We start from the raw sequence: 55,556 nt of genomic DNA on the forward strand, positions 1-55,556 counted from the left end.
GCACCAGAAGCGCCCGGCCCCAAAGCGCCCCGTCCCCGGAAAAACCCATTTTGAACAAGACGTAAGCCAGGAGCGCAAACATCGCTGCGGCAAAGATTCGACGCAGCAGAGAGGCGCCGATGCGGAAGTCAGGTTGCTCTGTCATGCCCCCTCATAGCAGCCCGGCGGGGCGGCGCAATACTGTGCACCAATGCACTGACGTGAGGCATGCGGCGCAGGTCCGCGCGTATTGCGAGAGAACCGCCTGCCTCCTATCTTCCTTTCTGAAAGGAGACGCTCTCATGTCCATCCGTCCCGTCACCGAAATCCGCCCTGCACAGCCCACTCTGGAGGGCGCGGGCGTCAAGCTGCACCGTGCCTTCGGGTTCCATAACCCCAAGGAACTGGACCCTTTTCTGCTCTTCGACGACTTCCGCAACGAGCGGCCCGAAGACTTCATCAAGGGCTTCCCCTGGCACCCGCATCGCGGCATCGAAACCATCACCTACGTGCTCGCCGGCTCCGTCGAGCACGGCGACTCTCTCGGCAACCGCGGCGTGCTCGGCCCGGGCTCGATCCAGCTCATGACGGCCGGCTCCGGCATCATGCACCAGGAAATGCCGTCGGGAAACGAGAAGGGCCAGATGCACGGCTTCCAGCTCTGGGGCAACCTGCCCGCCTCGCTGAAGATGACCGCCCCCCGCTATCAAGACATTGCAGGCACCGAACTGCCTGAAATTCTTGACGATGACGGCACCCGCATCAAGGTCGTGATCGGTGATTACCGGGGCTACAAGAGCCCGGTGGACGGCATCGCCGCCGACCCTCAGTATCTCGACATCTGGGTGCCTGCTGGCGTGCGAAAGACCTTCAAGGTCGATACCTACCGCCGTGCTTTCGCTTATGTTTTCGAAGGCAATGGCCGCTTCTCCGACGCCTCCGCCCCCGGCGGCGTGCTGCTGGAAAAGGAAGTCATGGGCGAGGAGGTCAACATTCGTGACCTGTCGGGCGACCGCACCCTCGTGCGCTTCGGCACCGGCGAGGAAGTCACTGTTCAGGCCGGCGAAAACGGCATCCGCTTTTTGCTGATCTCCGGCGCCCCGATCGAGGAACCGGTGGCCTGGCACGGCCCGATCGTGATGAACACGCCCGCCGAGCTGCAACAGGCCATGGCCGACCTGCGCAACGGCACCTTCGTGAAGCCCGCGCACTGACGAGCCAGCTGCTCTTCGGCCCTTCCGGCCCTCATCGCAGCTGCGAAGAGGGTCCGAAGGGCCCGATGAGCTGACAGCGTCGCGGTATTAAGGCCAAATTAACCGGCGGGCGTGATACTGCTGTGACCAAGCAAAAGGATCACGCCCCCTTCACAGCCCGCCGCACCATATTCCAATAGATCCGTTCCACCCGCTCCTGGCTGAGCCGCCCGCCTTCGCGGTACCACGTGTTCACGCCGTTGAGCATGGCAATCACGGCCATGGTGGCCAGCCGGGTGTCAGGAATCTGGAACACACCCTTCTCCTGGCCCTCCACCAGAACGGCTTCCACCGCGTCCTCGTAGCGCCGGCGCAGCTTCGAGATTACCTTGTGGTTCTCGGGCTCAAGGTTGCGCAACTCCATGTAGTTGATGAAGACGCCATCCTTGTGGCTGAGGTTGTAGCCGATGTGAAAGCGCACGATCCACTCCAGCCGCTCTCCCGGGCTGCCGTCGGGCATGGTGGCGAGGCCTGCAAGCACTTCGCTCATGTGGTCATGCATCAGATCGAATAAAAGCGCTTGTTTATCAGAGGTATAAGTATAAAGCGCGCCAGCCTGAACGCCCACTTCACGCGCGATCTGGCGCATCGAAACCGCCGCGTAGCCATATTGCGCAAAGAGCCGAAGTGCGGCCTCGCGCACCTTCGGCCCAGTGATTTCCGCATGTGAGCCCGTCTTCCTCGCCATGCCCGCCAGAAAAACCTGAACGCGCGTTCAATTCAAGCGTGGATGTTAGCGCCCACATCCCGCTTCCCTCCCCCTGCGCCAGCCGATACCTTGGCGCCATGAACCGCGCCGCCCTCCTCCTTTTCCTCGCCCTCGCGGGCTGCACCCAGTTTCCGGAACTGGATGCGGTGGTGAGCAGCTCCGCCAAATCCGCCGCCTACCCGAGGCTGCAGCCGCTCGACAGCGTGCTGGCCCGGGCCAACGCCTCCACGACCGACCCGCAGGCGGTGCGCGGCAATCTCGCCGCTCGCGTCGCAGCTTTGCGCGCCCGCGCCGCCCGGATGCGCGGCCCGATCATCGAGCCCGCAATCCGGGCCAGGATGAACGCCGCGCTGCGTCGCCATTCAGGTTGAGCCTGCCCGCGCAAAGGGCTATGCCCGCGCAGGATTTGCGCAATATGGAGGCCCGACATGTCTGACCCGCTTCGCCTTGGTATCGCCGGGCTCGGCACTGTCGGCGCAGGTGTCGTCAAGATCGTCCGCCACCATGCTGCCCTGCTGGAGGCCCGCACCGGGCGCCGCATCACCATCTCGGCCGTCTCCGCCCGTTCCCGCGACAAGGATCGCGGCGTGCCGCTGAAGGATTATGCGTGGGAAGACAACGCGGTCGAGCTCGCCACGCGCGATGATGTCGATGTGTTCGTCGAGCTGATGGGCGGCGAGGATGGCCCGGCCAAAGCCGCCACCGAGGCCGCCATTGCGGCGGGCAAGCACGTGGTCACCGCCAACAAGGCAATGCTCGCCATCCATGGTCAGGCGCTCGCCGAAGCTGCCGAAGCCGCCGGGGGTCAGGTTCGCTACGAGGCCGCCGTGGCGGGCGGCATCCCGGTGATCAAATCCCTCACCGAGGGGTTGGCCGCCAACGAGATCACCCGTGTGATGGGCGTAATGAACGGCACCTGCAACTATATCCTCACCCGGATGGAGGCCACCGGCCAGGGCTATAACGCGCTGTTCGATGAATGCGCCAAGCTGGGCTATCTCGAGGCCGACCCCGAGCTTGACGTGGGCGGCATCGACGCCGCGCACAAGCTGGCCATCCTTTCCTCTATCGCCTTCGGAACGCAAGTAAATTTCGATGGCATCGAAATCGAAGGCATCCAGCGCATCACCCTCTCCGACATCCGCCACGCCGCCGACATGGGCTTCCGTATCAAACTGCTCGGCGTCGCCCAGATGACAGGCCGCGGCCTCGAACAGCGGATGACCCCCTGCCTCGTGCCCTACGACTCCCCGCTCGGGCAACTCGAGGGCGGCACCAACATGGTGGTGATCGAGGGCGACGCGGTGGAGCAGATCGTGCTGCGCGGCCCCGGTGCCGGCGAAGGCCCCACCGCCTCTGCCGTCATGGCCGACATCTGCGACCTTGCCCGCGGCGCCCGCCTGCCTGTCTTCGGCAAACCCGCGACAACGCTGGAAGAATCCAGGGCCGCCCGCTCCGCCTCCGCGGCGCCCTACTACCTGCGGATGGATCTCCACGACAAGCCCGGTGCGATGGCCAAGGTGGCCGCTGCCCTCGGCGAAGCAGGGGTGTCGATTGATCGGATGCGTCAGTATGGCCACGACAATGAGGCCGCCCCGGTGCTCTTCGTCACCCACAAAACACCGCACGCTTCCCTGACCGAGGCCCTGCACGCCATCACCGAGACGGGGGTGGTTCTGGGTGATCCGGTGGCGCTGAGGATCGAGCAGGTCTGATCCGCGCCTGATCAAGCCTGTCTGACGGCCATTGTCACTTGAGCCGCGCCGTAACGCGCGGCATCTTCAGCCCATGCTGCGGCTCGTCCTCCTTCTCTCGCTGGTGGCTCTGCCTGTCCGGGCAGACAGTCTCTCCGACCGGGCGTTTCAGGCGGCCCAGCTCGCCATGCTCTCCTCTGCCGGCAGCGCCATCCGGCAGGCAGAGCTGCGCCGTGCCGCGGGCTCCGGCCCCCTGGCGGACCTGCTGAAGGCGCGCCAGCGGGTGGCCGACAGGCGCGCCCGGGCTGAGGCCGAGCTGGGCGCGCTCGGCCGCAGCGGCACCTCGCAAACCTCTGACGCCACACGGCTTTCCGGCGAGATCGAGGCTTTCGGCACCGAAATTGCGCGGCTCGACGCGCAGATTGCAACCAGCTTCCCGCGCTTTGCCGAACTCACGCGCCCCCGGCCCATGGCGCTCAGCGAGGTTCAGCAGGCGCTCGCGCCGGACGAGGGGCTTCTGTTCATCTACACCGGCGCAACCGAAACGCACATCTGGGCCGTCACGCCCACCCGCACGGCGTGGCAGCGGATCGGGCTTGGCGAGGCAGACATCGCGGGCGACGTGGCCGCGCTGCGCCAATCCCTCAGTGTCGCCAGCAATGCGAGGGGGGCCGAAGCCCTCAAGCGCCTTGGGCAAAAGCCGCAGATCACGCCCTTCGACCGAACCCGCGCGCATCTCGTCTACGCCGATCTTCTGGCCGACATGATGCCCGCGCTTGCCGAGGCCGAGCGGCTCTACACCGTTGCCCGTGGCCCTCTCACCGGCCTGCCGCTGGGGCTGCTGGTGATGGAAATGCCTACCGACCCCGCGCAGGACGGCGATCCGGAGGCGCTACGTGCAACCCCTTGGTTTTTCCAGCGTTTTGCTCTCGCTGCCCTGCCCACGGTCGAGAGTTTGCGGGCCATCGCCGCGCCAGCCCCGGCCCTCGCCGCCAACACCCCCACCAGGCGCTTTCTTGGCATTGGCGCACCGCGCCTGACCGGCGGGGCGAACGGGTTGCGCGGGGTCACGATGTCGGGCGCAACCGCCGACCCAGAAAGCATCCGCGCCCTCGCCCCGCTGCCGGGCACTCTTCGCGAGTTACGCGCCATTGCCGCCACGCTGGACGCGGGGCCGGCCTCCCTGCTGACGGGAGATGCCGCCGTAGAGCCCGCGCTGCGCGAAGCCGGGCTGGAAAAGGCAGAGGTGGTGGTTTTTGCCACCCACGGCCTGCTGTCTGGCGAGTTGGAGGGCCTTGCCGAACCAGCCCTCGTCCTCACCCCGCCAGAGGTGGCAAGTGCCACCAATGACGGGCTGCTTACCGCCTCCGAGATCGCAGATATGTCGCTCTCCGCCGAGTGGGTCATCCTTTCGGCCTGCAACACGGCGGGCGGCGATGGTCGCCCCGATGCAGAAGGCCTTTCAGGCTTGGCCCGGGCCTTCCTCGTCGCCGGGGCCGAGACCCTCATGGTCAGTCACTGGCCGGTCCGTGACGATGCCGCTGCCCGGCTGACGACCGATGCGTTTTCCGCCCTCACCCGGGACGATATTCAAAGCAAATCCAGCGCCTTGCAGGCCTCCATGCAAGCGATGCTCGAAGACGGGAGCGACCCGACGCTGGCGCATCCCGCAGCCTGGGCCCCTTTCATCCTCGTCGGAGACGGGTCATGATGCGGTGGCTCGCGCTCATCCTCTTTCTTACCCTGCATCCCACGCTCGCACTGGCGCAGGACACGGGGCCTGACGGCCCGGCGTTCGATGCCATGCTCTCGAGAATGAACAGTGCCGTCGCCACCAGCAATGACGACGAGATCTATGCCACCCTGAATTCCGGCATCCGCGACGCCCGCGAAACAGGGCAGCTCACGCCGGGCTGGTCGATCTTCTATGCCATGCTCACCGACCTCGCCCGCCTGCAAAAAGACAACCCCGCCTACGCCCTGCAACTGGCCGAGGATGGCCTGGCACTGGTGGCTCGCGCCGACGGCACGCAGGACGAGGTTGGCTGGGCCCTGATGGTCTCCAAGGCCTACGCGCTCGCGGATCTGGGCCGATACGCCGAAGCCGTGGAGGTTGGCCGCCAAGCTCTTCCCCTCTTCCGCGGCACCTACGGCGACGAGGCGGCAGACGAGTTTGCAGGCTATGTAAACCAGTGGGAGCGCGGCGAGTTGGGCGATTTCAACCGCTCCGCCCTCGACATTGCGCAGGAGCGGATCACACGGGCGGAGCAGGCCTATATGGCCAATGAATTCGGGCGCACGATCGAACTGGCGCAATCCGCGCGCCTGCCCGGCATTGCGGGCGCTGGAGAGGCCGGCGTGCGCGTGCGCGGCATGAACTTTCGGGCCGAAAACCTTGTCGGGCAGGCGCAATTTCAGCTTGGGCGGCAGCGTGATGCCTGCGGCAGCCTGCTGAGCGCCCTGCGCCACGTGGCGGCGCCGTGGGACGGCAGCACGCGCATTTCCTGGCACCTGCCACCGGAGTCACCGGCAGACCGGCAGCTGTTCTACATGCATATGAGCCGCCTGAGCGCCTGCGCGTCGCATCTCGGCCAGCCTGACCTTGCCAATGCGGCCCTGCTGGAAGCCGAGGCCCTCGCCAACCGCCCGGACCAGAAAGCCGACGCAATGACAAGCAGGGCCTCCCTGCTGGCGCAATCCGGCGATTGGGAAGGCGCGCACGACCTGTTGCAAGAGGCCGTCGATGTGGCCCGCACCTCGGGCAACCCGCTGATCATAGATGCAACCCGTTTCTACGCCGCGCTCGTCGCGGTCAAGACGGCCGCCCTGCGAGGCGTGACCGCTCCGACCGAGGCACTTGCCGAAGCCGCCGAAGTGATCCTCCGCCAAACAGAGCCGCCTCTGGGCCATGTCTTCGTTCTGCGCGAAACAGCGGAAACGCTTTTGGGCATTGGAGAAACCACCGCCGCGCTCGAGTTCTCCGAGCGCTCTGTGAACATGTTGCGTAGCTTCCTCGACACCTCGACCGACAGCCAGTTCGGCACCGACCAGGCCCGCGCGGGCATGTCGAACGCGGTTGAAACCTTCCTCTCCGCCGCGCATCGCACCGCGGAGGCCAGAGGAGCGGCGCATTGCCCCGCCGCCAAGTATCGCCACTGCGTCATTGAAGAGTGATCCGCTTGCGCTAACACCGTGCCGAAGGGTTGCGCCCTCCCGGGGGGAAGGCTACCCAATCGGCAACAGCATCTGCGCACGAGGGCCGCCGACATGACCACCAAACCCGAATTTCACGACCGGTTGCTCTCGCTGGGCCTGGCCCGCGTCTCCGAGGCGGCCGCGCTCCATTCCGCCCGGCTCATCGGGCGCGGCGACGAGAAGGCCGCCGACCAGGCTGCCGTGAACGCCATGCGCGACCAGCTGAACCTGCTGGATATCAAGGGCACCGTTGTGATCGGCGAGGGCGAGCGTGACGAGGCCCCGATGCTCTTTATCGGCGAGGAGGTCGGCACCGGAAACGGCCCCGAGGTCGACATCGCCCTCGACCCGCTCGAAGGCACGACCCTGACGGCAAAGGACATGCCCAACGCGCTCACTGTGATCGCCATGGCCCCGCGCGGCTCGATGCTCCATGCACCCGACGTCTACATGGAAAAGCTGGCTGTCGGCCCCGGCTACCCTGAGAACATCGTCAGCCTCGATCAATCGCCCGCCGAGCGTGTGCGCCTGCTGGCCGCCGCTAAGCAGGCCACTCCCGAAGATATTACCGTCTGCATCCTCGAACGCCCGCGCCATGAGGAGCTGATTGCCGAGGTCCGCTCCACCGGCGCCGCAATCCGGCTCATCACCGATGGAGACGTCGCCGGGGTGATGCATTGTGCCGAACCCGAGAAGACCGGCATCGACATGTACATGGGCCTGGGCGGCGCCCCCGAAGGCGTGCTGGCCGCGGCAGCTCTCAAGTGCATGGGCGGCCAGATGTGGGGCCGCCTGACCTTCCGCAACGATGACGAGAAGGCCCGCGCCAAGAAGGCAGGGATCGAGGATCTCGACCGCATCTACAGCCGCGACGAGATGGTGCAGCATGATGTGATCTTCGCCGCCACCGGCGTGACCGACGGCTCCCTTGTGCCCGGCATCAAGCGCGAAGTCGGCTACCTGACTGCGGAGACGCTGCTGATGCGCTCCAAGACAGGGTCGGTCCGGCGGATGCAGTATCGCAACCCGACCTCCGCGATGTGATGGAGGCTTTCCTCGGTGTCGAGGAGTCGCTGACCGGGCGGCGCTGGGTCGGCCCCGCACCCGAAGAAGACCGTCTGGCCGAAGCGATGGCACAGGCCACGGGCCTGCCGGGCCCGGTTGCGCGGCTGCTGGTGCAGCGTGGCGTGCCACCCGAAGAGGCGGCCACCTTCCTAAGCCCCTCTCTGCGTGAGTTGTTGCCAGATCCGCGCAAGCTGCGTGACATGGAGACCGCCGCGGCACGTGTAAACGCAGCGGTGGAGCAGGCTGAAAAAGTTGCGATCTTCGCCGATTACGACGTGGATGGCGGGGCCTCTGCTGCCTTGCTCATCCGCTGGCTGCGCAGCTTGGGGCGTGAGGCCACGCTCTATGTGCCGGACAGGATCGGCGAAGGCTATGGGCCCAACGCGCCTGCAATTTCCGAACTGGGCCGAAGTCATAGCCTGATCATCTGCGTCGATTGCGGCACCCTTTCGCATGAGGCGCTCGCCGCCGCGGGCCGTGCCGACGTTCTGGTGCTGGATCATCACCTAGGCGGTGAAACGCTTCCGCCCGCCGTGGCCGTGGTCAACCCGAACCGGCAGGACGAGAGCGGCGAGCTGGGTCACCTCTGTGCTGCTGCCGTGGTTTTCCTGTGCCTCGTTGAGGCCAACCGCCAGCGCCGCGAGGCCGGCGCAAGCCCCCTGCCCGACCTTATGGGCCTCTTGGATCTCGTCGCGCTCGCCACAGTGGCAGATGTTGCCCCCCTCGTCGGCGTCAATCGGGCGCTCGTGCGGCAGGGGCTCAAGATCATGGCACACCGCGCCCACTCCGGCCTTACCGCCCTGGCCGACGTCGCCGGTGTTGACCGCGCACCGACGCCCTATCACCTTGGCTACCTCCTTGGCCCGCGGATCAACGCGGGCGGGCGCGTTGGGCGCGCCGATCTGGGCGCGCGGCTGCTTGCCACCGATGATCCGGCGGAGGCAAGTGAGCTGGCCGAGCGGCTGGACCTGCTGAACAAGGAACGTCGCGACATCGAGGCCAGCGTGCAGCAGGCAGCGCTCGAACAGGCCGAAGCGCGCGGGCTGGACGCTCCGCTCGTCTGGGCGGCGGGCGAAGGCTGGCACCCCGGCGTGGTCGGCATCGTGGCCTCTCGGTTGAAGGAGGCCACTGGCCGGCCTTCGGTGGTGATCGGCATGGAGGGGGACGAGGGTAAAGGGTCCGGCCGGTCCGTCTCTGGTGTGGATCTGGGCGGATGCGTGCATCGTCTGGAGGCGGAGGGGCTCATCACCCGGGGCGGCGGACACAAGATGGCGGCGGGCCTCTCGCTTACCGCAAGCCAACTGGAGCCCGCAATGGCGCGCCTGTCCGAGCTTTTGGCCCGGCAGGGTGCCGGCGCAGATGGCCCGCGTGATCTGCGGCTCGATGGGCTGATCCTGCCTACGGCAGCCACCGCCGAGCTGATAGAGGCGATTGAACAGGCCGGCCCCTTCGGCGCCTCCGCGCCTGCGCCCCGCTTCGCCCTGCCCGAGGCAGCCCTTGCCGACGCCCGCGTCGTGGGCGAAAACCACCTGAAAATCTCGGTGCGTACCGCGACGGGCCAGCGGCTCGATGCCATCGGCTTCCGCCTTGCAGACTCGCCGCTGGGCCAGGCCATGCTGGAGGCGCGGGGCGGCACGTGGCACCTTGCAGGCCGGCTCGAGGTGAACCACTGGCAGGGGCGCTCCCGACCGCAGCTGCGGCTGGAAGACGCGGCAAGGGCGTGACGGCGCTGGTGGTGCTGGCCGGCCTTCCTGGCACCGGCAAAACCACCATCTCCCGCACACTGGCGGCGCGCTCTGGCGCGCTTCACCTGCGGATCGACACCATTGAAACCGCCATATGCGCCTCGACGCTGGCACCGGGAAATGCCGCAGACGCGGGATATCTCGTGGCCCGGTCCCAGGCGGTAGATTTCTTGGCCGCCCGCCATTCCGTGATTATCGACTGTGTGAACCAGTGGGAGATGACGCGCGACTGGTTCACTGAACTCAACCCAAAGCATAGCCGTCTGGTGACCTGTGAAATCACCTGCACCGACGAGCATGAGCACCGCCGCCGAGTCGAGTCGCGGCGGGCTGACCTGCCAGGGCACAGGCTGCCGAGCTGGCTTGACGTGCAGGCGCGGGATTATCACCCTTGGGTTGATTGCGAGCTGCACATCGACACCGCCCGCATAGAGCCTGAAACCGCAGCAGGCCTGATTTTCAAGGCGATGACGACCAACTGAATTTTTCGCATCGTGGGCCGCAGAATCTTCTTGCGCTCCCCCCGCGCTTTTCCTAAACACCCCCCCACGGCTGGACCCTGCCCCGTTCGTCTATCGGTTAGGACGCCAGGTTTTCAACCTGGAAAGAGGGGTTCGATTCCCCTACGGGGTACCAGCCGTCTTCTCCCCCTCAGGTCGTGATTGCCGGAAACGGATATTGGTTGCGGGCCCAAGGCCATGGCGCAGGCACAACCAGATGACGCCCAGGCTCAGGAGCAGCCAGAGACCGCCCCACATGATCGTTGCGCCACCGAACTCCTCGGCGAGCATGCGCGCGTCAGAGCGCAACTCGCTTCGGCGGATCGTGTCGTCAAAAATGTCGTAGGGCACGTAAATGAGACTTGTCAGCCCGATGACGCGCAGCGTCAGATCCGCGGCCTGGTGCGGCAGATAACGTGCAGCAGCCAGCATCACCGCCCCTGCAGCGACACAGAACAGCAGGCCAAAACCGTTACGCACCCAAAAGGCCGCAATCAACAGCAGGGCGATGCCGCAGAGCGCCAGCGCGGCGCGATCGGCGCTGGAGCGGAGCGCCGTCAGGAGAATCAAAGCGCCGAGCACGAGAGAGCCAAGGTAGCCCGCTGAAAGGGTCAGAAAGCGACTGCCGCCGCGCGTGATCGCATGGCCGCCCTCTCGCGGGTCAAGCGCGATGTCGACAATGCTGCCGCCTGTGGCCAGCGCCGCGAGACCATGAGACAGCTCGTGCAGGAACACGACAAGAATACGCAACGGGTACACCACAGGCGTATGCCAGAGCGCAAAGACCAGCACGAGAATGAGCAGCACCTGCCAATGACCACGGAGAAATGCCATGCCCCATGGGGCTCCTCCGACCGGCGCTTGTCAATCGCCCGGAGCGCTTTCTCCGATCCCGGGCAGATCCTCCGAATAAACAGTAACTTGGCCGCGCCCGTTGCGCTTGGAGGCGTAGAGGGCCATGTCGGCGTGCTGCATCATCAGCTCGGCATCAGTCGCGGTGTAGAAATCGCTCACCGTCAGGCCGATGGAGCCGGAGATATGGCAGGTGTCCGCCTCGAACGGGATTGGCACCTCGAGACGCGCGATGATCCGGCGGCCAAGGTCGGCAAGCCGCTCGGGGTTCGACAGTCCCACGAAGATCAGGACGAACTCATCGCCCCCTGCGCGCACGATCACGTCGTTCGCCCGCGTCTCTGCCTTCAGGATATCGGCCACCCGCCGCAGCACGTGGTCTCCCGCAGCGTGACCGAGGGTGTCATTCACCGATTTGAAAAAGTCGAGATCCAGATTCATCAGGCCGAAGGGGGTTTGCGCCGTAATCAACCGGTTCAGCACCTCCTCCATCGCCCTTCGGTTGGCGAGTCCGGTAAGCATGTCCGATGAGGCTTGCTGCTCGGCCGCGGTCATTGCGCCCTGGAGCCTCTGGTTGAGCGCTTTCCACTCTCGCAAGGCGGCGGTCTTGGCTTCGACGAGATAGAGCATTTCAACCGCCAGATCGGTGGCGGCGAAGTCTGCGCTCGTCAGGTCATTGTCCTGCACGGCGTCGATGATGTTGAAGCCGAAGGAGATGTTGACGATCAGCGTGTCAAACGCGGGGACTGGGGCGACGAGCCCGACAAGGCCGGTGCGCGGTGCATCGCGAAGCGCAAGCTTGAGCCGCCCGCCCTCAGCGCAGGCCAGGTCGCTTACCCGGGTGAGACTGGCCGGGCGTTTGAGCTCAAAGACTTCAAGAAAGCGACGGCCAGCCAGCGGAGCATCAGGACGCAGCTTTTGCAGGCTGGGCCCTGCATGCAGGATATGCCCCGTCGCGCCGAGTTGCAGATGCATAGGCATCAGCCTGTCCAGGGCCTCCCGCAGGACCGACAGGAAGGCAGTCTCGCCATCTTGCCCGGTAGCGGCCAGCGTTTCGCGCCCCACGTCCAAACTCACTGCGCGCCCTCCGCGGGGCGTTCCAACCCACCGCCGAGGTAGAACTGCTTGGCCTCCGCGAATTCTGCGTCGAGAAGGTCGATCACGAGAACCTCGCGCGGCACCATGGCAGACTGAAGCTGGAGAAACGCCAGGGCGCCATAGTCATCCGCGAGCGCCCGGAGCACGCCTGCCATCACCGGGCCGAATCCGCCGCGGCTCGAGGCAACCTCCAGCTTGAAGCGCCCTGTCTTCAACTCAGTCAGATGCAGGGCGGGCAGCTCCAGTTCAGGCACCGCAAGGCGCGCCCGATCGGGCAGATCGTCGAGCGAATGAAGAAGCTCAGTGAAGCTCTGCCCGCCGAACCGCAGCAGCCTGCGAATGGCGCGGGTGTTGGGGTGTGTCACGAGGTAGGTGCCGATATCTTCCAGAATATCCTCTGCTGGCCGTTTCCGCATGCGGCAGAGTTCATCGAGTAGCCGAAAGGTAATCTCGTCGTCATAGGTCAGCATCGACTCGAAGCCGCCCGTGCCCACACCCGTTGCGGCACCGAGCGTGGCCCATGAGTCCGCGCCGTAGATATCGCGGACAAAGCACTGCACCGCGCGATTTATCAGACCATGCATGCCTGCACCTGTTTAACGTGTGATGCAGGTTAAACGGCACGGGTTAACAAAGACCGAAGCGCTGCCGGCCTGCCTGCGCAGGCACCTCAGAAGTCGGTCGGTGCACCACCTTCCGCCTTTCGGCGGGTCACGAAGGCTTCCAATTCGTCTCGGATCGCCTCGTCCATCGGTGGCGGCTCGAAGCTCTGGATGATCTCCCGAAACAGTGTATGTGCGCGCTCTGCCGTCCATGCGCCGCCCTTGGCCGCCCAGGCCTCGAAGTTGCTCCAGTCGGAGACGATGGGTTGGTAAAAGGCCGTTTCGTAGCGTGCCTGCGTATGCTCGATCCCGAAGAAATGGCCATAAGGTCCGACTTCCCGGATTGCGCCCAGCGCAATGTCATCAGGGGCGGTGGCCACCACTTCGGGTTCGAAGTAGCGCTGGATCATCTGGATGATCTCGCAATCCATGATGAATTTTTCCGGCGAGGCCACCAGCCCGCCCTCCAGCCAGCCGGCGGCGTGGTAGACCATATTCGTGCCCGATTGCACCGCCGACCAGAGCGAGTTGGAGGTTTCCCACATCGCCTGCCCGTCCGGCACATTGGCAGCGCAGGCCCCCGAGGCGCGCATGGGCAGTCCATAATACCGGGCCATCTGGCCCGTCATCTGGGTGGCGCGCATGTATTCGGGTGTGCCGAACGCGGGCGCGCCGGTTTTCATGTCGACGTTGGAAGTGAAGGTGCCGATCATGCAGGGCGCGCCGGGACGGACATATTGGAAGAGCGCAATGGCAGAAAGCGCCTCGGCGATGCTTTGGGTCACCGCGCCCGCCATCGTCACCGGGGCCATCGCCCCCGCCAGCGTGAAGGGCGAAACGATCACCGCCTGGCCGCGCCGGATGCAGCGCAGGCAGCCGTCGATCATCGGCCAATCATGCTTCAGCGGCGAGGTTGAGTTGATGTTGGTATACATGTGGGGAGCGGCTTCGAACTGCTCATGGCTCAACCCGGCTGCGATGCGCACCATCTCCATCACATCTTCCACACGTTCCGGGCCCAGCGAATAGGCATGCGGCACCTTGTCTGTCAGCGTGAGCTTGTCGAAGAGCACATCAAGGTGGCGGGTGGAGGGGTGCAGGTCCACCGGCTCCACGGGGTAGCCGCCGGCGAAGTGGATGCAGTTGAAGTACTGCGTGAGCCTGAACAGGTCGGCGCATTGCGCGCGGTTGCCGGGCACCTTGGTGCCCAGCGAAAGATCCCAGTAGTTGGGCGGTGACGAGACATTGCCGAAGAGGATCGCCTTGCCGCCGATCGGCAGAGCCCTGGCGGGGTTTCGTGGCGTGATCGTGAAGGTGGCCGGCGCCTTGCCCACCATTTCCATAACCCAATCGCGGCCCATCCGGACCACCTGCCCTTCCACGGTGCAACCTGCTTCGGCAAAAAGGCTGCACGCCTCTTCATTGAGGAACACGATGCCAATCTCTTCGAGAATGCGCATGGCACCATCGTGGATCGCCTGCACGCCCTCGGCGGTCAGAGGTTCGGTCGGCGCATCCGTGTTGAGCGGAATCCGCCATGGACTTTGGGCCACCACCTCAGGCCGGTTGCGGCGCGGATTGGCGGCACGTCCACCGGAACGGCGGCGTTTGCGCGGGGTCTGGTCCATCGCGGGCCTCCTGGACTCTCACGTACAGGGTGCGCGCGCGCAAGGGCCGAGTGTTTTTCCGGATGCGACGCAAAATGTCGCAAAGGGAATCTAAAGCGACGAAAAGCTTCAGCGGGCCGCGAGCCAGGCCGGCAGGTGGCCAATGTGCGGCAGCACCGCATCGGCCTGAGGCGCCAGATCTTTTGCCGGGGTGATCCCGGTGCAGACAGCCACGCAGGTCATCCCCGCCGCCCGGCCCGCCATCATGTCATGCAGGCTGTCGCCCACCATGACGCATTGCGCGGGCGCGAGACCGACCTCCGCGGCGAATGCCCTGCACATGTTCGGCGCGGGCTTGGCGCCGTGCCCCGAGTCGTAGCCCGCCAGAAAGGTGAAATGAGCAGCCACGCCTGCCGCCTTCAGATGGGCACGCGCCGCAACTTCGGCATCATTGGTGGCAATTCCCAAGACATGGCCCGCCCCGCGAAGCTGGTCGAAGAGCGCGCCGAGGTCGGCAGCGGGCACCTGCGGCGCCTCGCTCGCCGCCGCATTGATCCGCGCGGTCAGCGCCTCGAATGTCCAGCCCGGCAGCAGGGGCACCAATGGCTCGACTACCTCGGCAGGCGTGCCCGCAACGATCGCGCTCTCTGGCGAGAAACGCCCTGTCACCGGGTCGATCCCCATGGTGTCGGCCAATCTGAGCGCGAGCCCCGCATCGTCGCCCGCGAGGTCTTCGATGAACCGCAGCGTGAAACCGCCCCAGCTCTTCTGGTAGTCGAAGAGCGTGCCATCCTTGTCGAACAGCAGGCCCGGAAACGCGGGGCGGTTCATGTCCAGTTCGGCAGATCGCCGCCCGGAAGCGCGGCACGGGCCTGCATCGGCTGGGCATAGTCAAGGCCCTCGGCCTCGCAGAACGCGGTGATCCAGGCATCATCCATAGTAAGAAAGTCCAACACTGAGGCAAGAAACTCCGGATCCGCCGCGCGCGCCCGCACCTCGGCTTCCGAAACGCCTGTCGAGCCCAGAAAAACCGGTAGCAACTCATCATTGCCCGCCAGCCAGGCCAGCGCCTTCAGCGCAAGGGTTTCGGCACTTTCCCGCTCCATCCCGTCGCCTCGTTAACTTTTGGAAAGGTTTTCTTAACCATCTCCATACAGACTGAGCATCACAGGGGAAAGGCGCGGTTCGCGCGGAAGGATTGAGACGATGCCAGGGAAGGTCCTGATCGTGGATGACGTGCCGACCAATCGCGTTGTCCTCAAGGTCAAACTTGCCGCGGCCTGCTACGATGTGGTCGCCTGCAGCACAGGAGAGAATATCGTCGAGCTGGTGCGCACGATCCGGCCGAGGCTCGTTGTGCTCGACTGCGACGCGCCTCAAGCTCCGGGCCTGGTAGCCAGTCGTGTGCTGCGGGCGGACGACGAGTTGAGCTCCATTCCCATCATCGTGACAGGGGCACCGCGAGAGGGGCTGACAATGACCGCCCTGATGCTTGCTGCGCTCGAGGCGGGTGCGGATGCCTTTCATCCCAAACCGATTGCCGAAACCCTGTTGCTTGCCCGCATCCGGAATCTCATGCGCATGCGTGAGGTCTCAGAGGAGTTGCGCCTGAGAGGCACCACGAGCCGCGCCCTCGGTTTTGCGGAAGAGCCGGAAGGCTTCGAGCGCCCGGCGCGCATTGCCCTTGTGGGGGCCGACATCGCCATGGCGCAACGCTGGCGCGACGGGCTGGCAGGCCACATGCCCCACCGCATCAGCGTTCTGGATCGCCATGCCGTCCTCAACGAAGCCACCCCGGCGCTGCAGGACATCTACGTGATTGCTGCCGACCTGCGCCAACCAGGCGACGGGCTGCAATTGATGAGCGAGTTGCGGTCGCGCCGCTGGTCGCGCCATGCGTCGGTGCTCATCGTGACGTCGCAGCAGGATGTTGCACAGGAAGCCATGGCGCTGGATCTGGGCGCCGCCGATCTCATCGCTGAGCCGGTGGACGGCCGCGAACTGGCGGTGCGCCTCGCCACGCTGGTTGCCCGGAAACGCGAGAGCGACAGGCTGCGCCGGAGGGTGCGAGACGGGCTGAAGCTTGCGGTGATCGATCCGCTGACCGGGCTCTACAATCGCCGCTACGCGCTTTCACACCTTGCGCGCATTCGCGACCGTGCTGCGGAAACGGGCCGCAACTTCGCCGTCATGGCGCTGGATCTCGACCGGTTCAAGCAAGTGAATGACAGGCACGGGCACGCGGCTGGCGATGCTGTTCTATGCGCTGTCGCCAAGCAAATTTCGAGTAACCTGCGCAGTATCGACATGGTCGCCAGGATCGGGGGAGAGGAATTTCTGGTGGCCATGCCCGACACCACGGAAGACGAGGCTCGGGCCGCAGCACAGAGGCTTTGCAGGTTGATCGAAGCTCAGCCCATCCCCCTGCCCCCGCCGGCACAGGGAACGGTGCACCAGACCGTCTCGATCGGTGTGGCCGTGGGGGGCGGTGCCACGCGTGAGCCCATGGAAGGGGAAGACGGGACCGAAACCCTGCTGGAAGCCCTCATCGACCTTGCCGACAGAGCGTTGCTGTCGTCCAAGGCGCACGGTCGAAACATGGTCACCTTGGGCCGGGACGCGGCTTAGGCCCACGGAAATTGTGCGCTCGGGTAAAGTGACGTCCAGCCAGCAACCTGAAGAACTGCCGACCGCGATGTCTTCTGCGAAGCCCTTGGCGCCAGAGAACCTCGCGAGGTCGGCGTCACATCCCAAAATCCTGCCCGGATCCTGGCACCCTGCGCCAAGGCCGTCATAGCCCCGGGAGCCAGAGCATCAGGGCCGGGACCGCGAGCAGCAGGGCTACATGCCCCACATCGGCCAGCACGAAGGGCGTCGTGCCGCGAAACATGGTGGAGAGCGGAATGTCCCGGGCCACGCCGGACAGCACGTACACGTTCATGCCCACCGGCGGCGTTATAAGCGCAATCTCTGTCATCCGCACCACGAGCACGCCGAAGAACACCGCCTTGGCCCCCTCCCCCACGACCCAGAGGTCGAGCCCCATGACCAGCGGAAAGAACAGGGGAACCGTCAGAGTCATCATCGCTGAGGCATCAAGGATCATGCCGAGGAAGAAATAGACCAGCAGGATCAGCAACAGCACAGAGAGCGGCGGAAGGCCGGAATCGGCGACCCAGCCCACGACATGCATCGGGATATTGGTTACGGTTACGAAAGCGTTGAACACCAGAGCCCCGAAAAGGATGCCAAAGATCATGCCCGTGGTCTTCAGCGTGTCATAGACCGCTTCTTTCACCTCCTGGAGGCCCAGACGCCCGCGCAAGCCAGCGATGAGCAACGCACCGAAGGCCCCCATCGCGCCCGCTTCGGTGGGCGTGAACCATCCCCAGATGATGCCGCCCATGACCAGCACGAAGAGAATGATCACATCGCCGGTCTTCTTCAGCCCGTCCCAGCGTTCGCCCCATGTAAATCGTGGGCCGGCTGGCCCGGCCGCCGGGTTGATCCGACAGCGCAGCGCGATGACGCCCATGTAGAAGAGCGCCAGAAGTACGCCGGGCACAATGCCGGCGGCGAACATGTCGCCGATCGAGGTTTCCGTGAGGATGCCGTAGATGATGAACATGCCGGAGGGCGGGATCAGCGACCCGATGGTGCCCCCCGCCGCCACTGCGCCGGAGGCCAGCGCCTTGGAGTAGCCGTGTTTGCGCATCTCCGGCAGGGCAACGAGCCCCATGGTCGCGGTGGTTGCCAGCGAGGAGGCGTTGACCGAAGCGAAGCCCGCCGAGGCCCCGATGGTCGCCATGGCCAGCCCGCCCCGGCGGTGCCCGAGGCAGCGCGCGGCAAAATCATAGAGGTCGCGGCCGATCCCGGAGGCGAAGAGAATATGCGCCATGAACAAGAAGAGCGGCACGGTACCGATGGCATAGTTGGTCGAGAGATCGAAGGCGATGACGCCGATCTTGATCAGAGCGGCCTTGAAGGTGATCAGCAGTGCAAAGCCGAAGGCGCCGACCAGCCCCATGGCGAACCCGATGGGCATGCCAAGTGCCAGTAGCCCGAACAACAGGGAAACGCCGAGAAATCCGGCGGCCACGGGGGTCATTCATCGACCTCCCGGCCCAGCGCCGCTTGCAGGGCGCGGAAGAGGATGGTGACGATCAGCAAAGCGAGCGCCGTGACCATCAGCCAGCGAAACGGGGCAACCGGGAGGTCGAGCAAAGCGGTCTTCTCGCCCTGCCCCCCCCTGCGGATCGCTTCTTCCATTGCCGCAATGAGCACGAATCCCCAGAAGGCGCAGCCCCCCGCCAGCATCAGCCCTTCGAGCGGACCACGCAGCTTTTTCGGGAACCGCTCGGTGAGCAACTCCACCCGGGTATGGGCGCTGCGCCAGGCGGCATAGGTCAGCGAGAAGGACACCGCCGGGATGAGCAACAACTCGGCCAGCACATAGGTGCCGGGAAAAGCGATGCCGAGCGCCCGGAATGTGACCGTGACCACCGTGAGGGCCATGAGCGCCACCAGCGATGCCACGCCAAAGAGCGCAGCCACGGCCACGACCCGGCCTATGATCCGTTCTGCTGCCTGCATATCTTGCCCCACGTTTCGTCCGGCGGGGCCAGTCCCCCGCCGGAAGAGAGGATCTTACATCGTGTCGCCATGGGCGGCACGAATGGCGTCCAGAACCTCTGTGCCGGGCTTGCCCATGCCATCGAGTTCCTCAGCCACCTCTTTCATCGCCGGTGCGAAAGACGTGGCATACTCCGCCCTGGCGTCCTCGGACACCTCGTTGAAGACGACGCCCTTTTCCTCGCCATATGCGCGGCCCGCAGCCTCGGCTTCCTGAGCCAGTTCCAGCGTGCGCATGGAGAGCCATTCGACATTGTCCATGAGCACCTGCTGAATATCTTCCGGCAGCCTGTCCCAGGCGGCCTGGTTGATGGCGCGGCTCGGGTAGGCCCCGCGGCTGTGGGGCAGCTCGGAGTAATAGCCCACCACCTCGGCGAAGGAGAGAGACTTCAACGCCTCATAGGGGGCGATCACCCCGTCGACCACGCCCTTTTCGAGCGCAGGGTAGGTTTCGGTCATCGGCATGGTAACGCCCTCGGCACCGTAGGCGGCCAACGGGCCGATAAAATCAACGGCTGAACGGATGCGAAGGCCTTTCAGGTCTTCAAGGCTCTCGACCGGCATTTCGCGAAGGAGCAGGTGCATGGGGGTGCCCACGTTGTAGCCCAGAACCTTCACGCCCTCGAGTTCTTCTGCGAAGACGGGATAGTCTTCCCAGAGCTTCATATAGACGTCGAGCACATTCTTTGGCTCTGTGTATCCATAGAACATGCCGGGCGTGAGACGGTTCATGTCGTAGCCGGAGCGCGCATAGATCGGGGCGATATAGGCCATGTCAGCGACACCTGCGGCCAATTCGTCGACACCTTCGCGCGAGGTGATGAGGGAGCGACCCCAGTAAGGCGTGATCTCCAGCCGCCCGTCCGTCTGCTCGGCAATGCGGGCGATCCACTCGGCATCGGCAGCCCCGTAGGGGTGGGCCTCGGTGTAGGGCGAGGCATAGGTCAGCGTGAAATCTGCCGCCATCGCGGGAAGCGCGGCAAAGCCGGCGGCGAGAAGTGTGAGGGGTCTGACAAGTTTCATGAGGTTCCTCCCTTTGATGTCAGGACGTCTGCTGTGCCGGGCTTGGCTGCGCGGTCGCGTGCATTTGGGTCGGGGCGCGGGTGAGCGCTTGGATGTCATCTGGGCCAAGCCCGAGGCGTCCCAGCACGGCCTCCGTATCGGTGCCCGGCAGGCGCGCGGGTGCCGGTGCGGGCTCGCCGCCGAGGCGCACGGGCGGGCCGAGCTGGGTGAGTGCGCCACCGGGTGCTTCAACCTCCACCACCATGCGGCGTGCCCGGAAGTGCGGCTCGGCCAGCGCTTCAGACACGTCGTTGACCGGCGCAAACTGCGTGCCCGCCTCTTCGAAGAGCGTTAGCCAATGCGCCCGCGGCTGCGTGGCAAACAGCCCGGCGAGCGTGCTGCGGATCTCGTTACGGCGGGCCGCATCAAGCTGCGCCGATGTGAACTGAGGGACACCCATCACCGTGCAGAACGTCGCCCAATACCGCGGTTCCATATCTGTGGTGCAGAGCCATTTGCCGTCGGCGCACTGCCACAGGCCCAAGTCGGCCCTGCGGGTGCCGCGCGGCGGCGCATCGGCGGGGTTTTCATGGCGCGACAGGATGTTCGCAAGCATTGTCATGGAGCAGTCGGCCATTGCCACATCCACATGCCGCCCCTGCCCCGTGGCCCTTGCCGCATGCCAGGCGGCCAGCGCAGCGAAGGCGGCGTGAGCGCCGGTCGCGATATCGGCCGCCGGGATGCCCGGCAGGCCGGGTGCGTCCGGGTCTTCGCCGCAGCGGGAGAGTACCCCCGACAGTGCGAGCGCCACCGGGTCATGCCCCGGCTTGCCCGCGAGAGGCCCTTGCGCGCCTGTAAGGGTGAGGCTGAGGTAGACCAGCGCCGGGTTTTCAGCGGCCATGTCAGTGTAGCCCAAGCCCAGGCCTGCCAGCACACCGGGGCGGTAATCTTCAACGATGATGTCACAGGTGGCCGCAAGTTGCCGCAGCACCCCTTGAGCCGTTTCGTCACCGATATCGAGCATGATGGATTTCTTGCCGCGCGCGAGCATGTCGCGACCGCGCTGACGGGCCATCTCTTCTGGCCCGAGCTTTTCCCAGCCGAAGACCTTGGCCTGCTTGGCAAGCTCGCGCGGGTTTTCCACCCGGATCACCTCGGCCCCCTGGTCGGCCATGAGCCACGTGCAATAGGGGCCCGGCAATAGACGGGAGAAATCGAGCACTCGGAGGCCGTCAAGGGCACTGGTCATGAGGCCACCTCGGGAGGATGGGTTTGAAACAGCGGGCCGGGCAACCCATTGCGGAAGAAGCCACGCGCCTTCAAATGCGCGCTTTCGCGGACCTCCGGCAGGGTCATGATGGTGGAGAGGCCCCAACCCTGCGTCAGGGACCACTGTCCCAGCTCGGCCCGGGTGTGCCGCGCAAAGAAGGCCGCCACGATGGCTTGCCACCTGTCGATCGTGGCCTGCTCCGTCTCGGCGACGAGAATGTCTTCCCATTCGATATCAGAGAGTTCACCGGCCACACCCTCTGCTTCCATCTGGGCGACGACGGCGCGCATCATGCCCGGGTTGTCGATCATCGACCAGGTGACGTAGCCATCAGCACAGGGCCAGACCTGCCGCACGCCGGATGTGCCGCGCACCAGCATGTTGCCCTGCCGACGCCCGATCCGACCCGTCCAGTCAAACATCACCGCCTCGCGGTAATTGGCGCAGGCGGCGGCCTGCAAAGCGGAAACCACGATGCGCTGGCCCCGGCCAATACGTCGGCGCGCGGCGAGACCCATCAGGGCGGCAGTGGCCACCTGGATGCCGGTGAGCGCATAGGCCTGCTCACCCGGCAACCGCAACGGGGGCGCATCCGGAGTACCGGTGACGTGCATGAGGCCGCTCTCGGCCATCAGCGTGAGGTCCGTCACCGGGCGTGGGTCACCCAAGGGAAAGCCCGTGGCGACGACATGCACCAGGGCCGGGTTGGAGCCGGCCAGGGCCTCGACCTCCGGTCGCTGCGTTGTGCGACGCCGGTCGTCGAGCAGGATGTCAGCCTCTGACAAGAGCTCTGCCAAGGGTTTGTCGGCGTGGCGTAATTCCGCCCTCCAGGCCGCTGTGCGTGCAGGCGAGAGGCCATCCCCTGCCTCCGACACAACCACCTCTGCGCCGAGTTCGGACAGCATCTTCGCGCCCAGGTCCACCAGCCTGTCGGCCAGCACGACGACCCGAATGCCGGCAAGCTGGCTCATGCGATCACCCCATTCGCCGCCAAACGGTCAATCTCGGCCCGGTCCATTCCAAGGTAACCCTCGAAAACCTCCGTATTGTTCGCGCCAAGGCACGGCGCGGGGCCAACGGCGTGCGGCGTGGCCTCCATCTCCATTGGCGGCGCGGGCATGGCGGACGGGCCCAGCACGGGGTGGTCCACCGCCACGAAATGCCCCGCTGCGCGAAGCGCGGGGTGTTCGGAGAGCGCCTTGCCGTCGCGCACAGGGGACGCCGAAACGCCCGCGGCGGCGAGCCTTTCGGCCAGCTCAAAGGCGTCGTGATCTGCCGTTAACTCCGCCAACTCGCCCTCGCCCAGCATGCCCTTCAAGGCTGCGCGTTGCGTTTCGTCCTCGCAGGCAATGGCGATCCAGGCATCCTCGCCTGCACAGGGAAACACACCGTGGGGGTCCATCAACGGGTCCGCGTTGCCGGGTTTTTCCGCGGGCATCTCGGCGAAGAGATCGGCGATGACATGGGCCATCGGCTCGATCTGGCTGACTTCAACCCAGCTCCCCTGCCCCGTGCGCTCGCGCGCCTCGAGGGCCGCCAGGATGGCCACGGTGAGGAACATCGGGGCCACGACATCGCCATAGGCGAAGGGCGGCATATGGGGCTCGGAGCCGGGCCAGCCCGTCATGTCGGCGTGGCCCGAGTGGGCTGCCGCCGAGTTGCCGTAGCCGCGAAAGCCAGCCATCGGCCCGGTGCGCCCCGCAACGGAGACCGACGCGAGGATGACACCCGGGTTCACCTTGCAGAGCTCGGCCCAGCCTAAGCCGATGCGCTCCATGTATCCGGGGCCGAAGTTCTCCACCACAACGTCCGCCCAGCCGACAAGTTTTTTTGCCAGCGCCTGCCCCTGAGGGTCCGCGAGGTTGATGGTAACACTTTTCTTGGAGGTGTTGGTTTGGGCGAAGAAGGCCGAGGCATCTGGGTTGCCACGCTCGCCTTTCGCGAAGGGCGGAGACTTGCGCCCGAGGTCCAACCGCTTCGCGCTTTCGACTTTCACCACCAGTGCGCCATTGTCGGCCAATTCTTTTGTCGCCCGCGGACCGGCGCCCACCCAGCTGAAATCGGCTATCTTGAGCCCCTCAAGTGCCCGCATGGGCTTCCTCCCTTCGCGGGCCGACGACTCCCCTCGCCAGCCCTGTTGAGTTCAAGTTGGTTCACTTAATGAACTAAGTCAATCCGTCTCATATTTCGTCGAGCGCCTTTTTCACCTGCGCTTCGACCGACGCGCGATCCCATGCGCGCGGGTCCACCATATCTGACCAGATTTCGATGACCGTCACGCCCGCCTCTTCAAGGGCCTGCTTGGCAAAAAGCGAGCCGTACCCCGAGAACCGATCATGTTCGGGGATCAGCATCAGGGCCACGTCGATCCGGGCCCGCCGGGCTTCGCGCACCAGCCATGCATTGACCCATGGCGGCTGATGAAGCTGTTCGTTCATTGCCGAGACACGAGCGGCCAGAGCGCGGAGCGGGTCGCCATGGCAGGCCCGGATGTAGCCATCGGCGGCGAAAGGCAGATACATCGACCAGGCGAAGACGGCGCCGTGGCTTGCTTCGAAAGCACGGTAGAAATCGGTATCGAACCAGAGGCCGGCACCGATCCACATCATTCGGATGCGCTCGTTTTCGCAAACCGATTCCCCGCTTGCGATCCGGTCTGCAACCTCATCGCGGAACCTCTCAGCGTGGGCGATCGCCCAGTCCGAGCCGCGATGCCACTGCGGAATCATCACGTTGGGCATCTGCTCGCCGATGCCCATGGGCACCTGCGGCGCAGCGGCGATCATTCCACTCACCTCTTCGAGGATTCTTTCCTGCCGGTCGATGGCTGCCATGTAAGCGGCGAAGGCGGCCTCGTCGAACGCCCGCCCTGCGAGAGCCTCCAAGGCAGTGATCAGGTCGCGCATCTCGGCCACCACGAGATCAAGCCGGGCGGTGCCGTAAAGCGCCTCCCAGTCTTTACGCGCATGGGCCCACCACTCTGGCGCGGGGTCGGGAACGGCAGGGGCAGAGATGACATGAAGCGGTGCGCCGGTCTCCTCCGCCCAGCGCTGAAAGATGCGCGGATGCTCGTCGGAGGAGGCGCGGGCACAGAGCAGCGCAGGCGCAGGCAGGCCACCCCAGGGCTGACGCGCAGCATCGCCCTCGATCTGCGCGATCAGGCCCAGGGAGGAGTACTTTGGCAAATGGGCGTGAAACCCCTCTTGCTCCATGAAGTCAAAATAATAAGGGGCCTGCTGCTTTGCCGAGATGACCGCAGACCACCATTGATTGGTAACCATCGGCACATCCATGAAGTGAAACAGCTCATGCGGCGTATCAGCATTGACGAAGGCGAAGGGCTCGCCCGCGGTGATACGCCCACGCAGGCCTTTCAGCCAGTCTCGCTGGTGTGCAGTTGCGGCCTTTGCACAGCTCATGTCAGTGCCTCCTCAATCTGCGCGCGCGCGTCGGAGAGCCAGCCTTCATCGGGCCGGAATGGACGAAACCCGAGATCGACAAGTGGCACGGAAAGGCTGCGGCGCAGACGGGGCAGCTCCCAGCCGAAGCTGTCGTCATTGCCGTCCACCGCAGAGATCACGAGGTCGCAGCCAGAGATCCCCGCATCGAGCGCTGCCCCGAAGCGGGCGGGAGGGTTGGTGCGGATGTGCAGCGGGGCTTCGGACACACTGCGCAAGAGACCCGGCAGGTTTCCGGGCCCGGCATGACAGGCGGGCCAACCCTGGCCATAGGGCGTGAGATCGGTGAGGCCCAATCTGACATCGTCGCATAGCCCTACCAGTGCGGGCGTATCGGTGGCGGCCCCGACCAGAGCAGCACGACGCCGTGTAGCGATGCCCTTAGGCACCAGATTTTCGAGAAGCGCCGCATGGTGTTCGGGGGCGAGCCAGCGCCCAGCATTCCGAAAGACGTAGCGCTCGCGGGCCGACAGGCCGCTTTCCTCGAGAGCCGCGCAGGCCGCTTGCCTGCGGGCCTCCCGAACCAGTGCACCCTCTGTGCGCGCGGCGTCGGGCACGGCACCGAGCACCTCATGAAGCTCGGCCAACGCCCTCTCGGCCTCTGAGAGGTTGAAGGCGTGCAGCGCGTCCGACGTTCCGTGCAGCAGGTTCCAAAGGATCAGCCGTGGCCCTGGCGCGACCCGCCCCTGTCGGCGCAGCTCAAGCGCGTATTGATAAGCCGCGAGGGCTGCCACGTCATCGCGGCAGAACAGGATGGCGGCGAAACGGCTGAAGGCCCCTGCGGCGAAGCGATGCAGAAATCGACGGGCGAACCCATCCATGAAGGGCTCCACCACGCGGGCGACGGCACTTACCTCGGGCACATCCTGCAGCGGGGCGGCCTTTACATCAACGGCGCGCCCGCCGGCCCCGGCCACCAGTGCCTCGGGGCAGCCGTCACCGAAGAGCCCGACCAACGGCGGGCCGTTCGCCTCAACCGCTTCGGCACGGCCCTCAAAGGCCTTCGTTAGCTCCTGCCTCGCGCCCACATTCCCTCCGTGGCGATTTAGTTCACTTTGGAAACTATCTGACTATCCTTGTCAACTGTTGAATTTGGCGGGCATTGTGGCGGCCACCAGCCAACCGAGAGAGAAGAAGGCGCGCATGGACAGCAAGACTGAAACCCTTCCCCCCGCCGAATTGACGCTTGGGCCACTTGCGCGAGACCTCTCTTTTGCGAGTCGGGCGCTGCGGGCGCACCTGCGCGGCCACAACTCACGTGTGTTCGAGGAGCATGATGTGCCCTCCGGCGGGATTGCCCTACTCAGCCTGATCGGCCTCAACCCCGGCGTATCGCAAAAGGATCTGGCCGGAGCCGTGGTGCTCAAGAAGTCGGCGCTCACGAAGCTGGTCAACGAGATGGAGACCACCGGATTGATCGAACGCCGCAAGGGTGCGGGCGACCGACGCTACAATGCCGTGCACCTGACAACGAAAGGCCAGCGCCTGTTCGACGCCGTCATGCCGGATATCATTGCGCTTCAGGATCAGCTCCTCGCCCCTCTCTCCGCACAAGAGCGTAAGACATATTTCGATCTCACATGGCGCCTGATCGCGCATCTGGAACAGCAACCGGCTTGACCGAAACCCGCACTTAGTTTCTAAAGTGAACTATATGACCGCGGGCAGATCGCCGGCGGCCCCGGGATGGAGGACTTTGTGGCACAACCGCTGGCCGGGCTGCGTATTGCCGATTTCAGCCATGTCATTGCCGGACCGCTGGCAACGCAATTTCTCTGCCTGCTGGGCGCGGAGGTGATCAAGGTAGAGCCACCGCAAGGCGACGCGATGCGCTATTACACCCGCGACCCGGAGCGGCGCGGCATGGCCGAGCCATTCATCGGCGCGAATGCCGGGAAGAAGTCTGTCATCCTCGACTTAAAAACCGATGAAGGCCGCGTCGCGGCGCAGGCGATCATCGCGCAATCCGATGTTTTTGTGGAAAACTTCAGGCCCAGTGTCGCCGAACGGCTGGGCCTGGGCAGCGCCGCACTTCTGGAGGCCAACCCGGGGCTGATCTGCTGTTCCGTCTCGGGCTTCGGGCAAGCCGGGCCGATGCGCGACTTCCCCGCGATTGACCAGGTGATCCAGTCTGTCTCGGGGCTGATGACCCTGACGGGAAGCCCCGGCAATGAGAAGCCGCTGCGCGTGGGCTTCCCCATCGTTGATACCTACTGCGCCCTGCTGACCGCCTTCGCGATCCTCGCCGCCGTGACGCAAAAGCGCGCCGATCCGGAGGGCAAGGGCCAGGTGATCGACGTGTCGATGCTGGATGCAACAATGGTGATGATGAGTTCGGTCATCGGGGCGATGCTGATCAATGGCACGCCTCCCATACGGAGCGGCAACCGCGGCTTTTCCGGCGCGCCCACGGCCGATACATTCGCCTGCGCCGATGGCCAGATTACCATAGGGGCGGTGCAGCAGGTGCAGGTGGAACGGCTGATGGCGTCCCTGGGCTGCGAGGCCCTTCTGGAGGATGACCGCTTCGCCACGCCGGACGCGCGCATGCAGAACGACACCGCCTTGCAGGAGGCGCTAAGCCCTTACTTTGCTGCTGAAAAATCAGATGAGCTGGAAGCGAAACTGGCTGCGGCGGGGGTGCCTGCGGGCAAGGTGCGCTCAACGGTGGAAGCCTTGGACCTGGAGCAGCTTCAGGGGCGCGAGTTGTTTATTGATGTGCCCGTTGGTGATGGTAGAGCCGAGATTCTGAACGCGGGCTTCCGCTTTGCCCATGACGGGCCGGGCCACGGGCGCGGAGCACCGGGCCTTGGCGAGCATACCGATGAAGTTCTGGCGGCGCTGGGGCTGCGGCCTGCCGCCGAATAGCTCAGAGCCGTGTGCCGAGACGCTCCAGCATGGCAAGGCACTGAGACAGCTGGGAAACCTCGAGAAATTCGTCCGGCTTGTGCGCCTGTTCGACGGAACCCGGCCCACAGATCACCACGTCGATCCCGAGCTGCTGAAACACCCCGGCCTCGGTGTTGAAGGGCACCAGCGCGCCACCATTGGACCCGGTAAGCGCACAGGCCAGGGCTGCCGCTTCGCCTTCGGTCATCGGCAGAAGCCCCGGGGTATCGCCAATGGTTTCGGTGGTGATTGCTGCTTCGGGGGCCACCGCTTGCATTTCCGGCAGGAGTATCTCGTTGATATAACTTTCCAATTCGCCGCGCACGAAGCTGGCATCGACATCTGCCACGGGACGCATTTCCCACTGCACCTCCGCTTCGGCGGGGATGACATTATGGGCAAACCCACCCACGAGCGCCCCGGTATTGATGGTCGTCCAGGGCGGCTCGAAGCGGCTTTCGGGCGGAGTGCGGGCCTTCAGCGCCTCGCGCAGCTCCATCAGTCGGGCGATATAGCGGGCCGCGTACTCCACCGCGTTGACGCCAGCACCCGGATCGGAGCCGTGGCCGGAGCGGCCACGGAAGCGGGTGGTGTATTCGCAGCAGCCCTTGTGGCCTTCGACGACGCGCATGGAGGTGGGCTCGCCGATGATGGCGACGGAGGGCAGCACCTCGCGGGTTTTCAGCTGCTCGGCCAAGGACTTGGCCCCAAGGCAGCCGACCTCCTCATCATAGGTGAAGGCGAAGTGGAGCGGGCGGGATTTGACCTGCGCGGCAAGCTGAGGGGCCATAGCGACACAGGCCGCGATGAAGCCTTTCATGTCACAGGTGCCGCGCCCGTAGAGGCGGCCATCGCGCGGGGTGAGCGTGAAGGGATCGGCGGTCCAGTCCTGGCCTTCGGTGGGCACCACGTCGGAATGGCCGGAGAGCAGGATACCCCCTTCAACGTCGAGGCCTATCGTGGCGTAAAGATTGGCTTTATCGCCACTCTCATCCGACATCACCTCGACTCGCGCACCGGCATCCTCCAGCCGTTCGGCGAGGGCCGCAATGCAGGCAAGGTTGCTGTCTGACGAGACGGTGGGACAGGCCACCAGCTCACCCAGAAGCGTGATCGTTTCATCCAGCATGGTCATGGCGCGACCCTACTCCGGCGCGGCCTCCCCCGCCAGCCCGAGCGGACGGGCGCCCGCGAGGAGGGGCGCATGGGCGGCGAATAGGGCTGAGATGCGGCGGCAGACCTCGCGGATCTCGGGGCGGTGACGATCATCATTGTGGGTCACAAGGTGTTGCCGCTCGGTTAATTCGTCGATCAGCGGCCCGGCGCGCGTGAGCCTCGGGTCGGCGTCACCGACGAAACAGGGCATGACACCGATGCCGGCGCAGCCGCGCACGAGATCATGCATGGTGGCGACGGAGGAGGCCCAGGCCACCACCTGGACCGGCTGGCGCAGCACCCAGCGCGCGGCGGGATGGCGGGCGTTGGCCTCATCGACAGCCACCCAGCCCGCCGCCCCCGGATCGGCCATGTGGCGCGCCCGGAACGGCGCAAAACGCAGGGTTTCCAGGGGCTTGGAGGCGAGGTTGCCACTTTCGGGAGCAGCATTGCGAATGCCGATTTCAACCTCGCGGTGGGCAATGTCGAGCCGGGATTCTGTGGTGCAGAACGTGATGCGAAACGGGTCTTCGGGGCGCCACAGGTCGGTGAAATGGTCGGCCATGAAGGCTGCCGTGGCAGTGCCGGCGGAGATTCGGACGGCAGGGCGGTTCCCAGCGGCATCCAACCATTGGTCAAGCGCGCGCGAAGCGGCGGCCATGGGCTTTACCCGGGCCAGAAGCCCCTGCCCTTCCGGCGTAATTTCGTAGCCATTTCTAGACCTTACGAAGAGTTGCAGCCCAAGCGCCTCCTCCAGCGCCAGCATCCGGCGTCCGAGGGTGGCCGGGCTTGCGCCGGTTTCGCGCGCGGCAGCGGAAAGACCGCCGGAGTCGGCGACATGGTAGAAAAGCCGGAGATCCTCCCAATTTTGCATATATGAAAAATCGGCTCCGGTATTGGGCAATTCTCCGCGGTTAGGATGGCGTTATCTTTTCAAAAACGCAACACATGGAGGCCGACGTGACCCCGATCCTGACCATCCTCTCCCGCCGGGACGACCGCCGAAAGCACTCTGCAGAGGAGATCGAAGACTTTTATCAGACCCATGGCGTGCGGTGGCGCAACCCTTTTGCAAAACGCGAAACCGGCGGAAAAAGCGAGGGGGCACAACCTATGCACATCCGATGCACATCCCATGCATGTGCGAAATGCGAAAGCTGAGGCGGCGGCGCGGTAAACCCACGGGCACGGTCCGGCAAGGCGGCGTTAAGCGAGGTGCGCGGCGTCACTCTTCGTCGGGCGGGTCGGTCCACACCACGAAGAACTGGTAGGCGCACCAGGCCCCGGCGGCGGCGAAGGCGATGGCCCATCCCGTTGCCCCACTGGCCATCTCGACCCCGGCCCAGGCAAAGGTGAGTGCCGTGACCAGCACGCGGCGCCAGAGGGGACGGAAGAAGGGAACCCGGAGGTCGAAGATTTCTTTCATCTGGCGGCTGCCTCTGGCGCTTTGGTTGGACGTATGAAGCCCGGCTCACACGGTGGCGCGGGTGCGGGCGTGGCCCTCGGTAATGACCTTGAGCATCGCCTTATGTGCCGCCTCCGGCACGCCGGAGGCAATGGCGCGGGCGATATCACGGTGGTTTTGCGCCACCTCGGCCTTAACCTCCTTGAACTGCTCGTTGGCCTCGATGAGGAAGAGGGAATAGAGCGCGGTTTGCACCATGTCGCCCAGGGATTGCAGGAAGCGGTTGCCCGAAAGCTTGAGCACGTGGTGGTGGAACTCGTAGTCGGCCACGGCAAAATCGGCCCGGCTGGTCGCCCCGGCGAGCGCGTCGCATAGCGCGTAGAGGCGATCACATTCTACCTCGTTGGCGCGGCGTGCGGCGGAGGCGGCGGCGGCGGGCTCGAAGATGAGGCGAATCTCGAAGAGCTCGTCGTAGAAGCGGCCCGGATTCTTGACTGAGGTGTGCCATCGCAGCACGTCCTCGTCGAACATGTTCCACTCGTCAGAAGGGCGCACATGGGTGCCGACCTTGGCCTTGGAGGCGATCATGCCCTTGGCCGCGAGGGTTTTCTTGGCCTCACGCACCACGGTGCGGCTCACGTCGAACATCTCGCAAAGGTCCGGATCGAGCGGGATCATCGTGTCGGCCGGATACTCGCCGGCCACGATGGAGCGCCCCAGTTGGTCGACGACAAAATGGGTATGGTTCGAGGCCCGCGCGGAGGGCGAGCCCGAAGCGACAATCGTCATGATGGCTGAGCGGAGCCAGTCGCTCTTTTTCGTCGGGTTGTCGTCGCCCAAGTGAGGCCTTTCTGAAGCAGGATGAATGCGAAGAGCAAAGCGCCGATGACGATCTTAGTCCACCAGCTCGAAAGTGTCCCGTCAAAGACGATGTAGGTCTGGATCAGCCCCATGATGAGGATGCCGAAGAAGGTGCCGGCGACGAAGCCGTATCCGCCGGAAAGGAGCGTGCCGCCGATGACGACGGCGGCGATGGCATCAAGCTCGACGCCCACGGTGGCGAGGGAGTAGCCGGCGGAGGTGTAGAGCGAGAAGACGATGCCGGAGAGCCCGGCGAGCCCGCCGGAGATGGCGTAGATGCCGACGGTGGTGGAGGCCAGAGGCACGCCCATCAGCCGCGCGGTCTGCGCCCCACCACCGAGGCCGTAGACGTTTTGGCCGAAGCGGGTGCGGTGGGCGATGAGCGCGCCCGCGATGAAGGTGAGGATCATCAGCCCGCCGATCAGCCGGAAGCGCCCGCCGCCCGGGGCCTTCCAGTAGATATCCTGAAGCGTATCGTAGAACTCGTGGGTGATGGGCACGCTATCGGTGCTGAGGACATAGGCCGCACCGCGGGCGAGGAACATGCCCGCCAGGGTGACGATGAAGGGCGGCATTTCGAGGTAGTGGATGGTGGCCCCCATGGCCGCGCCGAAGCCCGTAGTGATGGCCAGAACGAGGGCAAAGGCGGTGAGCGGGTGCATGGAGGTGTCGCGCAGGACCACCGCGAGGAAGACACCGGTGAAGGCAATGACGGAGCCCACCGAGAGGTCGATGCCGCCAGAGAGGATCACGAAGGTCATCCCCACCGCGACGATACCAAGAAAGGCGTTGTCTGTCAGAAGGTTGGCCACGACGCGGGTGGAGAGCATGGCCGGGTATTGCGCGGCGCAGAGCGCATAGGCCAGCACGAAGGTTGCGAGCGTGACCATGAGTGGAAGGTGGGTGGAGCGGATCATGAGGTGCTGTCCCCGGGTGCTTTGCTGGGCGCGGGTTTGGGCCGCTCTGGCAGGCTCTCAGGGCCGGAGGCGCGGAGCATGTAGATGAGGTGGCCGATCTTGGGCGACTGGATCACCAGGATCGCCAGGATGAGCAGCGCCTTGATGACGAGGTTGAACTCGGGCGGCATGCCCGAAAGCAGGATCACCGAGTTGACCGACTGGATGATGAGCGCCCCGATGAGCGAGGCGACGATGGAAAACCGCCCGCCGAGCAGGGAGTTGCCGCCGATGACCACGGCGAGGATGGCGTCCAGTTCCAGCCAGAGGCCGGCGTTGTTGGCATCCGCCCCCTTGATGTCGGCCGCGACGATGACCCCGGCAAGCGCGGCGCAGAGGCCGGAGGCGAGGTAGACGCAGATCAGCAGGACGCGGGAGTTGATGCCCGCGAGGCGAGAACTCGCCTCGTTGACGCCGATCGCCTCGATCAGCATGCCGAGCGCGGTGCGGCGCACGGCGAGTGTGGCGAGCGTGCCGAGGGCGAGCCAGATGACGATGGGCGTGGGAATGCCCAGCACAGTGCCCGCGCCGAGGCGGATGAGGCCTTCGTTGTTGAAGGTGAGGATGGTGCCCTCGGTGATGAGCTGGGCGATGCCCCGCCCGGCGACCATCAGCACCAGCGTGGCGACGATGGGCTGGATGCGCAAGACGGCGACGAGCACCCCGTTCCAGAGGCCGCAAAGCAGGCCCGTCGCCAGCGCGCCGATGAGCGCGGTGCCCCAGCCATGGCCCTCGGTGACGAGGCTGGCGGCTGTGGCCCCGGCGATGGCCATGACTGCGCCGACCGAAAGGTCGATGCCCTTGGTCGCGATGACCAGCGTCATGCCGATGCAGAGGAGCGCGACAGGGGCGCCCCGGTTGAATACATCGACGAGGTTGCCGAAGATCCGGCCATTGCGGAAGGACACGTCGAAAAAGTCGGGGAAGACCAGCACGTTGAGGCCCAGAACCACCGCGAGGATGATAAGCTGCGGGGTGATCCGCTTGAGCAGGGAGGGGGTTGTGGCGGACATCAGGCAGCCCCCCTCTCTTCATCGGCGATGGCGGCGACGATATTGTCGGCGGTGATCTCGTCGCCGGAGAGTTCCTTCACTTGCCGCCGGTCGCGCAGGACGACGACGCGGGTGGAATAGGCCACCAATTCCTCCAGTTCCGAGGAGGCGACGAGCAGGGCCATGCCGTTTTCGCGCAGGGTTTCGATAAGGGCGATGATCTCGGCATGGGCGCCCACGTCGATGCCGCGCGTGGGCTCGTCGAGGATCAGGAATTCGGGTTCGGTCGCCAGCCAGCGCGCAAGCAGCGCCTTTTGCTGGTTGCCGCCGGAGAGCAGGCGGATTGGCATGTCCAGGCTGGCGAGGCGAATATCGAGAGCCTTTACATAGTGTTCAGCGATTTCATTCACCTTGGCGCGGGGGATCGGGCGCATCCAGCCCTGGCGGGCCTGAAGCGCGAGGATGATGTTGTCGCGCACCGAGAGATCGCCCACGATGCCATCTGTCTTGCGATCTTCCGGGCAGAGGGCAAAGCGGTGGGCGATGGCCTCGCGCGGGTTGGTGATGCGGGTTTCGCGGCCCTCCAGCAGGAGCTTGCCCTGGTCGGCCTGAACGGCCCCGAAGAGGAGGCTGGCGCTTTCGGTCCGGCCCGAGCCGAGAAGCCCGGCGAGGCCGACCACTTCGCCCCTGTGCAGGTCGAGGGAGAAGGGTTCGATCATGCCGCGCTTTGCCAGATCGTTGACCTGAAGGAGCAGCTCGCCCGGCGTGCCGCCCTTCTTTTCTGACACGCGGGCTTCGAGCTGGCGACCGAGCATGAGGGTGATGATGTCGTGCTGGGAGACTTCGGCGAGCAGGCGCTCACCCACCACGCGGCCATTGCGGAGCACGGTGGCGCGGTCAGATATTTCGAAGACTTGATCCAGGAAATGCGTAATGAAAACAATTGCGAGGCCGCGTTCCTTCAACTGACGGATCACGCCGAAAAGCAGCTCAACCTCATCACGGTCGAGGGAGGCGGTGGGCTCGTCGAGGATGAGCACCTTGCCCGACATGGCGACAGCACGGGCGATGGCGATGACCTGCTGCACGGCGACGGAGTAGCGCGTAAGCGGTTCGCCGGGGTCGATCTGGAGGCCGTAGCCTTCGAGCACCTCCGCCGCCGCCCGGTTCATTGCGCGGCGGTTCACCAGACCGAACCGGGTGGGCTGGCGGCCCATGAAGAGATTTTCGGCCACGGTGAGATTGGGCAGGAGGTTGACCTCCTGGTAGACGGTGCCGATGCCCAGATCCTGCGCGTCGGCGGTGCTTTTCGGGTCCACCTCCGCGCCTGCCAGCCGGATCACCCCGCCGTCACGGCGGTAGGCACCGGTGAGGCACTTGATGAGGGTGGATTTGCCCGCTCCGTTCTCACCCAGCAGCGCGTGCACCTCGCCGGGGTAGAGCTTGAGCTCCACCTCATCGAGCGCCACCGCACCGGGAAAAAACTTGGAGATGCCGCTGGCGTGGAGCAGCGGGGGCTGATCTGTCATCGGACGTCTGCTTTTCATGAAGTTGCCCCTCCCCGCGACAGCCTAGCACGAGCCATCGCGGAGAGAGAACGGGCCGGGTAAAGGAAGGTGCCCCGGCCCGGGGGAGCCTTAGTAGCCGAGGCCTTTTTTCATCTCGTAGATGGCCTGGTTGTCATCTTCGGAGGTGAAGAGCTTGCTCTCGGTCTGGATCCACTTTTCGGGCGCGGTGCCGTCGGCGAAGTAGGCTTCGAGCGCATCCAGCGCGGGGCCGGCCATGTTGGGCGTGAGCTCGATGGTGGCGTTCATCTCGCCGTTGGCGATGGCGAGGTGGGCATCGGGCACCGCGTCGATGGCGACGATCTTGATGTCTTCACCCGGCTTCAGGCCCGCTTCCTTGATCGCCTGGATCGCGCCCACGGCCATGTCGTCGTTGTGGGCATAGAGCGCGCAGATGTTCTCGCCGCCTTCGGCCTTGAGGAAGCTTTCCATTACAACTTTGCCCTGCGACCGGGTGAAGTCGCCGGTCTGGCTGCGGACGATTTCGAGGCCGTCGGCCCCGGCGATGCCCTCTTCAAAGCCCTTCTTGCGGTCTATGGCGGGCGAAGAGCCAGTGGTGCCTTGCAGCTCGACGATGCGGCAGGGCTCGCCGGCCATTTCATCGGCCAGCCACTGGCCGGCCACGCGGCCCTCGTGCACGAGGTCGGAGGTCACGGCGGTGAGGTAGAGGCTGTCGGGCGCGTCGACCGTGCGGTCGAGCAGGACGACCGGGATATCGGCGTCGGAGGCTTCCTCCAGCACCTCGTCCCAGCCGGTGGCAACGACGGGGGCGAGAAGGATGGCATCGACACCCTGGGCGATGAAGCTGCGGATGGCCTTGATCTGGTTTTCCTGCTTCTGCTGCGCGTCGGCGAACTTGAGGTCGATCCCGCGCTTTTCGGCTTCCTGCTTGGTGACGGTGGTTTCAGCCGCGCGCCAGCCGGATTCGGACCCGATCTGACTGAAGCCGATGGTCATATCGGCAGCCATGGCGGCGAAGGGCGTAAGGGCGATTGCGCTCGCAAGGAGCGTTGCTTTGACGTTCATGATTTCCTCCCATGGAACGTTTTCCGTTCGTGGTCTCGATTAAGTATTACTTTATTATTTTTGGCAATGGGGTTTGTCACGGCGGCGTGAGAAATTTTATTTATCCAAATAATTCAAATCACTACGACGCACTCCTCATGTTGCCGCCACGCCGTGGCCAGCGCGAGAGCCAAGTCACTCAGTGAGACTCGGGGGGCCCTCGTGGCACAGGTGGGCCAGCTCTGGGCGTGTGGATCAGGCGCTTTCCCGCGCGGCCTCGTCCATGAGGTCGCGCCACTGCACCTTGCCTGAAGGGGAGCGCGGGAGGGCCTCCACGAAGACGATCTCCTTGGGCACCTTGTAGGCGGCCATGTTGGCGCGGCACCAGGTGGTGATCTCTTCCGCCGTGACCTCGCCCTTGGGGACGATGTAGGCGCGGACGCGCTCGCCAGTGCGGGCGTCTGGCCTTCCGATGATGCAGCATTCGGTGATCTTCGGATGCGCGTGCATGAGCCCCTCCACCTCGGTCGGCCAAACCTTGAGGCCAGAGACGGAGACCATGCGTTTGACCCGGTCGACGATGTAGAAGAAGCCGGTTTCGTCGTAGCGGCCGATGTCGCCGGAGCGCACGAAGCGCTTGCCGTCGATCGTGATGTGAGCGGCTTCGGTTTCCTCGGGGCGATTCCAGTAGCCGAGGAAGTTCTGGGGCCCGTGCATGATGATTTCGCCGGGTTCACCGGGACCGAGTTCGGCGCCGGTTTCGGGGTCGATCACGCGGCTGTCCACGTCGAAGATGGGGATGCCGAGGCATTGGCGGCGTGGGGCGTCGAGCGGGTTGATGTGGGAGGGGGCCATGGTTTCGGTCATGCCGTAGCCTTCGATGTAGTCGAGGCCGGTGAGATCCTTGAGCTTGGCAGCAACGGCCTCTGGCATGGAGGCGCCGCCGCCGCCGATCACTTCGAGGGAGGTGAGATCGTAGCTGTCGAGGTCGGGGTCGTTCACGAGGTCGATGGCCATGGTGGTAATCGAGCGCCAGCGGGCGACCTTGTAGCGTTCGATGAGATACGCGGCGAGCGCGCGATCCCACCGGGTCATCAGGATGATCGGTTCACCCTTGAGGATGGGAGCATTCATCGAGTTCTGCATGCCGGTGACGTGGTAGAGCGGGAGGCTCGCCAGCGTGGTGCCGTTGCCGCGCGTGGGGTTCCAGACCGTGTTGCCGACGCAGGTGGACATTACCGTGCGGTGCGAGTGCATGCAGCCCTTGGGCTGGCCGGTGGTGCCGGAGCTGTAGGGGATGAGGGCGAGATCGTCGGGCTGGGCGGTGATGGGCCCCGGGGTTTGACCGGCGGCGGCGGCGTCGGACCATGGGGTGACGCGGGGATCGGTTGAGGGCTGCGGTAGGGCGTTCAGCGGCTCGGGGAGTGTGAAGGGGAAGGCCGGGTCGGTGTGTTCGGCGTAGGCGGCGGCGAGGATGTGGCGCAGCGGTGTGCCCGCGAGATAGGGCAGAAGCTCTTGCCCGGCGAGGGCCGCCCGCGCGCCGGTGTCTTCGCAGAGGTAGGCGAGTTCGGCGGCGCGGTTCATCGGGTTGACGGGGACAACAACGGCATCGGCGCGCAAAATCGCGTAATACCCGGCGATGAACTGGGGGGAGTTCTGCATGTAGAGCAGCACCCGGTCGCCCTTGGCCACGCCCTGCGCCTGGAGCCAACCGGCCAGCGCCTCGACCTCTGCCGCCAGCGCGCCATAGGTGATTTGCCTCCCGTAGTAGGTGATCGCCGGGGACTCGGGGGTGGCCTCGGCGCTGAGGGCGAGGTTTTGGGCGATGGAGCGCGCGGGCAGCTCGATATGCAGCGGCACGCCCTTGGGCCAGCTCGGCAGGTGGCGGGTGAAGGGGGCCATCAGCCTTTGCCTCGCTGGCGTAGCTGGGTAACGGTGACATAGGCCGAGATCGCCTCGGCGGAGGTGCTCACTGCCAGCAGCGCCGCGCCGGGGTGGGCGAGGAAGTTGGCGACGGTGGCCTCCACGTCATCGCCGGGGGCGAGGGAGAAGGCCCCTGCCCCGAAGCTGGCGGCCCAGGCGGCGAAGTCGGGGTTGGCGAGATCGGTGCCCGAAACGCGCTCGGGGAAGTCGCGCTCCTGGTGCAGGCGGATGGTGCCATAGGTGCCGTTGTCGGCCACCACCAGCTTGGGCGTGGCGCCCTTGGCGATGGCGGTGGCCAGCTCTGCGCCCGTCATCATCGCGCCGCCGTCACCGGCAAAGCCCAGCACGCAACGGCCCGGAAAGCGCAGCGAGGCGGCGACAGCACCGGGGATGCCGAGGCCCATCGCCCCGCCCACCGCGCCGATGGCGAGTTGGGAGCCATCCCATGGCCAGAACTGGTGGACCCAGCCCGAGAAGTTGCCCGAATCGGTGGTGACGATGGTATCGGGCGGGGCTTGGGCGGCCAGCTCGGCGGCGACCACGCCAAAATCCAGCCCGTCCTCGCGGGGTTTCGCCTGCGGCTTGAAGGCCAGCGCGGCGGCGTTGCAGCGCGCGGCCCAGCCGGCGCGGTCGGGGGCTTTGGGCGCGGCCTGCGCGAGGGCCTGCGCGAAGGCGGCGGGCTCGGAGGGCACGGCGAGGGTGGGCCGGTAGAGCCGCGTGAGCACGGCGGCATCGGGCCAGACGTGGATAAGCGGCTGGGTCGGCTCGGGGGCGGCGGGGATCTGGTAGCCCTGGGTGGGCACATCGCCAAGGCGGGTGCCCAGCGCCAGGATCAGATCGGCCTCGGCCAGGGTCTTCCAGAGCGAGGGCGGCACCTTGAAGCCGAGGTTTCCGGCGTAGAGGGGAGAGAAATTATCAAACACTTCCTGATGCTTGAAGGTGGTGGCCACGGGAATCCCCTGCGCTTCTGCCAGAGCCTTGAGGGCGGCGCGGGTTTGGGGCGCGGCGAAGCCTCCGCCGGCGAGAATCAGCGGGCGCTCGGAAGCCGCCAGCAGCGAGGCGGCGCGGGCGATATGGTCTTCTGAGGGGCCGGGCGTGGGCACCGGGGTTGGCGCGATGACCGCCGCCGTCACGTCATCGGTGAGCATGTCTTCGGGGAGGGCCAGAACTGCCGGGCCCGGTGTGCCGGAGCAGGCGGCGGCCCAGGCGCGGGCAAGGGCCTCGGGGAGGCGGAAGGCGTCTGTCACCTCCTCGACGTGCTTGGCGAAGGAGCCGAAGACGCGGGCGTAATCCATCTCCTGAAAGGCGCCGCGCCCGCGCTCGTGGCGGGCAACCTGCCCGACCAGAACCACAAGCGGCACGGCGTCTTGCTCGGCCAGATGCAAGGCGATGGCGGCGTTCATCGCGCCGGGGCCGCGGGAGCAGGCCAGAAGGCCGGGCTTGCCGGTGAGCTTGGCATCGGCGACGGCGGCCATGCCTGCCCCGCCCTCGTGCCGGCAGACCACCAGGTCGACCGCGTTCTGCCCGTGCAGCGCATCGAGCAACGCAAGATAGCTTTCGCCCGGAACACAGAACAGCCGGTCTGCCCCATGGGCCACCAGGCACTCCACCAAAAGATCGGCGGCTCGCACCATCGTATATCTCCTCCCCTTGCGTCTTGACCGACGCCCCATGGTGATAGATGCTCCATTTGCGAAACGCAATTCCGCAGAGCGCGCCAGCGACCTGCGGAGGCGCGGAAGGCGGGAGGAGGAGACCCGGGCCAACCGGGGCTGCCCGCACCATTTGGGAGGAATGAATGAAACAGACGATTGCAATGCTCGCCGGGGTGCTGCTGATGGCGGCCCCCGTGGCGGCGCAGGAGACGGCGCTGCCCAAGCAGATGAGCTGGACGGCCTATGACACCGGCTCTGCGGGCTACAACCAGGCCGTGGCCATTGGTGCCGCGCTTCAGGACACCTACGGGATCAACCTGCGGGTGCTGCCCGGCAAGAATGACGTGAGCCGCACCGAACCTTTGCGGCAGGGCCGGGTGGAATTTTCCGCGACCGGCGTGGGCGGCAGCTTCATGTCGCAGGAAGGCGCGTTTGACTTTGGCGCCGAGAACTGGGGGCCGCAGCCCATTCGGGTGATTGCGGCCAACAACGGCGGGGCGATCAACCTTGCGGTGGGCGTCGCGGCCGACCTCGGGATCGAGGAGTTCAGCGACCTCAAGGGCAAGCGTGTAGCCTATATCGTCGGCGCACCGGCGCTGAACGTGAACACCGAGGCCTACCTCGCCTATGGCGGTCTTACCTGGGACGACGTGGAGGTGGTGGAGTTCGGCGGCTTCGGCGCCTCGTGGAAAGGCCTGATCGAAGGGCAGGTGGATGCCGCCTTTGCCTCGACCAACTCGGGCCTGGCCTATGAGGCAGCTTCCAGCCCGCGCGGGCTGTTCTGGCCGCCGATCGACCCCGAGAACACCGAGGGGCTGGCCCGGATGCAGGCGATTGCACCCTTCTTCGTGCCCAACGTGGCTGTTGTCGGCGCAACCATCGACGACACCGATGGCTACGCGGGCGCGGGCTATGCCTACCCGGTGCTGGTGGGCACCGCCTCGACCGATGAAAAGATGGCCTATGCGATGACCAAGGCGATGGTGGACCTCTACCCGCAGTTCGAAGGCAAGGCCCCGGGCATCAACGGCTGGGCGCTGGACAAGCAGGATATGCAGTGGGTTGCCCCCTACCACGACGGCGCGATCCGCTATTACACCGAGGCCGGGCTGTGGAATGACGAGGCGCAGGCCCATAACGACAGGCTGCTTGCCCGGCAGGCGGCGCTCTCTGCCGCCTGGGAAGCGCTGAAGGCCGAGGGTCCGGACAACTGGGAAGAAGCCTGGCCGGAGGCCCGCCGCAAGGCGCTGGCCGATGGCGGCTTCGAGGTGGTCTTTTGATCCGCTGAGACGGAACGAACCACATTGGCCGGGGCGCGGGTTTCATGTCGCGCCCCGGCTGAGTTTCCGAGCAGGATGAGGCCGCGATGACCGCCGAAGAGACCCGCCCAAAGGGGGCCGAGATCGCCGACCCGGACGCCGCCCCCGCTGCTGGCAAGGGGCGGGCCGATGCGGCCGCCCGCTGGGCGATTGGGGGGGCGACCGGACTGGGCCTGCTGATGGTGATCCACCAGCTCTTCAACCTTCAGATCGGCGGGTTGGTGCTGATCGAGGGGCGTTATCTTTATCTATTGGGCGGACTGTTTCTGGCTGTTGCCTTCCTCGTCTTTCCGATGCGCGGGCTGAGGGGTGACACGCCCGGCCTGATCGACTGGCTGCTGGCCGCCGGCACGCTGGGCTGCACCGCCTACCTGACCGCAACGGCGCAACGAAACCTGTCTGAGGGCTGGGAATATGCCGCGCCGGAGGTGGCGATCTGGGTGAGCTATGCCTTCATCGCGCTGGTGCTGGAGGGCACGCGGCGGGCCGGGGGCACGGTGCTGTTTGCCATCGTGCTGGTCTTTGCGCTCTATCCCACCTTTGCCAGCCATGTGCCTGACCCCTTCTCGGGGTTTCAGAGCAGCTTTGGCGAGGCGATGAGCTACCATGTCTATTCATCGGAAAGTTCCTTTGGCATTCCGATGAAGGCCTTTGGCGGCGTGGTCATTGGCTTCATCCTGTTTGGCGCCGTGCTGCAACGCACGGGCGGGGGGCAGTTTTTCAACGATCTGGCACTTGGGCTCGTGGGCGGGTTTCGCGGCGGAGCCGCCAAGGTTTCGATCTTCGCGAGCGGCTTCATGGGGAGCATGTCGGGCTCGGTGATCTCGAACGTGCTGACCACGGGGGCGGTGAGTATTCCGGCGATGCGGCGCACGGGCTTTTCGAAAGAGACGGCGGCGGCGACCGAGGCCTGCGCCTCGACGGGGGGCGTGCTGATGCCGCCGATCATGGGGGCGACGGCCTTCGTGATGGCCTCGTTTCTGAGCCGTCCCTACGTGGAAATCGCGATTGCGGCGGCGATCCCCTCGCTGCTCTTTTACTTCGGCCTTTTCGCCCAGATCGACGCATATTCGGCCCGGCGGGGCCTCAAGGGCATTCCGCGGGCTGAACTGCCGCGCTTGCGGACGGTGCTGAAGGACGGCTGGCTTTATGTCAGCGTCTTTGCGCTACTGATCTTCATGCTGATCGTGCTGCGGCGCGAAACATCAGCCCCCTTCTATGCTACCGCCTTGCTCTTGGCCGTGAACCAGCTGCTGCCAGGCAACCGCCTGTCACTGCGCGGGCTTGGCCAGATGTTCGTGGGCGTGGGCGCGGGGCTGGCGGAGCTGACCGCGATCCTGCTCGGTGTGGGCCTCATCGTCGGGGCCTTCTCGGCCACGGGCCTCGCGGGCACGCTGGTGAATGAGCTGGTGTTCATTGCCGGAGACAACACGCTGGTGCTGCTGCTCATGGGCGCGTTGACCTCCTTCATCTTCGGGATGGGTATGACGGTGACGGCCTGTTACATCTTCCTCGCCGTGGTTTTGGCCCCTGCCCTTGAACAGGGCGGGCTGAACCAGCTCGCGGTGCATCTGTTCATCCTCTACTGGGGCATGGTGAGCTACATCACTCCGCCGGTGGCGCTCGGGGCCTTTGCGGCTGCCACCATGTCGGGCGCCTCGGCCATGAAGACGGGGCTGGAGGCGATGCGGCTGGGCGGGGTGATTTACGTGGCGCCCTTCTTCTTCGTGCTGAACCCCGCACTGATCGGTGAGGCCCCGGCGCCGGAGGTGGCGGTGGCGCTGGTTTCGGCGCTGACCGGGGTGGCGCTGCTGAGCTTTGGCTTGCAGGGCTACGTGAGCTTTCTGGGGCCGATCCGAGGGGCCTTCGCCCTCCCCCTCAGGGTGGCGCTTTGCGCAGGCGGCGTGGCCTTTGCCATCCCCCATACCGAGGAAACCGGGCTGGGCTACGGGGCCACCGCGCTGATCGGGCTGGCACTGGCCGCCCTGCCCCTTGCTGCCGCCGCGCTGGCGGGGCAGCGTGCGGCGCAACTGCAAGAGACAGGACAGACAGGGACGAGCAATGCAGGTGAATGACGTCATTTCCATCGAGCGCGAGGGGCCGCTGGCGCTGATCGTGATCGACAACCCGCCGGTGAATGCCGCGGGCCACGCGGTGCGCGAGGGGCTGTGGAAGGCCGTGGAGGCCGTTGAAGCGGACGATGGCGTGGAAGCGGTGGCGATCTACGGCAAGGGCCGGGCCTTCATTGCCGGGGCGGATATCAAGGAGTTCGGGGGGCCACGGCTGGAGCCGATCCTGACGGATGTGTGCAACCGGATTGAGGCCTGCCCCAAGCCGGTGGTTGCGGTGCTGCATGGCTCCTGCTTTGGCGGCGGGCTGGAGGTGGCGATTGGCTGCCATGCCCGGGTGGCGGTTCCGGGCGTGAAGGTGGGCTTTCCGGAGGTGACGCTGGGGGTGATCCCCGGCGCGGGCGGCACACAGCGCGGGCCGCGGCTGATGGGGATCGGCGCGGCGCTTTCAATCATCACCACCGGGCAGCGGCTGGCGCATGGCGACGCGCTGAGCTGCGGGCTGGTGGACCGGATCGAAGAGGGCGAGCCGCGCGAGGTGGCGCTGCGGATGGCCGAAGAGGCCCGCACCGGCGCCCTGCCCTGTCGCAAGACCGGCGAGATCGAGGTGACGCCTGACCCCGAGGCGATTGAGGCCACCAAGGCGCAGCTTGCCGCAAAGCAGGCGCATCTGTTTGCTCCCCATCGCGCGGCGGAGGCGGTGGCGGCCTGCACCGGCCCGCTTGAGGCGGGGCTGGCACTGGAGCGAGAGAAGTTTCAGGCCTGTATCGAAAGCCCGCAGCGAGCCGGGTTGATCCATGCCTTCTTTGCCGAACGCGCAGTGGAGAAGATCCCCGAAGCGGGGGCGAAGCCACGCGAGGTGGCCACTGTGGGCGTGATCGGCGGCGGCACGATGGGATCGGGCATTGCCACGGCCTGCCTCAACGCCGGGCTGACCGTGCGGATGAATGAGCGCGACGAGGAAGCGCTCGGGCGCGGGCGCGAGACGGTGGCGGCCAACCTCGACGGCGCGGTGAAGCGCGGCAAGATGAGCGAGGCCAAGAGGGATGCGGCGCTGGAGCGGTTCAAGCCCTCCACCGCGCTGGAGGATTTTGCCGATTGCGACCTCGTGATTGAGGCGGTCTTTGAAGACATGGGCGTGAAGCGCGATGTCTTCGGGCGGCTCGACGGCATCTGCAAGCCGGGCGCGGTGCTGGCCTCGAACACTTCTTATCTGGATGTGAACGAGATTGCGGCCTGCACTTCGCGGCCCGAGGATGTGATCGGGCTGCACTTCTTTTCACCGGCGCACATCATGCGGCTGCTGGAGGTCGTGGTGGCTGAGAAGACCGCGCCCGAGGTGGTGGCGACGGGGTTTGCGCTGGCCAAGAAACTGCGCAAGGTGGCGGTGCGCGCAGGCGTCTGCGACGGGTTTATAGGCAATAGAATCCTCAGCCATTACAAGAAGGTGGCCGACTACCTGATGCTCGACGGCGCGGCGCCCGAGGAGGTGGACGCGGCGATGGAGGCCTTCGGCTTTGCCATGGGCCCCTTCGCGGTGAGTGACCTTGCCGGGCTGGACATTGGCTGGGCGCAGCGCAAGCGGCTGGCGCCTTCGCGCCCCTCCGAGGAGCGCTACGTGGCGGTGGCCGACCGGATCTGCGAGGCGGGCCATTACGGACGCAAAACGGGCCGTGGCTTTTACATCTACGAAGGGCGCGACAAGCGGCCCGACCCTGAGGTGGCGGCGATCATCGCCGAGGAACGCGAGAAGGCGGGGGTGACACCGCGCAGCTTCAGCACCGAGGCAATTCAGGCGCGGTTCATGACCGCGATGATCTCGGAGGCGACGCGGGTGCTGGAAGACGGCATCGCGCTGCGGCCCATCGACATAGATGCGGTGTTTCTCTTTGGCTACGGCTTTCCGCGCCACCGGGGCGGGCCGATGCACACGGCCGACGTGATCGGCGCCAAAGAGCTCGTGGCGCGGATTGAGCGCTATTCCGAGGAAGACCCCTATTACTGGCAAGTGCCTGATCTGCTGCGGAAAATGGCGGCGGACGGCAAGACATTCGCCGAGATGAACTGAGGTAACCCGATGGACCTTTCTTATTCCCCAGAAGAGCAGGCCTTTCAGAAAGAGGTGCGCCAGTTTCTGGCCGATGAGTTGCCCGAGGACATTGCCGCCCGGGTGAAGGCGGGCGGCGAGGTGTCGAAGAAGGACACCGAGCGCTGGCACGCGATCCTGCAAGCTCGCGGATGGCTGGCGCAGACCTGGCCGGAGGAGCATGGCGGGCCGGGCTGGGGGCCGGTGGAACGGCATATCTTCGATGAGGAGGCGGCGCGGGCCTATGCGCCACGGATTCTACCGTTCGGGCTGCAAATGCTCGGGCCGGTGCTGATCAAGTTCGGGAGTGACGAACAGAAGGCGCATTATCTGCCGCGAATTTTGGACGGCACGGATTGGTGGTGCCAGGGGTATTCGGAGCCGGGGGCAGGCTCCGACCTGGCCTCGCTCAAGACAAAGGCGGTGCGCGAAGGCGATGAGTATGTCGTGAACGGGCAGAAAACCTGGACGACGCTGGGACAGCACGCCGACTGGATCTTCTGCCTGGTGCGGACGGACGGCTCGGGCAAGCCACAGGAAGGGATTTCGTTCCTGCTGATCGACATGAATACGCCGGGCATCGAGGTGCGGCCGATCCGGCTGATCGAGGGCGGGCATGAGGTGAACGAGGTGTTCTTCACCGACGTGCGGGTGCCAGCAGAGAACCTTGTCTGGGAGGAGAATGACGGCTGGACGGTGGCCAAATATCTGCTGACCCACGAGCGGACCGGCATTGCCGGAGTGGGCTTTTCCATTGCCGCTTTCGAGCGGGTGAAGGCACTGGCGGAGCGGACCATGCGGGGGGGCAAGCGGCTGATTGACGATCCGCTCTTTGCCGCGCGGCTGGCCGAGGTGGAGATGGACCTTGAGGCAATGAAGATCTTCAACCTGCGGATGCTGGCCGAGGCGCAGCGGGTGGGGCACCCCGGGGTGGAAACCTCGATGCTGAAGATCCGCGGCACCGAGGTGCGCCAGGCGCTGAACGACCTTTATCGCCGCGCGCTCGGCCCGGCGGCGGCGCTGATCCCCGGCGAGGCGCCGGGTGGCAATGCCGCGCTGGTCGCGCCCGAGGATGAAGCGGCGGCGGCGAGCTACTTCAACAACCGCAAGATCAGCATTTTCGGCGGATCGAATGAGATTCAGAAGAACATTCTGACCAAGGCCATGCTGGAGCTCTGACATGAACTTCGAAATGACAGATGACCGCCGGATGCTGGCTGACAGCCTGGGCAAGCTGCTCGGGAGCCATTTCGGAATCGAACATCGCAACTCTGTGGCCTATGAGGCGCCGTTCCATGACAAAGCGGGCTGGAAAGCCCTGGCAGAGATTGGAATTCTCTATGCCTTCATCTCCGAGGATGCGGGCGGCATGGGAGGCTCTGGCTTTGATCTGCTTGCAGTATTCGAACAAATGGGCGCAGCGCTTTGCCCCGAGCCTCTGCTGGGCGCGGCCATGGCGGCCCCGCTCTTGGCCGAGGCGGGGGAAGACCTTGAGCCGCTGCTTTCGGGCGAGGCGATCTATGCGCTGGCCGTCGATGAGCCGGATGCACCGTGGGACGCGGATGCCGGAACGACGGAGGGCGGAGACACGCTCACCGGGCGCAAGACCGCCGTTTACGGAGCCAATGCAGCCACCCATTTTCTGGTGAGCGCCCGGCAGGCGGGCAAGCTGTCGCTGTTTGAAGTGAAGGCCGAGCAGGCTGCCGTTTCGCCATGGGGGATGATCGACGGCGGCGGCGCGGGCGAGCTGATGCTTGACGCAACGCCTGCCCGCTGCCTGCTCCCCGATGCCGGGGAGGCCATTGCCGCCGCGCTCGACTGGGGGCGTCTGGCGCTTTGTGCCGAGGCGGTCGGCGCCATGGATTGGTGCTATGCGACCACGCTCGACTACCTCAAGAGCCGCAAGCAATTCGGCCGCGAGATTGGCAGCTTCCAGGCGCTTCAGCACCGGATGGTGGAGATGAAGACCGCGATCGAGCAGGCCCGCTCGATCACGATTCTGGCCGCCGACCGGATGGACAGCCGCTCCGTGGCGATGGCCAAGAGCCTTGTCGGGCGCACGGCGCGGAAAGTGAGCGAGGAGGCCATTCAGCTGCATGGCGGGATCGGGATGACCTGGGAGTATCCGCTGAGCCACTATGCCAAGCGGCTGGTGATGCTCGATGCGCAGCTGGGCGATGCCGATTTTCACACCGCGCGGGTGGCGGCGCGCTACGCCTGAGGCGTGCGATAGCGGAAGACGCCGGTGGCACTGGCAACCAGATTGCCGTGCTCGTCGCTGAGGCGGGCCTCGGCGAAGAAGGTCTTGCGCCCGCCGCCGGTCTTTCGACCTTCGGCAATTAGCCGCGCGCCCTGCGCCTGCCCCTGAAAGTTGACCGTCATCGAGAGGGTCATCGCCATTCGCTTCTCGCCCGCGTCACCAGTGTAGCTGCCCGCGTAGCCCATGGCGGTGTCGAGCAGCACCGAGAGCGCCCCACCGTGGGGGATGCCGTGGCGGTTTTCCACCGCATCGAGCGGCGCAAGCTCAACCCGTGCGCAGCCCTCGCCCCAGCCAGTCACTTCGAAGCCGACGAGGGATTGGAAGGGATAGGGCGGCTCGATCAGCTCGGGCGCGATGGCAGGCGCAGCCTCCCAGCTCATGTGCCGGCCTTGCGGCTCAGCGCTTCGGCGGCGGCCAGCAGGCGCTCGGCGTAGGCATCACGAAGCTCCTCCGGGGACACGAGGAAAGAGGGGCCGCCGACGTTCATGGCAAAGATCCTGTCACCGTTGAGCGAGACGACGGGCACCGCGATGCCGTTGATCTCGGGGCGCCAGTCGCCGTAGCCGGTTGTGTAGCCGAGGGTGGCGTAATCCTCGACGGCCTTGGCGAGGCTCTCGCGGTAGCGGGGCACGTCATCAGGCCGCTCACGCTTGGCGAGATCGAGGATGTGGGCGTGCTGCTCTTCTGTCATGGCGGCAAGGATCGCGCGACCGATGGCGGAGTGGAACAGCGGGAGGCGCGCCCCAACGCTCATGCTGAGCGAGACGGCCTGCTGCGAGCGCTGCACGCCGACATAGACCGCCTGAAGCCGGTGGTGCTCGGCGAAGGCGGCGGTGACATGAGGGTTTGGCCCCTCGCAGAGAGCACGCATCTCAGGGCGGGCGCGCTCGGAGGTTTCCATGCCTGCAAGCACGCCGTAGCCCAGCGCCAGAACGCCGGGGCCGAGCCGGTAGGTGCCATTTCGCTCGGAGTGCACGAGATAGTCGAGCCGCCGCAGCGTGTAGGTCAGCCGCGAGATGGTGGCCTTGGGCAGGCCGGTGCGGGCGGCGATTTCCTGGTTGGTCAGTTCGGTTTCGGCGGGGCGGAAGCAGCGCAACACCTCCAGCCCGCGCGCCAGTGCGGTGATGAAGTTGCGGTCATCGCTCTCCAGCCCGGCTTCGATTTCGTCGCTTGCGTCCACGATGCTTCCTCTAGATCGCCGTCAGCCCGCCGTCGATGGCGAGGGCCTGTCCGGTCATGAAACTGTTGGCGGGGTCACAGGTCCAGAGCATGGCCTGCACGACCTCCGCGACTGTGGCCACGCGGCCCATGGGCACGCGGGCGGTGATGCGGCTGCGGGATTGCGCGGCGTCTTCGCCGGTGTGGCTGGCGAAACGGTCGGCCATTTCGGCGAAGAGCGGGGTTTCGGCAAAGGCGGGGCAGAGTGCGTTGACGCGAATGTTGTGGCGGGCCAGCTCGTCGGCCGCCGCGCGGGTGAGGCCGACGACGGCGTGCTTGGCCGCCGCATAGGCCGCGAGGTGCCCCGCCCCGGTGAGGCCGGCGGCGGAGGCAATGTTGAGGATGACGCCGGAGCCTGCAGCCTGCATCGGCGGGATCTGGTGCTTCATGCCGAGAAAGACACCGCGCGCGTTGACGGCGACGATCCGGTCGAAGTCCTTCGCCTCGGTTTTGGAGAGCGGGGTGAAGGGCTGGCCGAGGCCGGCGTTGTTGATCGCCACGTCGAGCTGGCCGAAGTGGGCGAGCGTAGCGGCGATGAGGGCGGATTGCGCAGTTTCGTCGGTGACATCGATCCGGCGTGCGAGCACCTGCGCGCCGCTGTCGCGCAGGGTTTCGGCGAGGCCAATCAGGCCCTGTTCGTCAATGTCACAGAGCACCAGCCGGGCCCCTTGCGCCGCGAAGGCCTGCGCCGCGCCTGCCCCGAAGCCTGAGGCGGCGCCTGTTATGAGGACGACCCGCTCAGCCATCTGCCGCTTCCAGCCCGGCCTCGGCCAGCCCCGGCACTAGCCGCCCCAGTTGCAACCCCTTCTCCGGGTTGGAGGCATTGCCATCGAGCGCGCGCTTCTTCACGCCCTGAAGGATCGCCGCCATGCGGAAATTGGCGAAGGCCAGGTAGAAGCCGAAATTCGGAATGCCGGGCAGGTTTCGGCGGGTACAATAGGCCTCAATGAAGGCGGCATCTTCGGGCAGGCCCTCGGCGGCGCGGTCGAGCCCTGCAAGCCCCCTGCCCTCCGGCCCCGGCGGGCGGTGCCACTGCATGATGACCTGGGCCAGATCGGCATAGGGGTGGCCGAGGGTGGACAGCTCCCAATCGAGAACGGCGGCAATGCGGGGCGCGTCAGGCGCGAAGAGCAGGTTGTCGAGCCGGTAGTCGCCGTGGGTGAGGCAGGTTTGGCCGTCATCCTCGGGCACGTTGGCGTCAAGCCATGTGATGAGGGCGTCCATCGGGGCGATCGCCTCTGTTTCGGAGGCGCGGTATTGCTTGCTCCAACGGTCGATCTGTCGGCGGTAGTAGTTGCCGCTCGGGCCATAGTCGGCAAGGCCGGTGGCGGTGAGATCGACATCGTGGATGGCGGCGAGGACGCGGTTCATCTCGTCGAAGATGGTGCCGCGCTCGGTGTGTGAGAGTTCGGGCAGGTGCGGGAGGTCGAAGTTGCGGCCCTGCACCTCTTCCATGAGGTAGAACTCGGAGCCGATAACCTCAGGGTCGTCGCAATAGGCGATCATCTGCGCAACCGGAACGGCGGTGGCGGCGAGGGCCTTTTGCACGCGGTATTCGCGGTCCACCGCGTGGGCGGATTTCAGCAGTTTGCCGGGGGGCTTGCGGCGCAGCACCAGAGGGCCCTGCGGGGTGGTGATGAGGAAGGTGGGGTTGGACTGGCCGGTCGGGAATTTCTCGGCCGTCACCGGGCCGTTGTGGCCTTCGACATGGGCCTCGATCCAGGCAGAAACAGCCTCGGTATCAAGGGTTTGCGCGGTCATGAGAAGGTCAGCATATGGGCTGCCTCCGCGTCGATATGGGGCGTTTCGTTGAAGCCGGTGAGGAAGGTTGTGCTGCCCGTCACGAGGATGCGGGAGACGGCGCAATTTTTCATCTGGAGTTGCAGGTCGATCATGGTGCGGGCGGGTGCGGATACGGCGGCGGCGAGCATCCGGCAAATAGCACCGCCGGAGGAGACGCAGAGCACCGGGCCGTCGTGGGCGGCCATTTCGGTTTGGGCGGCCATGACGCGGGCGGTGAAGGCGGCGAAGCTCTCGGGCTCGTTCACTTCGCCCTCCTGCCACGCGATGACCGCCTCGCGGAGGCGGCGGAAATGGGCCTTGCGATCCGACGGAACGCCGCCGCCGAAGGCCGCGAGCAGTGCCTTGCTGTCGAACTCGTTGAGGCCGTCGTGCACGGTGGCCTCGGGCAGATCCAGCGCGGTGGCGATGCCCTCCAGCGTCTCCCGATGCCGCCGCATTGCGCCGCGGTAGACGGCCTGCGGCTTTATCCCCTGCCGCGCCAGCGCTATGCCCAGCGCACGGCTCTGGGCGTGGCCGAGATCGGAGAGCACATCGTAATCCGCCGCCCCGAAAGAGGCTTGCGCGTGGCGGATGAGGATGAGCTCGGGCATTCAGATCTTCTCGTTGGAGTACTTGCGCAATTCGGCCCGGGCAACCTGGCGGCGGTGCACGGCATCGGGACCGTCGACGAGGCGCAGGGTGCGCAGGTTTGTCCACATCGCGGCAAGCGGCGTGTCCTGGCTGATGCCGGTGCCGCCGTGCACCTGCATGGCTTCGTCCACCACCTTCAGCGCCATCTGGGGCGCGGCCACCTTGATCTTGGAGATCCACGGCTGGGCGGCGCGGGTGCCCTCGGTGTCCATCTTCCATGCGGCCTTGAGGCAGAGCAGCCGCGCCATCTCGATTTCCATCCGGCAGTTGGCAATGATGTCGTAGTTTGCGCCGAGGTCTACGATCTTTTTCTTGAAGGCGGTGCGGTTCATCGCGCGTTTGCAGAACAGCTCCAGCGCCTTCTCGGCCTGCCCGATGGCCCGCATGCAGTGGTGGATGCGGCCCGGGCCGAGACGGCCTTGCGCCACCTCGAAGCCCCGGCCCCGGCCGAGCAGCATGTCTTCGCCCTTCACCCGGACATCGGTGAAGCGGATGTGCATGTGGCCGTGGGGTGCGTCATCATGGCCGAAAACGCACATGGGGCGCAGGATTTCGATGCCGGGGCTGTCGGCGGGGAGCACGAACATGGAGTGGCGGGCGTGCTTGTCGGCGTCCGGGTCGGTCTGGGCCATGAGGATGTAGACGGCGCAACGCGGGTCGCCTGCGCCGCTGATCCAGTATTTCTCGCCATTCAGGATCCAGTCGTCGCCCTCCTGTTTTGCCTCCAGCGATATGTTGGTGGCATCGGACGAGGCCACGCCCGGCTCGGTCATCACGTAGGCCGAGCGAATTTCACCGCTGAGCAGCGGTTTCAGCCAGCGCTCCTTGTGGGCGTCGGAGCCATAGCGCTCGAACACCTCCATGTTGCCGGTGTCGGGCGCGCCGCAGTTGAAGACCTCGGCGGCGATGCCGACCTTGCCCATCTCTTCGGCGAGGTAGGCATATTCGACGGTGGAAAGCCCCTGCCCCTTTTCGCTGTCGGTGAGCCAGAAGTTCCAGAGGCCCTTGGCACGGGCGCTGGCCTTCAGGGTGTCGAGAATTTCAAGCTGGCGGTCGGTGAGCTGGAAGCGGTCGCCCGAGGGATGCTTGCCCACTTCGGCCTCGAACTCGTGGTCGAGCGGCTCTATCTCTTCGTCCACCATCTGGCGCACCTTGGCGGCCAGTTCCGTCACGCGCGGGGTCATCCCGAGGTCCATATCTCTCTCCCTTCAGAGAACTTCAAAGAGGCCAGCAGCCCCCATTCCGCCGCCCACGCACATGGTGGTGACGATGTATTTCGCGCCGCGCCGTTTGCCCTCGATCAGGGCGTGGCCGACCATCCGGGCACCCGACATGCCGTAGGGGTGGCCGATGGAGATGGCGCCGCCGTTGACGTTGAGCCGCTCGTCGGGGATGCCGAGGCGGTCGCGGCAATAGAGCACCTGCACGGCGAAGGCCTCGTTCAGCTCCCAGAGGTCGATGTCGTCGATCTTCAGCCCGTGGGTTTGCAGCAGCTTCGGCACCGCGAAGACCGGGCCGATGCCCATCTCATCGGGCGCGCATCCGGCGACGGCCATGCCGACGTAGCGGCCAAGAGGCGTGAGGCCCCGGCGCTCGGCCTCCTTGCCTTCCATCAACATTGCGGCAGATGCGCCGTCTGACAGTTGTGAGGCATTTCCGGCAGTTATAAAGCGACCTTCATTTAGAGCTATGCCTTTTTCGAACACCGGAGCGAGGCCGGCAAGGCTTTCAGCCGTGGTGCCGGGGCGGTTGCCTTCGTCCTTCTCCAGCGTCACGGACCGGTCGGAGACCTCGCCGGTTTCGCGGTCTTTCACCTTCATCACGGAAGGAAGCGGCACGATCTCGTCATCGAAGGCCCCTGCCTGCTGGGCCGCCGCCGTGCGGGCCTGGCTTTGGGCGGCGTAGGCATCCTGCGCCTCGCGGGAGATACTGTAGCGGGTGGCGACGGTTTCCGCCGTCTCCAGCATCGTCATGTAGATTGAGGGGACGTGCTCACGCAGCCACGGGTCGGGATCGCGGCGCATGGCGGGGGTTTGCACCAGCGAGATGCTTTCGACCCCCGCCCCGATGGCCATGGGCATACCGTCGTGCACCACCTGCTTGGCCGCCGTGGCGATGGCCATGAGGCCGGAGGCGCATTGCCGGTCGAGCGACATGCCCGCCACCGTGTCGGGCAGCCCGGCGCGCAGGGCGCACTGGCGGGCGATGTTGCCGCCCTGAAAGCCCTGTTGCAGCGCCGCGCCGAGCACCACGTCGCCCACCTCGCCGGGCTCGACGTCCGCGCGCTCCACAGCATGCGCAATCGCATGGCCCGCCAGCGCCTGCGGCGTGGTGGCATTGAAGGCGCCGCGATAGGCCTTGCCAATCGGCGTGCGGGCGGTGGAGACGATGAGGGCGTCGCGCATGGTCATTTCCAATCGAGGGGGAGCGCCTGCGCTTCGGCAGCCTGGCGGGCGAAGCGGCGGGTTTGGGAGAAGGCGTCGGGCAGGTCTTCGGCGCCCTCCGGGTCGGTCAGTAGGGCCGCGTTTTCGGCGATGGCCTCGGGGGTGATCTCGGTGCCCGCGAGGTTGAGGCCGAGGGTTTCGGTAAGCTGCGCACGGGCGAAGACGCCGCCTCCGGCGGCAAGGATGAGCCGGCTCGGGGCGTCTTCAGACACCAGCCAGAGGAGGCCGGGGGTTATGCATTCGGGGGTCAGCAGGGCGGCGGCATCTTCGGGCAGCAGGCCCTCTGTCATTGCCGTGTGGGCCGTGGGGGCGAGGCAGTTGACGCGGATGCCGTAACGCGCGCCCTCGAGGTGCAGCGTGTTCATCAGGCCGATCATCCCGGCCTTGGCGGCGGCGTAGTTGGCCTGCCCGAAGTTTCCGTAGAGCCCGGAGCCGGAGGTGGTGAAGACGACGCGGCCATAGCTCCGCTCGCGGAAGTGCGGCCAGAGGGCGTGGGTGCAGAGGGCGGAGCCAGTGAGGTGCACGTCGATCACCTTTCGCCAGTCGGCCATGTCCATCTTGGCAAAGCTCTTGTCGCGCAGGAGGCCGGCGTTGTTCACCAGGATGTCGACCTGGCCCCATGTGTCCAGCGCGGTTGCGACCATCTCGGCCACGGCGGCCTCGTCGGACACGTCGGTGCGGATGGCGCGCCCGTCGGCCCCCATTGCGCCGAAGGCCTGCAGCACCTCGGACCCATCGGCCATATCGGCCACCAGCACCCTGGCGCCGCGCTCGGCGAGGCCCAGCGCGTGGGCGCGGCCCAGCCCGGCGGCGCCGCCGGTGACGATGGCCACCCTGCCCTCGAAGGAAATCATGCGGCCTCCAGGTATTTCTTGTTGAGCCAGCGGGCAGCGACCACCGGCTTAGCCTCCCCTTCGGCTTCCATCGTCACGTCCCATGCCAGCATCACGTCGCCGGGGCGCTTCTCGACCAGCTCGGCGAGGGTGAAACGGGCGCGGATGCGGGCGCCGGAGGGCACGGGGGCGAGAAAGCGGATGCGGTCGAAGCCGTAGTTGATGCCCATGGTCTGGCCCTCGACCTGCGGCTGGGCATCATAGGCCATGGCAGAGAGGAAGGAGAGGGTGAGAAAGCCGTGGGCGATGGTGGTGCCGAAGGGGGTTTCGGCGGCGCGCTCGGGGTCGGTGTGGATATATTGGTGGTCTTCGGTGAGGTCGGCGAAGCTGTTTATCAACGGCTGGTCGATGGTGAACCAGCGGCTGACGCCCAGCTCTTCGCCGATGCGGGATTTCAGCTCCTCCAGCTTCACGGCTTGCCCTCGGCGAAGATGTCGGGGCCGGTCTGCACGTTGATGCCGCCGGAGACGGGCAGGATGGCGCCGGTCACGTAGCCGCCGCCGGGGCCGCAGAGGTAGAGCAGGGCGGCGGCGATATCCTCGGGCCTGCCGACCCGACCGAGGGGAACTTGGGCACCCACCCTGCGCCGCATGTCTTCATCGCCGGTGGCGAAGGACGTCATCTTGCTGACGAAGGGGCCGGGGGCGAGGGCGTTGACGGTGATCCTGTCCGCCGCAAGCTCCTTGGCAAGGATCTTCGTCAGGTGGTGCACGGCGGCCTTGGAGGCGGCATAGGAATAGGCGTCATCCCCCATCGGCACCTCCCCCATGACCGAGCCGGTATTGACCACGCGTGCGGGGCTTTCATCAGTGGCGGCGGCGCGCAGGAGCGGCAACAGCGTGCGGGTGAGTTCGAAGAGACCGGCGACGTTGAGGCTCATCACCTTGTCCCATGCGGCGTGGGGGAAGTCTGCCAGAGGGGCGCCCCAGCTGCGGCCTGCGTTGTTGAAGAGGATGTCGAGGTGGTCGGTGCGGGCGCGCACCGCCCCCGCGAGCGCATCGACGCCTTCGGCGGTGCTCACATCACCAGCGAAGCCCTCGGCCGTGCCATCCGCGCCCAGTGCGTTGAGCTGGTCCGCCACCGCCTCGCAAGCATCGCCCCGCCGCGAGGCAAGCAGCACGCGGGCCCCGGCGCGCACGAGCCCTTCGGCGGCCATTTCGCCGATGCCGGATGAGCCGCCCGTCACCAGCGCCACCTTGCCGGTGAGGTCGAAGAGCTTGCGCGCGTCCATGCTGTCCTCCGCTGGCGCGCCTCCCCGCGCGCCGGTTTCGCAATGCAGAATACAATTCCGCACATGCTTGACAAGCCCGGTCGCCCTGCCTCTGATCTGCGGCAGGGAGGACGACATGAGCGATCTGTTTGATCTGACAGGAAAGGTGGCGCTTGTCACCGGCTCGACGCGCGGGATTGGCCGGGCGATTGCCGAGGCGATGGCGGCGCGGGGGGCGAAGGTGGTGATCTCGTCGCGCAAGGCCGAGGCCTGCGCGGCGGTGGCGGGCGAGATTGGCCCGGCGGCGGTGCCGATGGCCTGCAATGTATCGGATGACCGGGCGATTGCGCGGCTGTTGGAGCAGGTGGAGGCCGAGTTGGGAGGCGTGGACATTCTGGTCTGCAATGCCGCCGTGAACCCTTATATGGGCCCGTTTCTCGACACGCCGGATGACGCTTTCGACAAGACCATCGCGGTGAACATCCGGGCCAACATGCGGCTCTGCAAGGGCGTGGTGCCCGGGATGCAGGCGAAGGGCGGCGGGGCGATTGTGATCG

Annotated in this window: 53 protein-coding genes and 1 tRNA gene (1 of these 54 running past the window's edge); 19 read left to right on the top strand and 35 right to left on the bottom strand. The window is 65.9% G+C overall.

Annotated elements, in window-relative coordinates:
• Positions 1-281 precede the first annotated feature (281 nt).
• Positions 282-1,193 (top strand): pirin family protein, encoded by a 912-nt coding sequence (locus tag DYI42_RS04095; RefSeq protein ID WP_213544653.1) that lies wholly within the window; start codon positions 282-284, stop codon positions 1,191-1,193.
• 139 nt (positions 1,194-1,332) lie between these two features.
• On the opposite strand, the gene DYI42_RS04100 is transcribed toward DYI42_RS04095, so the two are convergent.
• On the bottom strand, positions 1,333-1,920 hold the full coding sequence (locus tag DYI42_RS04100) for a TetR/AcrR family transcriptional regulator (RefSeq protein WP_213544654.1): 588 nt from the start codon (positions 1,918-1,920) through the stop codon (positions 1,333-1,335).
• 98 nt (positions 1,921-2,018) lie between these two features.
• Here DYI42_RS04100 and DYI42_RS04105 point away from each other — a divergent pair, with 98 nt between their 5' ends.
• The 8 genes from DYI42_RS04105 (at position 2,019) to DYI42_RS04140 (ending at position 10,276) form a co-directional block, all read left to right on the top strand.
• On the top strand, positions 2,019-2,312 hold the full coding sequence (locus tag DYI42_RS04105; RefSeq protein ID WP_244867527.1) for a hypothetical protein: 294 nt from the start codon (positions 2,019-2,021) through the stop codon (positions 2,310-2,312).
• Between the two features lie 57 nt (positions 2,313-2,369).
• Positions 2,370-3,656 carry a homoserine dehydrogenase gene (locus tag DYI42_RS04110; protein ID WP_213544655.1) on the top strand — a complete coding sequence of 429 codons (1,287 nt, stop codon included), beginning with the start codon at positions 2,370-2,372 and terminating at the stop codon, positions 3,654-3,656.
• 73 nt (positions 3,657-3,729) lie between these two features.
• Positions 3,730-5,346, top strand: a complete 1,617-nt coding sequence (locus DYI42_RS04115) for a CHAT domain-containing protein (RefSeq protein ID WP_213544656.1) — start codon at positions 3,730-3,732, stop codon at positions 5,344-5,346.
• Positions 5,343-6,809 carry a tetratricopeptide repeat protein gene (locus DYI42_RS04120; RefSeq protein ID WP_213544657.1) on the top strand — a complete coding sequence of 489 codons (1,467 nt, stop codon included), beginning with the start codon at positions 5,343-5,345 and terminating at the stop codon, positions 6,807-6,809. Before DYI42_RS04115 ends, DYI42_RS04120 begins: the two co-directional genes overlap by 4 nt.
• Before the next feature lie 93 nt (positions 6,810-6,902).
• Entirely contained in the window at positions 6,903-7,874 is a 972-nt protein-coding gene (gene glpX, locus DYI42_RS04125) for a class II fructose-bisphosphatase (protein ID WP_213544658.1), read from the top strand.
• Entirely contained in the window at positions 7,874-9,619 is a 1,746-nt protein-coding gene (gene recJ, locus DYI42_RS04130; RefSeq protein WP_213544659.1) for a single-stranded-DNA-specific exonuclease RecJ, read from the top strand. The genes glpX and recJ overlap by 1 nt, the downstream gene beginning before the upstream one ends.
• A complete protein-coding gene (locus DYI42_RS04135) occupies positions 9,616-10,122 on the top strand; it encodes an AAA family ATPase (protein ID WP_213544660.1) in 507 nt (168 codons plus the stop codon). The genes recJ and DYI42_RS04135 overlap by 4 nt, the downstream gene beginning before the upstream one ends.
• Positions 10,123-10,201: 79 nt before the next feature.
• A tRNA-Glu gene (locus tag DYI42_RS04140) sits at positions 10,202-10,276 on the top strand.
• Here DYI42_RS04140 and DYI42_RS04145 read toward each other — a convergent pair.
• The 6 genes from DYI42_RS04145 to DYI42_RS04170 all read right to left on the bottom strand — a co-directional run bounded on the left by DYI42_RS04145 (position 10,264) and on the right by DYI42_RS04170 (position 15,405).
• Complete coding sequence (locus tag DYI42_RS04145) at positions 10,264-10,974, bottom strand: M50 family metallopeptidase (protein WP_213544661.1); 711 nt, start codon at positions 10,972-10,974, stop codon at positions 10,264-10,266. The genes DYI42_RS04140 and DYI42_RS04145 overlap by 13 nt on opposite strands.
• Positions 10,975-11,004: 30 nt before the next feature.
• On the bottom strand, positions 11,005-12,069 hold the full coding sequence (locus DYI42_RS04150) for a diguanylate cyclase domain-containing protein (protein WP_342344607.1): 1,065 nt from the start codon (positions 12,067-12,069) through the stop codon (positions 11,005-11,007).
• The gene (locus DYI42_RS04155; RefSeq protein WP_213544662.1) at positions 12,066-12,674 is read right to left on the bottom strand and encodes a heme NO-binding domain-containing protein; all 609 of its coding nucleotides are present in this window, start codon (positions 12,672-12,674) and stop codon (positions 12,066-12,068) included. Before DYI42_RS04155 ends, DYI42_RS04150 begins: the two co-directional genes overlap by 4 nt.
• A gap of 86 nt (positions 12,675-12,760) precedes the next feature.
• Positions 12,761-14,320: a trimethylamine methyltransferase family protein gene (locus DYI42_RS04160; RefSeq protein WP_213544663.1), complete on the bottom strand. Its 1,560-nt coding sequence runs from the start codon at positions 14,318-14,320 to the stop codon at positions 12,761-12,763.
• A 108-nt stretch (positions 14,321-14,428) separates the two neighbouring features.
• On the bottom strand, positions 14,429-15,130 hold the full coding sequence (locus DYI42_RS04165; protein WP_213544664.1) for an HAD family hydrolase: 702 nt from the start codon (positions 15,128-15,130) through the stop codon (positions 14,429-14,431).
• Positions 15,127-15,405 (bottom strand): DUF3572 domain-containing protein, encoded by a 279-nt coding sequence (locus tag DYI42_RS04170; RefSeq protein ID WP_213544665.1) that lies wholly within the window; start codon positions 15,403-15,405, stop codon positions 15,127-15,129. Before DYI42_RS04170 ends, DYI42_RS04165 begins: the two co-directional genes overlap by 4 nt.
• Before the next feature lie 100 nt (positions 15,406-15,505).
• On the opposite strand from DYI42_RS04170, the gene DYI42_RS24435 reads away from it, so the two are divergent.
• Positions 15,506-16,927 carry a diguanylate cyclase gene (locus DYI42_RS24435; protein WP_213544666.1) on the top strand — a complete coding sequence of 474 codons (1,422 nt, stop codon included), beginning with the start codon at positions 15,506-15,508 and terminating at the stop codon, positions 16,925-16,927.
• A 163-nt stretch (positions 16,928-17,090) separates the two neighbouring features.
• Here the strand turns inward: DYI42_RS24435 and DYI42_RS04180 are convergent, their stop codons facing one another.
• From DYI42_RS04180 to DYI42_RS04215, 8 genes are all read right to left on the bottom strand, one after another.
• The gene (locus tag DYI42_RS04180) at positions 17,091-18,407 is read right to left on the bottom strand and encodes a TRAP transporter large permease (RefSeq protein ID WP_213544667.1); all 1,317 of its coding nucleotides are present in this window, start codon (positions 18,405-18,407) and stop codon (positions 17,091-17,093) included.
• A complete protein-coding gene (locus DYI42_RS04185) occupies positions 18,404-18,892 on the bottom strand; it encodes a TRAP transporter small permease (RefSeq protein ID WP_213544668.1) in 489 nt (162 codons plus the stop codon). Before DYI42_RS04185 ends, DYI42_RS04180 begins: the two co-directional genes overlap by 4 nt.
• 54 nt (positions 18,893-18,946) lie before the next feature.
• Positions 18,947-19,954 (bottom strand): TRAP transporter substrate-binding protein, encoded by a 1,008-nt coding sequence (locus DYI42_RS04190; RefSeq protein WP_213544669.1) that lies wholly within the window; start codon positions 19,952-19,954, stop codon positions 18,947-18,949.
• 19 nt (positions 19,955-19,973) lie between these two features.
• Positions 19,974-21,182: a CaiB/BaiF CoA transferase family protein gene (locus DYI42_RS04195; protein ID WP_213544670.1), complete on the bottom strand. Its 1,209-nt coding sequence runs from the start codon at positions 21,180-21,182 to the stop codon at positions 19,974-19,976.
• Positions 21,179-22,174, bottom strand: coding sequence for a CoA transferase (locus DYI42_RS04200; RefSeq protein ID WP_213544671.1), 996 nt, complete (start codon positions 22,172-22,174; stop codon positions 21,179-21,181). Before DYI42_RS04200 ends, DYI42_RS04195 begins: the two co-directional genes overlap by 4 nt.
• Positions 22,171-23,295, bottom strand: coding sequence for a CaiB/BaiF CoA transferase family protein (locus DYI42_RS04205; protein ID WP_213544672.1), 1,125 nt, complete (start codon positions 23,293-23,295; stop codon positions 22,171-22,173). The genes DYI42_RS04200 and DYI42_RS04205 overlap by 4 nt, the downstream gene beginning before the upstream one ends.
• A gap of 88 nt (positions 23,296-23,383) precedes the next feature.
• Positions 23,384-24,622: a 2-hydroxyacyl-CoA dehydratase family protein gene (locus DYI42_RS04210; RefSeq protein WP_213544673.1), complete on the bottom strand. Its 1,239-nt coding sequence runs from the start codon at positions 24,620-24,622 to the stop codon at positions 23,384-23,386.
• On the bottom strand, positions 24,619-25,689 hold the full coding sequence (locus tag DYI42_RS04215; RefSeq protein WP_213544674.1) for a hypothetical protein: 1,071 nt from the start codon (positions 25,687-25,689) through the stop codon (positions 24,619-24,621). Before DYI42_RS04215 ends, DYI42_RS04210 begins: the two co-directional genes overlap by 4 nt.
• A 64-nt stretch (positions 25,690-25,753) precedes the next feature.
• Here DYI42_RS04215 and DYI42_RS04220 point away from each other — a divergent pair, with 64 nt between their 5' ends.
• Together DYI42_RS04220 and DYI42_RS04225 are read left to right on the top strand one after the other, a co-directional pair.
• Positions 25,754-26,281, top strand: a complete 528-nt coding sequence (locus tag DYI42_RS04220; RefSeq protein ID WP_213544675.1) for a MarR family winged helix-turn-helix transcriptional regulator — start codon at positions 25,754-25,756, stop codon at positions 26,279-26,281.
• 78 nt (positions 26,282-26,359) lie between these two features.
• On the top strand, positions 26,360-27,529 hold the full coding sequence (locus tag DYI42_RS04225; RefSeq protein WP_213544676.1) for a CaiB/BaiF CoA transferase family protein: 1,170 nt from the start codon (positions 26,360-26,362) through the stop codon (positions 27,527-27,529).
• A gap of 1 nt (position 27,530) precedes the next feature.
• Here the strand turns inward: DYI42_RS04225 and argE are convergent, their stop codons facing one another.
• The 8 genes from argE to ytfQ form a co-directional block, all read right to left on the bottom strand.
• Entirely contained in the window at positions 27,531-28,685 is a 1,155-nt protein-coding gene (gene argE, locus DYI42_RS04230; protein ID WP_244867529.1) for an acetylornithine deacetylase, read from the bottom strand.
• 9 nt (positions 28,686-28,694) lie between these two features.
• A complete protein-coding gene (locus DYI42_RS04235; RefSeq protein ID WP_213544677.1) occupies positions 28,695-29,579 on the bottom strand; it encodes a LysR family transcriptional regulator in 885 nt (294 codons plus the stop codon).
• A 351-nt stretch (positions 29,580-29,930) separates the two neighbouring features.
• The gene (locus DYI42_RS04240) at positions 29,931-30,131 is read right to left on the bottom strand and encodes a hypothetical protein (RefSeq protein ID WP_213544678.1); all 201 of its coding nucleotides are present in this window, start codon (positions 30,129-30,131) and stop codon (positions 29,931-29,933) included.
• Between the two features lie 45 nt (positions 30,132-30,176).
• On the bottom strand, positions 30,177-30,899 hold the full coding sequence (locus DYI42_RS04245) for a FadR/GntR family transcriptional regulator (protein ID WP_213544679.1): 723 nt from the start codon (positions 30,897-30,899) through the stop codon (positions 30,177-30,179).
• On the bottom strand, positions 30,896-31,888 hold the full coding sequence (gene yjfF, locus DYI42_RS04250) for a galactofuranose ABC transporter, permease protein YjfF (RefSeq protein WP_213544680.1): 993 nt from the start codon (positions 31,886-31,888) through the stop codon (positions 30,896-30,898). The genes DYI42_RS04245 and yjfF overlap by 4 nt, the downstream gene beginning before the upstream one ends.
• On the bottom strand, positions 31,885-32,940 hold the full coding sequence (locus DYI42_RS04255; protein WP_213544681.1) for an ABC transporter permease: 1,056 nt from the start codon (positions 32,938-32,940) through the stop codon (positions 31,885-31,887). The genes yjfF and DYI42_RS04255 overlap by 4 nt, the downstream gene beginning before the upstream one ends.
• On the bottom strand, positions 32,940-34,448 hold the full coding sequence (locus tag DYI42_RS04260) for a sugar ABC transporter ATP-binding protein (RefSeq protein WP_213544682.1): 1,509 nt from the start codon (positions 34,446-34,448) through the stop codon (positions 32,940-32,942). Before DYI42_RS04260 ends, DYI42_RS04255 begins: the two co-directional genes overlap by 1 nt.
• A 108-nt stretch (positions 34,449-34,556) precedes the next feature.
• A complete protein-coding gene (ytfQ, locus tag DYI42_RS04265; RefSeq protein WP_213544683.1) occupies positions 34,557-35,510 on the bottom strand; it encodes a galactofuranose ABC transporter, galactofuranose-binding protein YtfQ in 954 nt (317 codons plus the stop codon).
• Between the two features lie 11 nt (positions 35,511-35,521).
• On the opposite strand from ytfQ, the gene DYI42_RS04270 reads away from it, so the two are divergent.
• The gene (locus tag DYI42_RS04270) at positions 35,522-35,695 is read left to right on the top strand and encodes a hypothetical protein (protein ID WP_213544684.1); all 174 of its coding nucleotides are present in this window, start codon (positions 35,522-35,524) and stop codon (positions 35,693-35,695) included.
• Between the two features lie 49 nt (positions 35,696-35,744).
• On the opposite strand, the gene DYI42_RS04275 is transcribed toward DYI42_RS04270, so the two are convergent.
• Positions 35,745-37,391, bottom strand: coding sequence for a long-chain-fatty-acid--CoA ligase (locus DYI42_RS04275; RefSeq protein ID WP_213544685.1), 1,647 nt, complete (start codon positions 37,389-37,391; stop codon positions 35,745-35,747).
• On the bottom strand, positions 37,391-39,046 hold the full coding sequence (locus DYI42_RS04280; protein WP_213544686.1) for a thiamine pyrophosphate-binding protein: 1,656 nt from the start codon (positions 39,044-39,046) through the stop codon (positions 37,391-37,393). The genes DYI42_RS04275 and DYI42_RS04280 overlap by 1 nt, the downstream gene beginning before the upstream one ends.
• Before the next feature lie 164 nt (positions 39,047-39,210).
• Here DYI42_RS04280 and DYI42_RS04285 point away from each other — a divergent pair, with 164 nt between their 5' ends.
• The 5 genes from DYI42_RS04285 (at position 39,211) to DYI42_RS04305 (ending at position 46,762) form a co-directional block, all read left to right on the top strand.
• Entirely contained in the window at positions 39,211-40,347 is a 1,137-nt protein-coding gene (locus tag DYI42_RS04285; protein ID WP_213544687.1) for a TAXI family TRAP transporter solute-binding subunit, read from the top strand.
• 86 nt (positions 40,348-40,433) lie between these two features.
• Entirely contained in the window at positions 40,434-42,461 is a 2,028-nt protein-coding gene (locus DYI42_RS04290; protein ID WP_213544688.1) for a TRAP transporter permease, read from the top strand.
• Positions 42,448-44,523 (top strand): 3-hydroxyacyl-CoA dehydrogenase NAD-binding domain-containing protein, encoded by a 2,076-nt coding sequence (locus DYI42_RS04295; RefSeq protein WP_213544689.1) that lies wholly within the window; start codon positions 42,448-42,450, stop codon positions 44,521-44,523. Before DYI42_RS04290 ends, DYI42_RS04295 begins: the two co-directional genes overlap by 14 nt.
• A gap of 9 nt (positions 44,524-44,532) precedes the next feature.
• Positions 44,533-45,720 (top strand): acyl-CoA dehydrogenase family protein, encoded by a 1,188-nt coding sequence (locus DYI42_RS04300; protein WP_213544690.1) that lies wholly within the window; start codon positions 44,533-44,535, stop codon positions 45,718-45,720.
• 1 nt (position 45,721) lies between these two features.
• Entirely contained in the window at positions 45,722-46,762 is a 1,041-nt protein-coding gene (locus DYI42_RS04305; protein ID WP_213544691.1) for an acyl-CoA dehydrogenase family protein, read from the top strand.
• Here DYI42_RS04305 and DYI42_RS04310 read toward each other — a convergent pair.
• From DYI42_RS04310 to DYI42_RS04355, 10 genes are read right to left on the bottom strand one after another with little or no spacing between them, the layout of a single operon-like run.
• Positions 46,753-47,181 carry a PaaI family thioesterase gene (locus DYI42_RS04310; protein ID WP_213544692.1) on the bottom strand — a complete coding sequence of 143 codons (429 nt, stop codon included), beginning with the start codon at positions 47,179-47,181 and terminating at the stop codon, positions 46,753-46,755. The genes DYI42_RS04305 and DYI42_RS04310 overlap by 10 nt on opposite strands.
• Entirely contained in the window at positions 47,178-47,981 is an 804-nt protein-coding gene (locus tag DYI42_RS04315) for an IclR family transcriptional regulator (protein WP_213544693.1), read from the bottom strand. The genes DYI42_RS04310 and DYI42_RS04315 overlap by 4 nt, the downstream gene beginning before the upstream one ends.
• A gap of 10 nt (positions 47,982-47,991) precedes the next feature.
• Complete coding sequence (locus DYI42_RS04320) at positions 47,992-48,765, bottom strand: SDR family NAD(P)-dependent oxidoreductase (RefSeq protein WP_213544694.1); 774 nt, start codon at positions 48,763-48,765, stop codon at positions 47,992-47,994.
• Positions 48,758-49,780 (bottom strand): phosphotransferase family protein, encoded by a 1,023-nt coding sequence (locus DYI42_RS04325; protein ID WP_213544695.1) that lies wholly within the window; start codon positions 49,778-49,780, stop codon positions 48,758-48,760. Before DYI42_RS04325 ends, DYI42_RS04320 begins: the two co-directional genes overlap by 8 nt.
• Positions 49,777-50,412, bottom strand: a complete 636-nt coding sequence (locus DYI42_RS04330; protein WP_213544696.1) for a histidine phosphatase family protein — start codon at positions 50,410-50,412, stop codon at positions 49,777-49,779. The genes DYI42_RS04325 and DYI42_RS04330 overlap by 4 nt, the downstream gene beginning before the upstream one ends.
• Positions 50,413-51,648 (bottom strand): acyl-CoA dehydrogenase family protein, encoded by a 1,236-nt coding sequence (locus tag DYI42_RS04335; RefSeq protein WP_213544697.1) that lies wholly within the window; start codon positions 51,646-51,648, stop codon positions 50,413-50,415.
• Between the two features lie 12 nt (positions 51,649-51,660).
• Positions 51,661-52,857, bottom strand: coding sequence for an acetyl-CoA C-acyltransferase (locus DYI42_RS04340; RefSeq protein ID WP_213544698.1), 1,197 nt, complete (start codon positions 52,855-52,857; stop codon positions 51,661-51,663).
• Positions 52,858-52,859: 2 nt separating this feature from the next.
• Entirely contained in the window at positions 52,860-53,750 is an 891-nt protein-coding gene (locus DYI42_RS04345) for an SDR family NAD(P)-dependent oxidoreductase (RefSeq protein ID WP_213544699.1), read from the bottom strand.
• Positions 53,747-54,202 carry a MaoC family dehydratase gene (locus DYI42_RS04350; protein WP_213544700.1) on the bottom strand — a complete coding sequence of 152 codons (456 nt, stop codon included), beginning with the start codon at positions 54,200-54,202 and terminating at the stop codon, positions 53,747-53,749. The genes DYI42_RS04345 and DYI42_RS04350 overlap by 4 nt, the downstream gene beginning before the upstream one ends.
• Positions 54,199-55,020: an SDR family oxidoreductase gene (locus DYI42_RS04355; protein WP_213544701.1), complete on the bottom strand. Its 822-nt coding sequence runs from the start codon at positions 55,018-55,020 to the stop codon at positions 54,199-54,201. The genes DYI42_RS04350 and DYI42_RS04355 overlap by 4 nt, the downstream gene beginning before the upstream one ends.
• Before the next feature lie 115 nt (positions 55,021-55,135).
• Between DYI42_RS04355 and DYI42_RS04360 the strand changes: the two genes are divergently transcribed.
• Positions 55,136-55,556: the 5' portion of an SDR family NAD(P)-dependent oxidoreductase gene (locus DYI42_RS04360; RefSeq protein WP_213544702.1), read on the top strand. Its footprint extends 338 nt past the window's final position; 421 of the gene's 759 nt are visible here — the first part of the coding sequence; it begins with the start codon at positions 55,136-55,138; the stop codon falls past the right edge of the window.

Source organism: Vannielia litorea (genome assembly GCF_018424695.1).
Classification (GTDB): domain Bacteria; phylum Pseudomonadota; class Alphaproteobacteria; order Rhodobacterales; family Rhodobacteraceae; genus Vannielia; species Vannielia litorea_A.

What these genes read in the sequence shown, in the direction of transcription:
- DYI42_RS04300 (WP_213544690.1), top strand. Translation starts at nt 44,533, where the DNA reads ATGGACCTTTCTTATTCCCCAGAAGAGCAGGCCTTTCAGAAAGAGGTG.
- DYI42_RS04190 (WP_213544669.1), bottom strand. Translation starts at nt 19,954, where the DNA reads ATGAAACTTGTCAGACCCCTCACACTTCTCGCCGCCGGCTTTGCCGCG.
- glpX (WP_213544658.1), top strand. Translation starts at nt 6,903, where the DNA reads ATGACCACCAAACCCGAATTTCACGACCGGTTGCTCTCGCTGGGCCTG.
- DYI42_RS04335 (WP_213544697.1), bottom strand. Translation starts at nt 51,648, where the DNA reads ATGGACCTCGGGATGACCCCGCGCGTGACGGAACTGGCCGCCAAGGTG.
- DYI42_RS04095 (WP_213544653.1), top strand. Translation starts at nt 282, where the DNA reads ATGTCCATCCGTCCCGTCACCGAAATCCGCCCTGCACAGCCCACTCTG.
- DYI42_RS04330 (WP_213544696.1), bottom strand. Translation starts at nt 50,412, where the DNA reads ATGCCCGAGCTCATCCTCATCCGCCACGCGCAAGCCTCTTTCGGGGCG.
- ytfQ (WP_213544683.1), bottom strand. Translation starts at nt 35,510, where the DNA reads ATGAACGTCAAAGCAACGCTCCTTGCGAGCGCAATCGCCCTTACGCCC.
- DYI42_RS04170 (WP_213544665.1), bottom strand. Translation starts at nt 15,405, where the DNA reads ATGGAGCGGGAAAGTGCCGAAACCCTTGCGCTGAAGGCGCTGGCCTGG.
- DYI42_RS04245 (WP_213544679.1), bottom strand. Translation starts at nt 30,899, where the DNA reads ATGACGATTGTCGCTTCGGGCTCGCCCTCCGCGCGGGCCTCGAACCAT.
- DYI42_RS04325 (WP_213544695.1), bottom strand. Translation starts at nt 49,780, where the DNA reads ATGACCGCGCAAACCCTTGATACCGAGGCTGTTTCTGCCTGGATCGAG.
- DYI42_RS04235 (WP_213544677.1), bottom strand. Translation starts at nt 29,579, where the DNA reads ATGCAAAATTGGGAGGATCTCCGGCTTTTCTACCATGTCGCCGACTCC.
- DYI42_RS04285 (WP_213544687.1), top strand. Translation starts at nt 39,211, where the DNA reads ATGAAACAGACGATTGCAATGCTCGCCGGGGTGCTGCTGATGGCGGCC.
- DYI42_RS04100 (WP_213544654.1), bottom strand. Translation starts at nt 1,920, where the DNA reads ATGGCGAGGAAGACGGGCTCACATGCGGAAATCACTGGGCCGAAGGTG.
- DYI42_RS04205 (WP_213544672.1), bottom strand. Translation starts at nt 23,295, where the DNA reads ATGCGGGCACTTGAGGGGCTCAAGATAGCCGATTTCAGCTGGGTGGGC.
- DYI42_RS04280 (WP_213544686.1), bottom strand. Translation starts at nt 39,046, where the DNA reads ATGGTGCGAGCCGCCGATCTTTTGGTGGAGTGCCTGGTGGCCCATGGG.
- DYI42_RS04305 (WP_213544691.1), top strand. Translation starts at nt 45,722, where the DNA reads ATGAACTTCGAAATGACAGATGACCGCCGGATGCTGGCTGACAGCCTG.
- DYI42_RS04195 (WP_213544670.1), bottom strand. Translation starts at nt 21,182, where the DNA reads ATGACCAGTGCCCTTGACGGCCTCCGAGTGCTCGATTTCTCCCGTCTA.
- DYI42_RS04105 (WP_244867527.1), top strand. Translation starts at nt 2,019, where the DNA reads ATGAACCGCGCCGCCCTCCTCCTTTTCCTCGCCCTCGCGGGCTGCACC.
- DYI42_RS04180 (WP_213544667.1), bottom strand. Translation starts at nt 18,407, where the DNA reads ATGACCCCCGTGGCCGCCGGATTTCTCGGCGTTTCCCTGTTGTTCGGG.
- argE (WP_244867529.1), bottom strand. Translation starts at nt 28,685, where the DNA reads ATGACCATGCTGGATGAAACGATCACGCTTCTGGGTGAGCTGGTGGCC.
- DYI42_RS04210 (WP_213544673.1), bottom strand. Translation starts at nt 24,622, where the DNA reads ATGAGCTGTGCAAAGGCCGCAACTGCACACCAGCGAGACTGGCTGAAA.
- DYI42_RS04255 (WP_213544681.1), bottom strand. Translation starts at nt 32,940, where the DNA reads ATGTCCGCCACAACCCCCTCCCTGCTCAAGCGGATCACCCCGCAGCTT.
- DYI42_RS04310 (WP_213544692.1), bottom strand. Translation starts at nt 47,181, where the DNA reads ATGAGCTGGGAGGCTGCGCCTGCCATCGCGCCCGAGCTGATCGAGCCG.
- DYI42_RS04155 (WP_213544662.1), bottom strand. Translation starts at nt 12,674, where the DNA reads ATGCATGGTCTGATAAATCGCGCGGTGCAGTGCTTTGTCCGCGATATC.
- DYI42_RS04270 (WP_213544684.1), top strand. Translation starts at nt 35,522, where the DNA reads ATGGAACGTTTTCCGTTCGTGGTCTCGATTAAGTATTACTTTATTATT.
- DYI42_RS04295 (WP_213544689.1), top strand. Translation starts at nt 42,448, where the DNA reads ATGCAGGTGAATGACGTCATTTCCATCGAGCGCGAGGGGCCGCTGGCG.
- DYI42_RS04290 (WP_213544688.1), top strand. Translation starts at nt 40,434, where the DNA reads ATGACCGCCGAAGAGACCCGCCCAAAGGGGGCCGAGATCGCCGACCCG.
- DYI42_RS04185 (WP_213544668.1), bottom strand. Translation starts at nt 18,892, where the DNA reads ATGCAGGCAGCAGAACGGATCATAGGCCGGGTCGTGGCCGTGGCTGCG.
- DYI42_RS04345 (WP_213544699.1), bottom strand. Translation starts at nt 53,750, where the DNA reads ATGATTTCCTTCGAGGGCAGGGTGGCCATCGTCACCGGCGGCGCCGCC.
- DYI42_RS04260 (WP_213544682.1), bottom strand. Translation starts at nt 34,448, where the DNA reads ATGACAGATCAGCCCCCGCTGCTCCACGCCAGCGGCATCTCCAAGTTT.
- DYI42_RS04355 (WP_213544701.1), bottom strand. Translation starts at nt 55,020, where the DNA reads ATGGACGCGCGCAAGCTCTTCGACCTCACCGGCAAGGTGGCGCTGGTG.
- DYI42_RS04145 (WP_213544661.1), bottom strand. Translation starts at nt 10,974, where the DNA reads ATGGCATTTCTCCGTGGTCATTGGCAGGTGCTGCTCATTCTCGTGCTG.
- DYI42_RS04120 (WP_213544657.1), top strand. Translation starts at nt 5,343, where the DNA reads ATGATGCGGTGGCTCGCGCTCATCCTCTTTCTTACCCTGCATCCCACG.
- DYI42_RS04200 (WP_213544671.1), bottom strand. Translation starts at nt 22,174, where the DNA reads ATGAGCCAGCTTGCCGGCATTCGGGTCGTCGTGCTGGCCGACAGGCTG.
- yjfF (WP_213544680.1), bottom strand. Translation starts at nt 31,888, where the DNA reads ATGATCCGCTCCACCCACCTTCCACTCATGGTCACGCTCGCAACCTTC.
- DYI42_RS04320 (WP_213544694.1), bottom strand. Translation starts at nt 48,765, where the DNA reads ATGGCTGAGCGGGTCGTCCTCATAACAGGCGCCGCCTCAGGCTTCGGG.
- DYI42_RS04115 (WP_213544656.1), top strand. Translation starts at nt 3,730, where the DNA reads ATGCTGCGGCTCGTCCTCCTTCTCTCGCTGGTGGCTCTGCCTGTCCGG.
- recJ (WP_213544659.1), top strand. Translation starts at nt 7,874, where the DNA reads ATGGAGGCTTTCCTCGGTGTCGAGGAGTCGCTGACCGGGCGGCGCTGG.
- DYI42_RS24435 (WP_213544666.1), top strand. Translation starts at nt 15,506, where the DNA reads ATGCCAGGGAAGGTCCTGATCGTGGATGACGTGCCGACCAATCGCGTT.
- DYI42_RS04340 (WP_213544698.1), bottom strand. Translation starts at nt 52,857, where the DNA reads ATGCGCGACGCCCTCATCGTCTCCACCGCCCGCACGCCGATTGGCAAG.
- DYI42_RS04275 (WP_213544685.1), bottom strand. Translation starts at nt 37,391, where the DNA reads ATGGCCCCCTTCACCCGCCACCTGCCGAGCTGGCCCAAGGGCGTGCCG.
- DYI42_RS04110 (WP_213544655.1), top strand. Translation starts at nt 2,370, where the DNA reads ATGTCTGACCCGCTTCGCCTTGGTATCGCCGGGCTCGGCACTGTCGGC.
- DYI42_RS04165 (WP_213544664.1), bottom strand. Translation starts at nt 15,130, where the DNA reads ATGAACCGCCCCGCGTTTCCGGGCCTGCTGTTCGACAAGGATGGCACG.
- DYI42_RS04160 (WP_213544663.1), bottom strand. Translation starts at nt 14,320, where the DNA reads ATGGACCAGACCCCGCGCAAACGCCGCCGTTCCGGTGGACGTGCCGCC.
- DYI42_RS04240 (WP_213544678.1), bottom strand. Translation starts at nt 30,131, where the DNA reads ATGAAAGAAATCTTCGACCTCCGGGTTCCCTTCTTCCGTCCCCTCTGG.